The 57,671-nt window shown below is 73.3% G+C and carries 52 protein-coding genes (2 of these 52 only partly in view); 22 read left to right on the top strand and 30 right to left on the bottom strand.

Annotated features, from left to right (window positions below):
* The 3 genes in view from treS to glgB are tightly spaced (at most 1 nt apart) and all read left to right on the top strand, a layout consistent with a single transcriptional unit that may run on beyond the window.
* On the top strand, positions 1–121 hold the 3' portion of the coding sequence (gene treS / locus AMETH_RS13775) for a maltose alpha-D-glucosyltransferase (protein ID WP_026153083.1). 1,691 nt of this gene lie to the left of the window's left edge; only the last 121 of its 1,812 coding nucleotides appear in the window; its start codon lies beyond the left edge, outside the window; the stop codon is at positions 119–121.
* Position 122: 1 nt separating this feature from the next.
* Positions 123–1,514 carry a maltokinase N-terminal cap-like domain-containing protein gene (locus AMETH_RS13770; RefSeq protein ID WP_020486698.1) on the top strand — a complete coding sequence of 464 codons (1,392 nt, stop codon included), beginning with the start codon at positions 123–125 and terminating at the stop codon, positions 1,512–1,514.
* Positions 1,511–3,697, top strand: coding sequence for a 1,4-alpha-glucan branching protein GlgB (gene glgB / locus AMETH_RS13765; RefSeq protein ID WP_017982068.1), 2,187 nt, complete (start codon positions 1,511–1,513; stop codon positions 3,695–3,697). Before AMETH_RS13770 ends, glgB begins: the two co-directional genes overlap by 4 nt.
* A 187-nt stretch (positions 3,698–3,884) precedes the next feature.
* Here the strand turns inward: glgB and AMETH_RS13760 are convergent, their stop codons facing one another.
* Complete coding sequence (locus AMETH_RS13760; RefSeq protein ID WP_020486697.1) at positions 3,885–4,625, bottom strand: TetR family transcriptional regulator; 741 nt, start codon at positions 4,623–4,625, stop codon at positions 3,885–3,887.
* A 122-nt stretch (positions 4,626–4,747) separates the two neighbouring features.
* On the opposite strand from AMETH_RS13760, the gene AMETH_RS13755 reads away from it, so the two are divergent.
* On the top strand, positions 4,748–5,200 hold the full coding sequence (locus AMETH_RS13755; RefSeq protein WP_017982066.1) for a hypothetical protein: 453 nt from the start codon (positions 4,748–4,750) through the stop codon (positions 5,198–5,200).
* Between the two features lie 361 nt (positions 5,201–5,561).
* Here AMETH_RS13755 and AMETH_RS13750 read toward each other — a convergent pair whose 3' ends face one another.
* Entirely contained in the window at positions 5,562–7,118 is a 1,557-nt protein-coding gene (locus tag AMETH_RS13750; protein WP_017982065.1) for a PucR family transcriptional regulator, read from the bottom strand.
* Positions 7,119–7,215: 97 nt separating this feature from the next.
* Between AMETH_RS13750 and pruA the strand changes: the two genes are divergently transcribed.
* Together pruA and AMETH_RS13740 are read left to right on the top strand one after the other, a co-directional pair.
* Entirely contained in the window at positions 7,216–8,841 is a 1,626-nt protein-coding gene (gene pruA / locus AMETH_RS13745) for an L-glutamate gamma-semialdehyde dehydrogenase (protein ID WP_020486696.1), read from the top strand.
* A gap of 11 nt (positions 8,842–8,852) precedes the next feature.
* Complete coding sequence (locus AMETH_RS13740; protein ID WP_017982063.1) at positions 8,853–9,761, top strand: proline dehydrogenase family protein; 909 nt, start codon at positions 8,853–8,855, stop codon at positions 9,759–9,761.
* Here AMETH_RS13740 and AMETH_RS13735 read toward each other — a convergent pair.
* The 5 genes from AMETH_RS13735 to AMETH_RS13715 are packed head-to-tail and all read right to left on the bottom strand — an operon-like array spanning position 9,751 to position 14,457.
* Positions 9,751–10,728 (bottom strand): serine hydrolase domain-containing protein, encoded by a 978-nt coding sequence (locus AMETH_RS13735; protein ID WP_223843144.1) that lies wholly within the window; start codon positions 10,726–10,728, stop codon positions 9,751–9,753. The genes AMETH_RS13740 and AMETH_RS13735 overlap by 11 nt on opposite strands.
* A 52-nt stretch (positions 10,729–10,780) precedes the next feature.
* Positions 10,781–11,938 carry an LLM class flavin-dependent oxidoreductase gene (locus tag AMETH_RS13730; RefSeq protein WP_038532101.1) on the bottom strand — a complete coding sequence of 386 codons (1,158 nt, stop codon included), beginning with the start codon at positions 11,936–11,938 and terminating at the stop codon, positions 10,781–10,783.
* 2 nt (positions 11,939–11,940) lie between these two features.
* The gene (locus tag AMETH_RS13725) at positions 11,941–12,951 is read right to left on the bottom strand and encodes an ABC transporter substrate-binding protein (RefSeq protein ID WP_026153082.1); all 1,011 of its coding nucleotides are present in this window, start codon (positions 12,949–12,951) and stop codon (positions 11,941–11,943) included.
* A complete protein-coding gene (locus AMETH_RS13720; RefSeq protein ID WP_017982059.1) occupies positions 12,938–13,648 on the bottom strand; it encodes an ABC transporter ATP-binding protein in 711 nt (236 codons plus the stop codon). Before AMETH_RS13720 ends, AMETH_RS13725 begins: the two co-directional genes overlap by 14 nt.
* Positions 13,633–14,457, bottom strand: coding sequence for an ABC transporter permease (locus AMETH_RS13715; RefSeq protein ID WP_026153081.1), 825 nt, complete (start codon positions 14,455–14,457; stop codon positions 13,633–13,635). Before AMETH_RS13715 ends, AMETH_RS13720 begins: the two co-directional genes overlap by 16 nt.
* A gap of 167 nt (positions 14,458–14,624) precedes the next feature.
* Here AMETH_RS13715 and AMETH_RS13710 point away from each other — a divergent pair, with 167 nt between their 5' ends.
* Positions 14,625–14,963 (top strand): cupin domain-containing protein, encoded by a 339-nt coding sequence (locus AMETH_RS13710; protein WP_026153080.1) that lies wholly within the window; start codon positions 14,625–14,627, stop codon positions 14,961–14,963.
* Here AMETH_RS13710 and AMETH_RS13705 read toward each other — a convergent pair.
* Positions 14,956–15,372 (bottom strand): winged helix-turn-helix domain-containing protein, encoded by a 417-nt coding sequence (locus tag AMETH_RS13705; protein WP_017982056.1) that lies wholly within the window; start codon positions 15,370–15,372, stop codon positions 14,956–14,958. The two genes, AMETH_RS13710 and AMETH_RS13705, sit on opposite strands and share 8 nt — an antisense overlap.
* Before the next feature lie 89 nt (positions 15,373–15,461).
* On the opposite strand from AMETH_RS13705, the gene AMETH_RS13700 reads away from it, so the two are divergent.
* From AMETH_RS13700 to AMETH_RS13690, 3 genes are all read left to right on the top strand, one after another.
* The gene (locus tag AMETH_RS13700; RefSeq protein WP_026153079.1) at positions 15,462–16,223 is read left to right on the top strand and encodes an IclR family transcriptional regulator; all 762 of its coding nucleotides are present in this window, start codon (positions 15,462–15,464) and stop codon (positions 16,221–16,223) included.
* Between the two features lie 83 nt (positions 16,224–16,306).
* Positions 16,307–17,236: a PDR/VanB family oxidoreductase gene (locus AMETH_RS13695; protein WP_017982054.1), complete on the top strand. Its 930-nt coding sequence runs from the start codon at positions 16,307–16,309 to the stop codon at positions 17,234–17,236.
* A 15-nt stretch (positions 17,237–17,251) separates the two neighbouring features.
* A complete protein-coding gene (locus tag AMETH_RS13690) occupies positions 17,252–18,439 on the top strand; it encodes a cytochrome P450 (protein WP_017982053.1) in 1,188 nt (395 codons plus the stop codon).
* On the opposite strand, the gene AMETH_RS13685 is transcribed toward AMETH_RS13690, so the two are convergent.
* The 3 genes from AMETH_RS13685 to AMETH_RS13675 all read right to left on the bottom strand — a co-directional run bounded on the left by AMETH_RS13685 (position 18,420) and on the right by AMETH_RS13675 (position 22,294).
* Complete coding sequence (locus AMETH_RS13685; RefSeq protein WP_017982052.1) at positions 18,420–20,270, bottom strand: FtsX-like permease family protein; 1,851 nt, start codon at positions 20,268–20,270, stop codon at positions 18,420–18,422. The two genes, AMETH_RS13690 and AMETH_RS13685, sit on opposite strands and share 20 nt — an antisense overlap.
* 2 nt (positions 20,271–20,272) lie before the next feature.
* Positions 20,273–21,043 (bottom strand): ABC transporter ATP-binding protein, encoded by a 771-nt coding sequence (locus tag AMETH_RS13680; protein ID WP_017982051.1) that lies wholly within the window; start codon positions 21,041–21,043, stop codon positions 20,273–20,275.
* 396 nt (positions 21,044–21,439) lie between these two features.
* Positions 21,440–22,294 carry a universal stress protein gene (locus tag AMETH_RS13675; RefSeq protein ID WP_017982050.1) on the bottom strand — a complete coding sequence of 285 codons (855 nt, stop codon included), beginning with the start codon at positions 22,292–22,294 and terminating at the stop codon, positions 21,440–21,442.
* Between the two features lie 57 nt (positions 22,295–22,351).
* On the opposite strand from AMETH_RS13675, the gene AMETH_RS13670 reads away from it, so the two are divergent.
* Entirely contained in the window at positions 22,352–23,290 is a 939-nt protein-coding gene (locus AMETH_RS13670; RefSeq protein WP_017982049.1) for a zinc-binding dehydrogenase, read from the top strand.
* Here AMETH_RS13670 and AMETH_RS13665 read toward each other — a convergent pair.
* Entirely contained in the window at positions 23,196–23,987 is a 792-nt protein-coding gene (locus AMETH_RS13665) for a multidrug DMT transporter permease (protein WP_051079398.1), read from the bottom strand. The genes AMETH_RS13670 and AMETH_RS13665 overlap by 95 nt on opposite strands.
* A gap of 106 nt (positions 23,988–24,093) precedes the next feature.
* On the opposite strand from AMETH_RS13665, the gene AMETH_RS41450 reads away from it, so the two are divergent.
* The gene (locus AMETH_RS41450) at positions 24,094–24,621 is read left to right on the top strand and encodes a CGNR zinc finger domain-containing protein (RefSeq protein WP_017982048.1); all 528 of its coding nucleotides are present in this window, start codon (positions 24,094–24,096) and stop codon (positions 24,619–24,621) included.
* Positions 24,622–24,997: 376 nt separating this feature from the next.
* On the opposite strand, the gene AMETH_RS13655 is transcribed toward AMETH_RS41450, so the two are convergent.
* The 4 genes from AMETH_RS13655 to AMETH_RS13640 are packed head-to-tail and all read right to left on the bottom strand — an operon-like array spanning position 24,998 to position 28,926.
* Entirely contained in the window at positions 24,998–26,032 is a 1,035-nt protein-coding gene (locus tag AMETH_RS13655; protein WP_017982047.1) for a DNA polymerase IV, read from the bottom strand.
* Between the two features lie 10 nt (positions 26,033–26,042).
* Positions 26,043–26,351: an AtuA-related protein gene (locus tag AMETH_RS13650; protein ID WP_223843207.1), complete on the bottom strand. Its 309-nt coding sequence runs from the start codon at positions 26,349–26,351 to the stop codon at positions 26,043–26,045.
* Entirely contained in the window at positions 26,351–27,643 is a 1,293-nt protein-coding gene (locus AMETH_RS13645; protein ID WP_017982045.1) for an acyclic terpene utilization AtuA family protein, read from the bottom strand. Before AMETH_RS13645 ends, AMETH_RS13650 begins: the two co-directional genes overlap by 1 nt.
* A gap of 8 nt (positions 27,644–27,651) precedes the next feature.
* Positions 27,652–28,926, bottom strand: a complete 1,275-nt coding sequence (locus AMETH_RS13640; RefSeq protein WP_017982044.1) for a CitMHS family transporter — start codon at positions 28,924–28,926, stop codon at positions 27,652–27,654.
* 99 nt (positions 28,927–29,025) lie between these two features.
* Here AMETH_RS13640 and AMETH_RS13635 point away from each other — a divergent pair, with 99 nt between their 5' ends.
* The gene (locus tag AMETH_RS13635; protein WP_017982043.1) at positions 29,026–30,030 is read left to right on the top strand and encodes a LysR family transcriptional regulator; all 1,005 of its coding nucleotides are present in this window, start codon (positions 29,026–29,028) and stop codon (positions 30,028–30,030) included.
* On the opposite strand, the gene AMETH_RS13630 is transcribed toward AMETH_RS13635, so the two are convergent.
* Entirely contained in the window at positions 29,951–31,867 is a 1,917-nt protein-coding gene (locus AMETH_RS13630) for a primary-amine oxidase (protein WP_017982042.1), read from the bottom strand. The two genes, AMETH_RS13635 and AMETH_RS13630, sit on opposite strands and share 80 nt — an antisense overlap.
* Positions 31,868–31,878: 11 nt before the next feature.
* Entirely contained in the window at positions 31,879–33,279 is a 1,401-nt protein-coding gene (locus AMETH_RS13625) for an APC family permease (RefSeq protein WP_017982041.1), read from the bottom strand.
* Between the two features lie 242 nt (positions 33,280–33,521).
* Here AMETH_RS13625 and AMETH_RS13620 point away from each other — a divergent pair, with 242 nt between their 5' ends.
* From AMETH_RS13620 to AMETH_RS13600, 4 genes are all read left to right on the top strand, one after another.
* Positions 33,522–34,961, top strand: coding sequence for an APC family permease (locus AMETH_RS13620; protein ID WP_017982040.1), 1,440 nt, complete (start codon positions 33,522–33,524; stop codon positions 34,959–34,961).
* Entirely contained in the window at positions 34,958–35,704 is a 747-nt protein-coding gene (locus AMETH_RS13615) for an IclR family transcriptional regulator (RefSeq protein WP_017982039.1), read from the top strand. Before AMETH_RS13620 ends, AMETH_RS13615 begins: the two co-directional genes overlap by 4 nt.
* Before the next feature lie 67 nt (positions 35,705–35,771).
* Complete coding sequence (locus AMETH_RS13610) at positions 35,772–36,251, top strand: pyridoxamine 5'-phosphate oxidase family protein (RefSeq protein ID WP_017982038.1); 480 nt, start codon at positions 35,772–35,774, stop codon at positions 36,249–36,251.
* Between the two features lie 322 nt (positions 36,252–36,573).
* Positions 36,574–37,494, top strand: coding sequence for an ABC transporter substrate-binding protein (locus tag AMETH_RS13600; protein ID WP_017982036.1), 921 nt, complete (start codon positions 36,574–36,576; stop codon positions 37,492–37,494).
* Here AMETH_RS13600 and AMETH_RS13595 read toward each other — a convergent pair.
* Positions 37,449–37,952: an OsmC family protein gene (locus AMETH_RS13595; RefSeq protein ID WP_017982035.1), complete on the bottom strand. Its 504-nt coding sequence runs from the start codon at positions 37,950–37,952 to the stop codon at positions 37,449–37,451. The genes AMETH_RS13600 and AMETH_RS13595 overlap by 46 nt on opposite strands.
* Positions 37,953–38,102: 150 nt before the next feature.
* On the opposite strand from AMETH_RS13595, the gene lysA reads away from it, so the two are divergent.
* Positions 38,103–39,419, top strand: a complete 1,317-nt coding sequence (gene lysA, locus AMETH_RS13590) for a diaminopimelate decarboxylase (RefSeq protein ID WP_017982034.1) — start codon at positions 38,103–38,105, stop codon at positions 39,417–39,419.
* Positions 39,420–39,436: 17 nt separating this feature from the next.
* Complete coding sequence (locus AMETH_RS13585; protein WP_017982033.1) at positions 39,437–39,820, top strand: VOC family protein; 384 nt, start codon at positions 39,437–39,439, stop codon at positions 39,818–39,820.
* Here AMETH_RS13585 and AMETH_RS13580 read toward each other — a convergent pair.
* The gene (locus AMETH_RS13580; RefSeq protein WP_017982032.1) at positions 39,715–40,707 is read right to left on the bottom strand and encodes a LysR family transcriptional regulator; all 993 of its coding nucleotides are present in this window, start codon (positions 40,705–40,707) and stop codon (positions 39,715–39,717) included. The two genes, AMETH_RS13585 and AMETH_RS13580, sit on opposite strands and share 106 nt — an antisense overlap.
* Positions 40,708–40,790: 83 nt before the next feature.
* Between AMETH_RS13580 and AMETH_RS13575 the strand changes: the two genes are divergently transcribed.
* Complete coding sequence (locus AMETH_RS13575) at positions 40,791–42,578, top strand: gamma-glutamyltransferase family protein (RefSeq protein ID WP_017982031.1); 1,788 nt, start codon at positions 40,791–40,793, stop codon at positions 42,576–42,578.
* 116 nt (positions 42,579–42,694) lie between these two features.
* Here the strand turns inward: AMETH_RS13575 and AMETH_RS13570 are convergent, their stop codons facing one another.
* From AMETH_RS13570 to cmk, 9 genes are all read right to left on the bottom strand, one after another.
* Complete coding sequence (locus tag AMETH_RS13570) at positions 42,695–43,870, bottom strand: ROK family transcriptional regulator (protein ID WP_017982030.1); 1,176 nt, start codon at positions 43,868–43,870, stop codon at positions 42,695–42,697.
* Positions 43,871–43,915: 45 nt separating this feature from the next.
* A complete protein-coding gene (locus AMETH_RS13565; protein WP_017982029.1) occupies positions 43,916–45,343 on the bottom strand; it encodes a sugar ABC transporter permease in 1,428 nt (475 codons plus the stop codon).
* A gap of 14 nt (positions 45,344–45,357) precedes the next feature.
* The gene (locus tag AMETH_RS13560; RefSeq protein ID WP_017982028.1) at positions 45,358–46,131 is read right to left on the bottom strand and encodes an ATP-binding cassette domain-containing protein; all 774 of its coding nucleotides are present in this window, start codon (positions 46,129–46,131) and stop codon (positions 45,358–45,360) included.
* 90 nt (positions 46,132–46,221) lie between these two features.
* On the bottom strand, positions 46,222–47,340 hold the full coding sequence (locus AMETH_RS13555) for a sugar ABC transporter substrate-binding protein (RefSeq protein WP_017982027.1): 1,119 nt from the start codon (positions 47,338–47,340) through the stop codon (positions 46,222–46,224).
* 241 nt (positions 47,341–47,581) lie between these two features.
* On the bottom strand, positions 47,582–48,832 hold the full coding sequence (locus tag AMETH_RS13550) for a M1 family metallopeptidase (protein ID WP_017982026.1): 1,251 nt from the start codon (positions 48,830–48,832) through the stop codon (positions 47,582–47,584).
* Positions 48,820–52,680 carry a Pls/PosA family non-ribosomal peptide synthetase gene (locus AMETH_RS13545; protein ID WP_017982025.1) on the bottom strand — a complete coding sequence of 1,287 codons (3,861 nt, stop codon included), beginning with the start codon at positions 52,678–52,680 and terminating at the stop codon, positions 48,820–48,822. Before AMETH_RS13545 ends, AMETH_RS13550 begins: the two co-directional genes overlap by 13 nt.
* 141 nt (positions 52,681–52,821) lie before the next feature.
* A complete protein-coding gene (gene der, locus AMETH_RS13540) occupies positions 52,822–54,246 on the bottom strand; it encodes a ribosome biogenesis GTPase Der (RefSeq protein WP_017982024.1) in 1,425 nt (474 codons plus the stop codon).
* Complete coding sequence (locus AMETH_RS13535; RefSeq protein ID WP_020486695.1) at positions 54,243–54,920, bottom strand: lysophospholipid acyltransferase family protein; 678 nt, start codon at positions 54,918–54,920, stop codon at positions 54,243–54,245. Before AMETH_RS13535 ends, der begins: the two co-directional genes overlap by 4 nt.
* Positions 54,917–55,618, bottom strand: coding sequence for a (d)CMP kinase (gene cmk / locus AMETH_RS13530; protein ID WP_017982022.1), 702 nt, complete (start codon positions 55,616–55,618; stop codon positions 54,917–54,919). The genes AMETH_RS13535 and cmk overlap by 4 nt, the downstream gene beginning before the upstream one ends.
* A gap of 115 nt (positions 55,619–55,733) precedes the next feature.
* Here cmk and AMETH_RS13525 point away from each other — a divergent pair, with 115 nt between their 5' ends.
* On the top strand, positions 55,734–56,216 hold the full coding sequence (locus tag AMETH_RS13525; protein ID WP_026153076.1) for a cation:proton antiporter regulatory subunit: 483 nt from the start codon (positions 55,734–55,736) through the stop codon (positions 56,214–56,216).
* A 4-nt stretch (positions 56,217–56,220) separates the two neighbouring features.
* Positions 56,221–57,420, top strand: coding sequence for a cation:proton antiporter (locus AMETH_RS13520; protein ID WP_017982020.1), 1,200 nt, complete (start codon positions 56,221–56,223; stop codon positions 57,418–57,420).
* Between the two features lie 40 nt (positions 57,421–57,460).
* Here AMETH_RS13520 and AMETH_RS13515 read toward each other — a convergent pair whose 3' ends face one another.
* A protein-coding gene (locus AMETH_RS13515; protein WP_017982019.1) for an arsenate reductase family protein crosses the window boundary here: on the bottom strand, positions 57,461–57,671 show its 3' portion. 146 nt of this gene lie beyond the right edge of the window; the window shows 211 of its 357 coding nt (coding positions 147–357); the start codon falls outside the window, past its right edge; its stop codon occupies positions 57,461–57,463.

The following is a 57,671-nucleotide window of genomic DNA, read 5'->3' as shown; positions in this document are numbered from 1 at the left end:
CACCGGCGGTGTTCAGTTCCCCGACGTCGGGGAACTGCCTTATCTGCTGACGTTGCCTGGGCACGGCTTCTACTGGTTCCAGCTGCTGGACGCGGACGCGAAGGCGAGGCGAGGTGAGTGACTTGACCGATCCCCGTGAGCTGGTCGGCGCGCTGGTGACCGAACTGCCGGAGTGGCTGCCCACGCAGCGGTGGTTCGCCGGGAAGGACCGCCCGATCACCGGGGTGCGCCCGCTCAGCACGACGGTCCTGATGGCGGGCGACCCGCTCCTGCTCCACCTCGTGGTCGAGGTAAAGCAGGACGACCGGCGCGAGCCGTACCAGCTCCTGATCGGGAGCCAGGCCCACCTGCCGGAGTACCTCGGGTCGAACTGGATCGGCACCGAGAAGGGCCTGCCCTGCTACGAGGCCACCGGCGACGCCGACCTGACGAGCAAGCTGCTCGACCTGATCGCCGGGGACGCGCGGATCGGCTCGCTGCGGTTCGAGCGCGAACCGGGCGCCGAGCTGCGCGGCGGTCTGCGGGCCCGGCCGGTGGGCGCGGAGCAGAGCAACACCTCGCTGGTCTTCGGTCACCACTACATCCTGAAGCTGTTCCGCAAGCTCACCCCGGGCGAGAACCCGGACCTGCGCCTGCACCGGGCGCTGCACGACGTGGGAAGCAAGCACATCGCCGACCTGCTCGGCTCGATCACCGGCGAACTCGACGGGGAGCCGGTCACGATCGGGATGCTGCAGAAGTTCGTGTCCGACGCGGTGGACGGCTGGGCCATGGCCACCACCAGCGTCCGCGACCTCATGGCCGATCCCGAGCTGCCCCCCGACGAGGTGGGCGGCGATTTCGCCGGGGAGGCGCAGCGGCTCGGCCAGGCTGTCGCCTCCGTGCACAGCGACCTGCGGCGGGCCCTCGGCGACGAGATCGCCGACGAAGTCGAGTTCGACCGCACGGTCAAGGCGATGCGGGACCGACTGGACACCGTGAGCCGCGCGGTGCCGCAACTGGCCGAGCACGCCCCGGCGCTGCGCGCCGCCTTCGAGAAGCTGCGCGAGGCGCACGGACCGGTGTCCATGCAGTACATCCACGGTGACCTGCACCTGGGACAGGTGCTGCGCTGCGTCACCGGGTGGCTGCTGATCGACTTCGAGGGCGAGCCGGCCGCGCCGGCGGCCGAACGGGTGGCACTGCGCTCGCCGCTGCGGGACGTCGCCGGGATGCTGCGCTCGTTCGACTACGCGGCGCACCAGATGCTAATCGGCCACGACGAGGACGATCCGCGGCTCACCGAACGGGCGCTGGAGTGGGCGCGGCGCAACCGGTCGGCCTTCTGCGACGGCTACGCCAAGGCGGCGCCGGAGACGGTGGGCGACCCGCGGGCGCACGGCGACCTGCTGCGCGCGTTCGAGCTCGACAAGGCCGTCTACGAGGTGGCCTACGAACACGCCAACCGGCCGGAATGGCTGACCGTGCCGCTGGCATCCATCGCACGGATCACCGCAGGAGGCGAACAACCGTGAACGCGGTCCCAGCCGAACTGCCCAAGGCGGCCCCGCCGCCCGGCGACATCGACCGGCTGCTGGCCGGCTCGCACCACGACCCGCACTCGGTCCTCGGTGTGCACACCGTGGGCGACGCGGTAGTGGTGCGGGCGCTGCGGCCTGGTGCGCGCCGGGTGAACGTGGTCGCCGCCGACCACAAGTTCGACCTGGAACGGGTCGTGGACGGCCTGTTCGCCGGAACGGTGCCCGAGCACCCCGGCGACTACCGGCTGGAGGTCGACTACGACGGGCAGGTGTGCACGCTCGACGACCCGTACCGGTGGCTGCCCACGGTGGGCGAGCTGGACCAGCACCTGATCGGCGAGGGCAGGCACGAGCGGCTGTGGGACGTGCTGGGCGCGCACCCGCGGTCCTACGACACGCCGAGCGGGGTCGTCACCGGCACGTCGTTCGCGGTGTGGGCGCCGACCGCGCGGGGGGTGCGGGTGATCGGCGACTTCAACGCGTGGGACGGCCGGTCGCACCCGATGCGCTCGCTCGGCTCGTCCGGGGTGTGGGAGGTGTTCATCCCGGGCGTGGAGATCGGGACGCACTACAAGTTCCGCGTCCTCGGCGCCGACGGGCAGTGGCACGAGAAGGCCGACCCGATGGCGTTCGCGACGGAGAAGCCGCCCGCGACCGCGTCGGTGGTCACCGCGTCGGCCTACGAGTGGTCCGACGAGGAGTGGCTGGCCAAGCGCAACGCCACCAACTGGGCCAACGCGCCGATGAGCGTCTACGAGGTGCACCTCGGTTCGTGGCGGCCCGGGCTGGGCTACCGCGAGCTGGCCGAGGAACTCGCCGACTACGTGCAGGACATGGGTTTCACGCACGTCGAGCTGCTGCCGATCGCCGAGCACCCGTTCGGCGGGTCGTGGGGCTACCAGGTCACCTCCTACTACGCGCCGACCGCGCGGTTCGGCCACCCGGACGACTTCCGGTACTTCGTGGACCGGCTGCACCAGCGCGGCATCGGCGTGATCGTCGACTGGGTGCCCGCCCACTTCCCGAAGGACAACTGGGCGCTGGCGCGCTTCGACGGCACCCCGCTGTACGAGCACGCCGACCCGCGCCGCGGCGAGCAGCTGGACTGGGGCACGTACGTGTTCGACTTCGGCCGCAACGAGGTGCGCAACTTCCTGGTCGCGAACGCGTTGTTCTGGCTGGAGGAGTACCACCTGGACGGTCTGCGGGTGGACGCGGTGGCCTCGATGCTGTACCTGGACTACTCGCGACCGGAAGGCCAGTGGGTGCCCAACCAGTACGGCGGGCGCGAGAACCTGGATGCGGTGCGGTTCCTGCAGGAGCTGAACGCGACCGTCTACAAGCGACACCCCGGCGTGGTGATGATCGCCGAGGAGTCGACGGCGTGGCCGGGCGTGACGCGGCCGACGCACCTGGGCGGGCTCGGGTTCGGGTTCAAGTGGAACATGGGCTGGATGCACGACACGCTGCACTACCTGGCGCACGATCCGGTGCACCGGTCCTACCACCACAACGAGATGACGTTCTCGCTGGTGTACGCGTGGAGCGAGAACTTCGTGCTGCCGCTGTCGCACGACGAGGTCGTGCACGGCAAGGGCTCGCTGTGGGGGCGCATGCCCGGCGACGACTGGAACAAGGCCGCCGGTGTGCGGTCGCTGCTGGCGTTCATGTGGGCGCACCCCGGCAAGCAGCTGCTGTTCATGGGCGGCGAGTTCGGCCAGGAGCAGGAGTGGTCGGAGGAGCGGTCACTGGACTGGCACCTGCTGGAACAGCCGCTGCACGGCGGGATCCAGAAGCTGATGCGGGACCTGAACTCCGCGTACACGTCGTCGCCGGCGTTGTTCAGCGCGGACACCACGCCGGAGGGCTTCGCCTGGATCGACGCGAACGACTCTGGCGGCAACGTGCTGAGCTTCCTGCGCATCGGCGAGGACGGTTCGCGGCTGGCGTGCGTGGCGAACTTCGCCGGGATGCCGCACCACGACTACCGGGTCGGGTTGCCCGCCGCGGGCCGGTGGCGCGAGGTCGTGAACACCGACGCGGAGATCTACGGCGGGTCCGGCGTGGGCAACTTCGGCGCCGTGGAGGCCGAGCTGGAGCCGTGGCACGGCCAGCCGGCGTCGGCGGTGCTGCAACTGCCGCCGTCCGGGGTGCTCTGGCTCGCCCCGGAGGAGTGACCGGCGCAGAACTCGCGCCCAGGAAGGTGGGACTCGCGACGGCGCGAGTCCCACGCTCACGCGCGCGAGTTCTGCGGTTGGGCGGGTGGGGTCTGCGCTCGGCTGGGGCGCGGGGCGCCACCAGGACTAATGGCACGGGGTGCCACTCCTGCGGGAGTGGCACCCCGTGCCGTTTCACCGTGCTGTTTCAGTCGGCGGAGCGCAGCGCCTGGCTGATCTGCCGGACCACCTCGGACAGCGGGGCGGAGGTCTTGAGCACGGCGACCACCGACTCGTCGTCGCGGTCGCCGCGCGGGGCGGCAGTGTCGGCGAAGGCGTCGATCACCAGCGCGAACGCCTCCTTCGCGTGCGCGTGGGCGTCCTCGGCGCCGCCGCTGCGCAGCCACCGGCGCAGGACGTGGTTGTGAGCCGCCGCGACCGCCGCTGCGGCGACCGAGCCGCGTAGGTCCCACAGCGGGTCGCCGGCCGCCTGGAACCGCGCGCGCAGGAAGGTGGCGAGCACGCGCTGGTAGCGGTCGACGCTCGCGACCTCCTTGTCCCGCAACGAAGGCACGGTGCGGGTGAGGGCGAAGCGCTTGACCGAGACGTCCGGGTCGGCGAGGTAGGAGTCGAGCACCAGGCCGACGCCCGCGCACGCCACCTCGAGGGGGTTCTGCCGCTCGTCCGCGGTGGCGAAGAGCTGCTCGATGCGGCCGAGGACCTCCTCGTGGTTCGGGAAGATCGCGTCCTCCTTCGACCGGAAGTACCGGAAGAAGGTGCGCCGGCCGACACCGGCGGCCGAGGCGATCTCGTCGACCGTGGTGGCGTCGTACCCCTGCTCGGAGAACTTTTCGATCGCCGCCACGGTGAGGGCGTGCCGCAGCCGCCTGCGCCCCGCGGTGGTCCTGCCCACCCGCGGTCGCGGCGCGGACCGGGACTCGTCGGACATGAGGACGAAACTAACAGGCCGGGCTTGCTAAGGGCACGCAGTGCCATTAGCATCACAGTCATCCACCGCCGATCCGGGCACTGCCGCTTTGGTGCCCCGCCTCACCGGGAAGGGGGCTCGTCATGAGCGTCGATCACGACCTGGGCACCAAGCGTCCGACCAGCACGCCCGTGGACTACCGCCGCACGTTCGGCTGGCCGGTCCACTGGCGGAACGGCACCCTCAACTTCGTGATCGGGGCGGGCATCGGCGCGGTCGCCGTGCCGCGGGCCCGTGCCGAGCAGGTGCTGGAGAACCTGGCGCGCCAGGGCTGCCGCGGGCCCGCGCTGAGCGTGCCCACCAAGCACGGTTCGGTGGTCATCTTCCTGGTCGAGGCCGACATCCTGGGCAGCGACGCCGAGTTCCTCCCCCGCGACGTGCGGGTGCTGACGGCGGGCACCTCCATCCCGATGCCGGGCACCCACGGCCCCGCCGACCTCGCGCGGTGGATCGTGCCGCCGGACCCGCAGCAGCGCTGGCTGCCGAGCCTGACGGCGGTGCTGGCGGCCATCCGCTCGGCGGGCCGCTACCGCTGACGCTGCGCCTCGGTTCGGCCCCGGGCCGTGGTGCACCAGCCGCTGACGTGGGGCACTGACTCGTGGGCACCGACTCGCTGACGCGCCCGGCCCGGATCGCACCGCCCGCCGCCGGAAGGCGAATCCGTCGCCTCGAGCAATCCGGCTGCCCGCGGCGGCAAACACGGCGCCCGCGGCGGCAAACACAACCCCCGAAACGCAAACGCGGCACCCGGAACAGCAAACACGGTCCCGGGAGCGCCCGGGGTGGGCAGAGACGGTGGCTGCGGTGGCAGGCGCGGTGCCGGGAGTGGTGGACAACCACCCCGGGAGCGGCGAGTGGCGGCGGGAGCCGCGTTTTTCGCTCCAGGCAGGTGGCGGGTCAGGCGCCGGGTGGGAGCCTCAGCTGCAGCGACGCGAACAGCCGCTCCAGCGGGTCCGCCAGGTCGATCCCGGCGACCTCCGCCGCGCGGCGGACGCGGTAGCGCACCGTGTTCGGGTGCACGTTCAGTGCGCGCGCCGCGGAGCGCACGTCGCCCAGCGTGTCCAGGTACGCCAGCAGCGAGGACGCCAGGTCCGGGTGCTCCGCGCGCAACGCCGTCAGCCTCGGGTCGCGCAGGCGCGGCTGCTCGGCCAGCATCGCGAGCGTCTCGCTGACCAGGACCTGCGACCGGACGTCCGCCAGCGTCGCCACCTCCAGGTCCAGGCCACGCGCCATCGCGTCCAGCACCCGGTCCGCCTCCTGCCGCGACACCCCCACGTCCGCCACCGCCACCACCCGGCCGACCGCCGCCCGCACCGGCATCTCCGCCGACGCCACCATTTCCCGCGTCAGGTCCAGCAACGACACCCCCGCGGGCAGGTCGGGCAGGAACGCGTACGTCCGGTCACCGAGCTGGGTCACCATCGCGCTGCGCCGGTACGCCGCGGCGTGCACCGAGATCACCGCGGCCAGCGCGGACCGCCGCAGCTCCAGTTCCGACCGGTCCACCGGCTCGGCCTCCCGCGGCGCGAAGGCGACCACGGCGGCCGGCTTCGCCGGGTCGGCCCCAATCTGCCGGGCCACCGACACCGGATCACTGCGCCCGTCGAGCATCCCGGCCAGCAGGTTCTCCCGGAACCGGGTGCCCGCCGTGCTGCGCCGCCGGACCAGGTGCAGCGCCGCCACCCGCGCCGCGCCGATCAGGGCCTGCTCCGCCCGGGCGGGCAGGGGCGCGGCGCCCTCCTGCACCCAGATCGACCCGAGCGGCCGCCCGCCCGCGTGCACCCCGATCGCCAGCCGCGTGCGGATGCCCAGGTCCGGCCGCTCCTCGATGCGCACGACCTCCTCCGTCGCCCGCAACCGCTGGTAGACGCCCCACTCGTGCAGCATCTTCAGGTACGGCGCCGGCCCCTGCCTGCCCAGGATCGACAGCCGCCGCAGCTCGTCCACCTCGTCGTCGGACCGCGAGTACGCCAGCACCCGGCTCGCGGTGTCCTCGATGCTGACGATCCCGCCTGTCAGCGCCGCGATCGTCTGGGCCAGCGAGAACAGGTCGCCGAGCGTCTCCCCCGCGTCCTCGTCCGCGGCGCCGCGGGCGGCCTCCAGCACCCCGCGCACCAGCGTCGCGAGCTGCTCCCACCGCACGTCGGCCGCGACCGCCAGCAACGCGACCCCGGCGTCGGTCGCCGCGGACCGCAGCAGCGGCAACGCCGAATCGGACTCCACCTTGACCGCCACCGCCGCCGCGCCCCGGCGGCCGGCGGCCCGGATCAACGGCACCGCCGCCCGCCCGCGCGCCCCGATCACCAGCGCCAGGTCGCCGCGCCGCAACTCCGGGTCGTCATCGGGTTCCAGCACCACGACGTCGCCGACCTCGCCGTCCAGGCCGTCCGGCGCGACCTCCACCTCGACGAGCGGATCGCCGAGCGCGATCAGGACCTGCCGCAGTTGTGCCACCGGACAAACAGTAGTCGCGAAACTGGCCGAACTCACAACCTTCCAAAGACCACGGCGTTCCTACCGTTGAGACATCCGACACCGAGGAGGAGCTGCCGTGGATGCCGTGACAACCGTGCCCACCCCGGCCAACGAGCCGGTCCTGCAGTACGCGCCGGGCAGCCCGGAGCGCGCAGAGGTGCAGGCCGCGCTCGCCGAGCTGACGAAGGAGCCGCTCGAGCTGACCGCGACGATCGGCGGCGAGCAGCGGATGGGCGGCGGCCCGCGGATCGACGTCGTCCAGCCGCACAACCACCGCGCCGTGCTGGGCGTCCTCGGTTCCGCGACCCAGCAGGACACCCGTGACGCGCTGGCCGCCGCCCGCGAGGCCGCCGCGGCGTGGCGGAAGCTGTCCTTCGACGACCGAGCCGCGATCCTGCTCCGCGCGGCCGACCTGCTCACCGGTCCCTGGCGCGCGAAGCTGAACGCCGCCACCATGCTCGGCCAGTCCAAGACCGTGCACCAGGCCGAGATCGACGCCGCCTGCGAGCTGGCCGATTTCTGGCGCTTCAACGTGGCCTTCGCCCACCGCCTGCTGGCCGAGCAGCCCGCCAGCTCCCCCGGCGTCTGGAACCGCACCGACCACCGGCCGCTGGAGGGGTTCGTCTACGCGATCACCCCGTTCAACTTCACCGCGATCGCGGGCAACCTGCCGACCGCGCCCGCGCTGATGGGCAACGTCGTGCTGTGGAAGCCCTCCCCCACGCAGAGCTTCGCCGCGCACCTGACGATGCGGCTGCTCGAAGAAGCCGGCCTGCCGCCGGGTGTGATCAACCTGCTGCCCGGTGACGGCCTGGCCGTCTCCGAGGTCGCACTGGCCGCGCCCGACCTGGCCGGCATCCACTTCACCGGTTCCACCCGGACCTTCCGGCACCTGTGGTCGCAGGTCGGCGCGAACATCGCGAACTACCGCACCTACCCGCGGATCGTGGGCGAGACCGGCGGCAAGGACTTCGTGCTCGCCCACCCGTCCGCCGACGCCGACGTGCTGCGCACCGCGCTCGTCCGCGGCGCGTTCGAGTACCAGGGCCAGAAGTGCTCCGCCGCCTCACGGGCCTACGTCCCGCGCTCGCTGTGGACGCGGATGCGGGACGACTTCCTGTCCGAGGTCGAGTCGCTGCCCATGGGCGACGTGACCGACCTGCGCAACTTCCTCGGCGCGGTGATCGACCGGCGCGCCTTCGACCGGCTGTCCGGGGTGCTGGACCGCGCCCGCGCCGACGACCGGCTGGAGGTCCTCGCCGGCGGCACCGCCGACGACAGCGAGGGCTTTTTCGTGCGCCCGACCGTGCTCGCCTCGGATCACCCGGAGCACGAGGTGTTCACCACCGAGTACTTCGGGCCGGTGCTCGCCGTGCACGTCTACGACGACGCCTCCTACGGCACCGTGCTGCGCCAGCTGGAGAGCGTCGCGCCGTACGGGCTGACCGGGTCGATCATCGCGACCGACCGGGCCGCGATCGCCCACGCCACCGAGGAACTGCGGTTCGCCGCGGGCAACTTCTACGTCAACGACAAGCCGACCGGCGCGGTCGTCGGGCAGCAGCCCTTCGGCGGCGGACGGGCGTCAGGCACCAACGACAAGGCCGGGTCGATCCACAACCTGCTCCGCTGGGTGAGCCCGCGCTCCATCAAGGAGACCTTCGTGCCGCCAACCACCGCCGGCTACCCGCACCAGGGCTGAGGAGGACCGCCGTGCTGCGCACCGCTTTGCTCGCCGCGGCCGGGTCGCCGGGCTGCCGTTCCCTTGTCGAGCAAACCCCGCTGACCCGCCCCGTGGTCCGCCGGTTCGTCGCCGGATCCACTGTGGACGACGCGCTGGCCGTGACCGCGAACCTGATCGGCAGCGGCCGGGCGGTCACGCTCGACCACCTCGGCGAGGACACCACCGACCCGTCGATGGCCGCCGCGACGGTGAAGGCCTACGCCGAGCTGCTGACATTGCTGGCCGAGCACGGTCTCGCGGCGGACGCCGAGGTGTCGGTGAAGCTGTCCGCCGTCGGACTGCGCCTGCCCGACGGGGACCGCGTCGCCCTGGACAACGCGCGCCGCATCTGCGCGGCCGCGGCCGCCGCGGGCACCACGGTCACGCTGGACATGGAGGACCACACCACGACCGACGCCACCCTCGGCGTGCTGCGGGAACTGCGCGCGGACTTCCCGTGGGTCGGCGCGGTCCTGCAGGCCTACCTACGGCGCACCGAGCAGGACTGCCGGGACCTGGCGTACGCGGGCTCGCGGGTCCGGTTGTGCAAGGGCGCGTACGCCGAGCCAGCCTCTGTGGCTTACCAGGACAAGTCCGACGTGGACCGGTCCTACGTACGCTGCCTGCGGGTGCTCATGGACGGCGCCGGGCACCCGATGGTCGCCACCCATGACCCGCGGATGATCGCGATCGCCGCGGAACTCGGGAAGGACCGGCCGGACTGGGAGTTCCAGATGCTGTACGGCGTCCGGGACGCCGAGCAGCGGCGGCTCGCGCGCGACCACGCGGTGCGGGTCTACCTGCCCTACGGCGACGAGTGGTACGGCTACTTCGTGCGCCGCCTGGCAGAGCGCCCAGCGAACCTGGCGTTCTTCCTCCGGGCGCTGGTCACGCGGTGAGCTCGGCGATCCGGCGGGCGAGCGGCCACGCGCCGTCGGAGGTGTTGGACAGCACCGTCCAGGTTGTCGTGCCACTGTGGACGGTCCGGAACGACACGCCGGCGTCGTAGCCCTCCAGGCGGACCGCGTCGCCGTCGAGCCAGAACCCGAGCCCGTACCGCATGCCCTCCGCCGGGACGTCGCTGCGGGGCGCGGTCATCTGGCGCATCCGCGACAGCGGCACGATCCGCCCCGTGAACAACGCCGTCCAGAACGCGTGGACGTCGGCGGCGGTGGAGTAGATCCCGCCGTCGCCGCTGCCGAGCACGGGCAGGTGGAACACGTTGGTCCGCCGCTCGCCGACGTAGCCGAGGGCGACCCCGGCCGCGGGCTCGTCGGAGCGGAGGAACGCCGTGTCCGTCATGCCGGCGGGCACGCACACCAGGTCGTGCACCAGGCGGGCGAACGGGCGGCCCGCGGTCCGCTCCGCGAGGAGGGCGAGCACCACGTAACCGCTGTTGCAGTAGGAGAACCGCTCCCCCGGCGGGAACTTCGGCGGATGCCCGTCCAGGACGCGCAGGTAGTCCTCGGTGGCGGCCAGCTCGTGCACCGGCACGGGCAGGATGTGGTCGGTGATGGGCCGGTCGACGTCCTCGTCGCAGTAGTCGCCGATGCCCGAGCGGTGGGCGAGGAGGTGTTCGACGGTGACCTCGTCGCCGATCAACGGCAGGTCGTCGCCGAGCAGCGACCTGGCGGTGGTGTCCAGGCCGAGCACGCCGCGCTCAGCCAGCGCGGCGACGGTCAGCGCCGTCAGCCCCTTGGTGCCGCTGGCCAGGGCGAACCGGGTGCCGACGGTGTTGGGCACCTCAAGCCCGCGGTGCGCGAAGCCGTAGGCGCGGGCGAACGTGCGGCCACCGGAGTCCACCCGGACCACGCCGGAGAACCCGGTCTCGGCCGCGAGCGCGTCGATCCCCTCCACCCGGACCATCCTGCCGGGTGGAGGGACTCGGCTCACCTGGTTTTATTGCGCAGGCCTGCATTCACTGAGCGGCGACGTGCCGCTCCTCGCGCAGTGCGGTTCGCTGGTCGCGCGTGCCGCGCAGCAGACCGCGGTGCGCCAGCTCGGGCAGCACACCCTCGGCGAACCAGTACGCCTCCTCCAGGTGCGGGTACCCGGACAGCACGAACTCCTCGATGCCGAGCGAGTGGTACTCCTCGATGAGGTCGGCGACCTCGCCGTGGCTGCCCACCAGCGCCGTGCCCGCGCCGCCGCGGACCAGGCCGATGCCGGCCCACAGGTTGGGGTGGATCTCCAGCCCACGCACGCCGCGGTCCAGGCCGCCGCCGTGCAGGGCGACCATCCGCCGCTGCCCCTCGGACTCGCTGGCGGCCAGCTGCGCCTGCGCCTTCGCCACCTGCTCCGGGCTCAGCGCGTCGAGCAGCTTCTGCGCCTCCGCCCACGCCTCGGCCGAGGTGTCCCGGGACAGGGTGTGCAGCCGGATGCCGAACCGGATCGTCCGCCCCCGCGCCTCGGCCAGTTCCCGCACGCGCCGGATCTTGTCCGCGACCTGGGCGGGCGGCTCGCCCCAGGTCAGGTAGACGTCGGCGTGCCTGGCCGCGACCGGCAGCGCGGCCGGGGACGAGCCGCCGAAGTACAGCGGCGGCACCGGGTCCGGCGGGGCGAGCACCGTCGCGCCCTCGACCGAGAGGTGCTCACCGGTGAAGTCGAACGGCTCGCCGCTCCACACGCCGCGCGCGATGGTGAGGAACTCGTCGGTGCGGGCGTAGCGCTGGTCGTGGTCGTGGAAGTCGCCGAACCGCTTCTGCTCGATCGAATCGCCGCCGGTGACGATGTTGAGCAGCAGCCGCCCGCCGGAGATCCGCTGGTAGGTGGCGGCCATCTGGGCGGCCAGGGTCGGCGAGATGACGCCGGGGCGGAACGCGACGAGGTACTTGAGCCGCTTGGTCTCGCGGATCAGCGCCGCCGTGGTCAGCCAGGCGTCCTCGCACCAGGTGCCGGTCGGGGTGAGCACGCCCTCGAAGCCGAGCTGCTCGGCGGCGCGGGCGATCTGCGCCAGGTAGTCGATGGTGGGTTCGCGCTGCGCGACCGGCCCGAGGGACCGGTTGGCGTGGAACCGTTCCACGATGGTCCGGCCATCGCCGGTGGTGGGCAGGAACCAGTGCGGTGTGATCGTCATCGTCATCCCCTCGCGGCGGCCAGGTCGGCGGCGAACCGGGTATCGGTGAAGTCCGCGAAATCGATCTTGCCGGGCAGCACCTTGTCGTCGGCGAACGCGTCGGCGAGCTCCTGCTCGGAGGCGATCACCTTGTCGTCGAGCGGCACGGGCAGATCCGGGCCGCTCTGCACGGCCGCGAGCGTGACCTCCGGCTTCAGCCCGGTCTCCGCGGACCAGGCCTGGGCCCACTGCTCGCGGTGGGTGTCGGCCCACTGCTGGGCCTTGGCGATCCGCACGACGTAGTCGCGGATCGCGGCGTTCTTGCCCGCGTCGGACAGCGCGTTGTGCCCGGCGACCTGGAAGGTGTAGCCGTTGGCGACGCCGGTGCCGTCGGCCAGCACGCGGGCGTTGGCCTCCAGCTTGGCCTGCGAAGTGTAGGGGTCCCAGACCGCCCACGCGTCGATCTGGTGCTGGGTGAACGCGCCGTAGGCGTCGGCGGGCTGCAGGAAGGACAGCTTGACGTCCTTCGTGGACAGTCCGTTCTTGGCCAGGGTCAGCAGGATCTGGCCGTGCGCCGAGCTGCCCTTGGCCACGCCGATGGTCTTGCCCTTGAGGTCGGCGACGGTCCGCAGGGGCGAGTCGGGGGTCACCAGCAGTGCGTCGCTGGCGACGTTGCCCTGCGCGGAGCTGACGATCGAGATCTTCGCCTTCGCGGCGGCGGCGAAGATCGGCGGCGTGTTGCCGACCCCGCCGATGTCGATCGCGCCGGCGGAGGCGGCCTCCAGCAGCGGCGGCCCGGAGGTGAAGGTGGACCACTCGATCTTGTACGGCAGGTCGTTCAGCAGGCCGGCGGACTTGAGCAGGGCCTGCGAGCCGCCCTTCTGGTCGCCCACCTTCAACGTCACCTTCGCCAGGTCGGCCGCGCTCACCGGCGGCGGCACGGACGGGCCCGACGACGGCTCGCTCGCCCCGCCGCACGCGGTCAGCGTCAGCGCGAGCGCGGTGACGGCGGCGAGGATCCTAGGCAATCGCATGGTCGGTCACTCCCAGATCGGCCAGCACCCTGGCGCGAACGTCGATGTGGTCGGAAACGGCACGGGGCCGCGGGTGGTCCAGGAGGTGCTCGGCGATGATCCGCCCCTCCCCCAGCACGAGGACGCGGTCGGCGAGCAGCAGCGCCTCGTCCACGTCGTGGGTCACGAGCAGCACGCCCGGCCGGTGCTCGCGCCACAGGTCCTCGACGAGCCGGTGCATCGCCAGCCTGGTCAGCGCGTCCAGCGCGCCGAACGGCTCGTCGAGCAACAGCAGGTCCGGTTCCCGCACCAGTGCCCTGGCGAGCGAGACCCGTTGCGCCTCACCGCCGGAGAGGGTGCGCGGCCAGGCGTCGGCGTGGCCGGCGAGGCGCACCTCGGCCAGCGCGCGCTCGGCCAGCGCCCGGTCGCGGCCGCGGTCGCGCAGGCCGAGGACGACGTTGCGCCACACCCGCCGCCACGGCAGCAGCCGCGGTTGCTGGAACGCCACGGACACCGCGCCCTCGACCCTGGCCTCGCCCTCGATTTCGGTGTCCAGACCGGCGAGGATCCGCAGCAGCGTCGACTTGCCGGACCCGCTGCGGCCAAGCAGGGCGACGAACTCGCCGCGCCCGATTTCGAGGTCCACATCGGACAGCACGGCGCGCTCGCCGAAGCGCTTGGTCAGGCCGTGCACCCTGGCGATCAGTTCCCGCGCCACCGCAGCGCCCTCCGTTCGATCAGGCGGACCAGCGCGTCGGTGATCAGACCGAGCGCCGCGTAGACGATCAGGCCGACCACGATCACGTCGGTGCGCAGGAACTCGCGCGCGTTGTTGATGAGGTAGCCCAGGCCCGCGTCGGCGTTCACGGTCTCACCGACGATCAGCGCGAGCCACGCGACGCCGAGCGCCTGCCGCAGCCCCACCAGCGTCTGCGGCACCGCGGACGGCAGCACCACGTGGACCAGCCGTTCCCAGCGGGTGTAGCCGAGCGCGGTGGTGGCCTCGACGAGGTGGTCGTCGACGTTGCGGATGCCGGAGTAGATGTTGAGGTAGAGCGGAAAAGCGACACCCAGCGCGACCAGGACGATCTTCGGCTCCTCGCCGATGCCGAACCACAGGATGAACAGCGGGATCAGGCCGAGGAACGGCAGGGTGCGCAGCATCTGCACCGGCGGGTCGATGAGCACCCCGCCCCAGCGGGACAGGCCCGCGACCACGCCCAGCACCAGTGCGACGCCCGCGCCGAACGCGAAGCCGAGGCCGACGCGCACGATCGACACGGCGAACGCCTCGCCCAGCTCGCCGGATCGCGCGGTCTCGACACCGGCCTGCAGGACCGTCCACGGTGAACTCAGTTTGTCCGGGGACAGCACGCCCGTCGAGGACGCGAGCTGCCACAGGGCAAGCAGCGCGAGTGGACTGATCCAGCGGCGCAGGTCGGGCAGGCGGCGTCTCCGGGCCGGACGGGGCCGCGTCCCGGTTGCCTCCTCCGGGCACGCGAGAACGTCCGTTGCGGAAAGCGACACGGATCTTCTCCCATTTTTCGGGGGTTTCACCGAAATGCTTCCTCCCACGATCGGGTGGGTCAACGTGCTCCCGGATCGCGGAACCGGTTCCGCTGAGCAGGCCGGAGTTTCTTTCACGACTTCGGGAAACGTTGACAGGACGGGTGATCGCCGGTCAGGCTGCCCCGGTGACCGACTTCCAGCCACTGACCTCCGTCGAGGGTCTCCCGCTCCTCGGCGGTTCCGGCCGCTTCCGCGTCCTGCAGAACACCGAGCGCGGGCTGCTGCTCGAACTGGAGTACCCCGCCGGGGTGGCTTCGCCCGAGCACTCCCACGACCACGACAGCTTCATCTACGTGCTGTCCGGTGAGGTGACCGGCTCGGTGGACGGACAGCCTGCGCGGCTCGGCGCCGGGGACACGCTCGTGCACCCGCGCGGGGCGCGGCACACGGTCGCGGCGGTGACGGACAGCCGGTGGCTGGAGTTCAAGGCGCCGCCGCCGGAGGTGGGGCGCGTCCTCAGGTGATGTCGGCGCGGCCGTCGAACCGGTAGCCGACACCGCGCACGGTGGTGATCGAAAACCGGTCGATCTTGCTGCGCAGCTTGCGGACGTGCACGTCGATCGTGCGGCCGCGGCTCGGTCCGGGCAGTCGCCACACGTGCTCGGTGAGGGCCGCGCGGTCGAAGACCCGGCCGGGGTGGCGCGCCAGGAACAGCAGCAGCTCGTATTCGAGCCGGGTCAGCTCGACCTCGGCGCCGTGCGAGCGGACGCGGCGCGACGTGGTGTCGATGCGCAGTGCCGGTTCCGGCTCGGGTTCCAGCGCGCCGAGCGCTTCGCCGATCGCCGCGCCGACGCGGTCCGGATCGCCGTGGACCACGATGTGCAGCTCGACCGCGCCGTCCGGCCGGTCGACCCGGGTGAGGGACTGCGTCATGATCCCAGCAAGCCACGCCGGCGCGGGCCGGTCAATCGCGTCCCGGCAGGTGGGCCGGGTTGTCCGCGGATCCGTGGCACACTCGGGCCGTGGCCAGGCAGCCGACCGGTGAATCCGTCCTATCCCGCGCGGTGCGGATCTTCGAGGCCTTCACGCCGGAGGAGCCGGTGCTGCAGGTCTCCGAGATCGCCCGCCGGACCGGGCTGCACCTGGCGACCGCGTCCCGCCTGGTCGCCGAGCTCACCGGCCACGGCCTGCTCACCCGCGACGACGACCGCCGGGTGCGGATCGGCGTGCGGATGTGGGAGCTGGCCCTGCGTGCCTCGCCCACGGCCACGCTCCGCGACGCCGCGATGCCGTTCATGGAGGACGTCCACGCGGTCGTCGGGCACCACGTGCAGCTCGGGGTCCGCGACGGCGACGAGGTGATCTTCCTGGAGCGCCTGTCCGCGCCGAAGGCGGTCATCAACTACACCCGCATCGCCGGGCGGCTGCCGATGCACGCGTCCTCCTCCGGGCTCGTCCTGCTCGCCCACGGGCCCGCCGACCTGCGCGATCGCGTGCTCGCCGGGCCGCTACGGGCCTACACCGCGAACACGATCACCACCCCGGACCGCCTGCGGAGCACGCTCGCCGACATCCGCAAGCAGGGTTTCGCCTGGTGCCCGGGCCACATCCACGAGGAAGCGCTCGGCGTCGCGGTGCCGGTCAAGGACGCCCGCGGCGGCATCGTCGCGGCACTGTCGGTCATCGTGCCGAACACGGCCGAGAGCAGGGGCGTCACCGGCATCCTGATGGCTGCCGCGCGGGGCATCACCCGCTCACTGCCGCCCTCGCCTCTCACTCATTGAGAACCCGGTCGCCGCCCGTCACCGCGGAACCGCATCCTGCGTGCCAGCAACCCAGCGCAAGGAGGCGTCCGGTGAGCCAAGTCGTGACCCTGGAGGTCACCGCCCGCGAAGAACGCGCCGAGGGGGTGCTGGCGCTGACCCTGTCCCGTCCGGACGGCGGCCGGCTGCCGGACTGGACCCCCGGCGCGCACATCGACCTCGTGCTGCCGAACGGGCTGACCCGGCAGTACTCGCTGTGCGGCGACCGGTGGGACGCGCACAGCTACCGCATCGGCGTGCTGCGCGAGCCCGCGGGTCGCGGCGGCTCGGCCTACGTGCACGACCGGCTGCGGCCCGGCGACCGCGTCGGCGTCGGCGGGCCGAGCAACAACTTCCCGCTCGTGCCGTCCGGGCGCTACCTGTTCGTCGCGGGCGGCATCGGCATCACCCCGCTGCTGCCGATGATCCACCAGGCCGACCTGCTCGGCGCCGACTGGACCCTGCTCTACGGCGGCCGCCGCCGCGCGTCGATGGCCTTCACCGACGAGCTCGCCGGGTACGGCGACCGCGTCCACCTGGTGCCCGAGGACGAACACGGCCTGCTCGACCTGGCGTCCTGGCTCGGCACCCCGCGCCCGGGCACGAAGGTCTACTGCTGCGGGCCCGCTCCCCTGCTGGCCGCCGTCGAATCCGCCTGCCGCGCGTGGCCGCCGTTTTCGCTGCACGTCGAGCGCTTCACGGCACGTGAGCAGGCGCCGGTGCGGGACGAGCCGTTCGAGGTCGAGCTGCGGCGGACCGGGGCGACCGTCACCGTCACGCCGGGGATCTCGGTGCTGGAAGCGGTGCGCGGCGCAGGCGTGGACGTGCTGTCGTCGTGCCGGCAGGGCACCTGCGGCACCTGCGAAACCGGTGTCCTGGCCGGCGTTCCGGACCACCGCGACTCGATCCTCGCCGACCACGAGCGCGCCGCGGGCGAGGTCATGTTCGTGTGCGTGTCCCGCGCGTGCACCGACCGCCTCGTCCTCGACCTGTGACCTGAGGAGACTCCCGTGATCACCGACGACACCGACCCGTTCGCGCCCGAGGTCCTGGCCGAACCGGAACCCCTGCATGCCAAGCTGCGCGACGCCGGCCCGGTCGTGCACCTGATCCGCTACGACGTCTACGCCCTCGCCCGCTACGAGCACGTGCACGCCGCGCTGGTGAACTGGCAGGACTTCTCCTCCGCCGCCGGGGTCGGGCTGGCCAACTTCCACGTCGAGGAGCCGTGGCGGCCGCCGAGCCTGCTGCTCGAGGCGGACCCGCCCCGCCACGACGCCCCGCGCCGGGTCCTGTCCGGCATCCTCGGGCCGCGCGCGCTGCGGAAACTGCGGGAGGACTGGTTCGCCGCGGCCGAGGACCTCGTCGAGCGTGTGCTGGACACCGAACTCGACGTCGTCCCCGCGCTCGCCGAGGCGTTCCCGCTGCGCGTGTTCCCGGACGCGGTCGGGATCGGCCGCGAGGGACGCGAGAACCTGTTGCCCTACGGCAACTTCGCCTTCAACGCGTTCGGCCCGCTCAACGAGCTGGTCACCTCGCTGGCCGCGGACATGCCGCGGTGGTCGGGGTGGGTGAACGAGCAGTGCGCCCGCGACCGCCTCACCGGCGACGGGTTCGGCGCGGCGATCTGGGCGGCCGCCGACCGCGGCGAGATCACGCACGAGCAGGCGCCGCTGGTGGTCCGGTCGCTGCTCACGGCCGGCGTGGACACCACGGTGCACGGGCTGGCCGCCGTGCTCTACGCCTTCGCCACCCACCCGGGGCAGTGGGACCGGCTGCGCGAGCAGCCCCGGCTCGCCCGGGCGGCCTTCGACGAGGCGGTGCGCTGGCAGTCGCCGGTGCAGACGTTCTTCCGCACGGCCACCCGGGACACCCGCGTCGCGGACGTGACCATCCCGGCCGGGCACAAAATCCTGATGTTCCTCGGCGCGGCGAACCGGGATCCGCGCCGCTGGGCCGATCCGGACGTCTTCGACCTGAGCCGCGACCCGTCCGGCCACGTCGGGTTCGGGATGGGCCTGCACCAGTGCGTGGGCCAGCACGTCGCCCGGCTGGAGGCCGAGGCGCTGCTGACCGCGCTGGCGAAGCGGGTGCGCCGGTTCGAACTGCTCGGCCCGGGCACCCGCCACCTGAACAACACGTTGCGCGCGTGGCAGTCGCTGCCGATGCGGCTGCACCTCACTCGGCCGCGCCGGTGAGCGACACCGGGCTGGGCCGGGTCGCGGACAACGCCGTCCACGCGCTGGTCGCGCCGACCACCGCGAACGCGCCCAGCACCACGACCGTGATCAGCGCCCACGGCACCACCAGGACGCTCTGCCCGGCGATGCGGCCCGCCGCGGCGGAGATCCCGATCAGGGTCGTGGTCGCGGCGAGGCCGCCCAGCACCAGTCCGATGCCGGTGACCGCGCCGGACTCAAGCACCGCGGCCCGCACCACCTGCGCGCGGGTCAGCCCGGTCACCCTGGCCACGGCGAACTCGCGGCGCCGGTCGGCGGCGGCGATGACCACGGCGTTGACCACCGCGATCAGCGCGTACAGCCCGGACAGGCCCATGATCACGGTCATGATGCCGGTGCTGGTGTCCTGCCGGTCCGCGCTGGTGGCGGCGATCCAGTCGTCCACTGTGGTCACTTCACCGCGGCCGGCGAGCGCGCTCGCGCCCGCGCCGGGCGCCACGCGCACGATGGATTCGGTGGGCGTGGCGGCCAGCACCGGGGCGGGCACGATCTCGCGTGGCAGCAGGAAGTCCGCGCCGCCACCGAGCGTCGCCGGCAGCACGGCCACGACCCGCAGGTCCAGCTCGCTGTCGCCGATCCGGGCGGTGACGGTGCTGCCGACCGGCTGGAACCCGTCGGCGACAGCGATGGTCGGCCCGGTCAGGTCGGCGAGCGATCCCTGCTCCGGGACGCGCACGTGGGTCGCGGCGTAGGCGGCGGGGTCGATCGCGGCGGCGTAGCCCTGTTCGGTGTCGGTGTCGGTGTCGTCGTCGCCGTAGGTGACGACCGAGACCGGCACCCGGGTCTGCGGGGACACCGCGACCACGCCGGGAACGTCCAGATCGGACGGTCCCGTGGTGGTGACCACGAGGTCCCCACGAATGTCGGCACGCTGTTCGATTTCGGCGCCCTTGCCGATGGTGGCGAGCGTGCCCGCCTGGGCGACCAGCAGCGCGACGAGCACGATCAGCGGCGCGGCGGTGGAGGCGCTGCGGCGGACGCCGTCGCGCAGGTTCGCCTCGGCCAGCCGTCCCAGTGGCCCGCGCAGGACCAGCCCGGCCAGGCGCCCGGCCGCGGGCACGACCAGCGGGCTCAGCGCGGTCAGGGCGACCGCGGCGGCGAGCGCGGTGTTGATCGACAGCGCGATGGCGCCCTCGGGCGGGGCGAACGCGGACACGCTCGTCATGGCGAGCGCCCCGGCCAGGAACAGCACGCCGAAGAACCAGCGGGCGCCGCTCATGACGCGGGCCGCCGCGCCGGTCTCGCGCAGGGCCTCCAGCGGGCGCACTTTCGCGGCGCGCCGGGACGCGGCGAGCACCCCGGCGATCGCGACACCGAGCCCGATGCCCGCGGACACGCTGAGGATCCAGTCCTGCCAGCGCGGGGTGAACGCGGACGGCACGAAGCCGAGTTCGCGCAGCAGCCAGGTCTGGACCCGCATCACCAGCAGGCCGAGCGGGACGCCGAAGGCGGTGCCGAGCACGCCCAGCAGCAATGCCTCCGACAGCAGCAGGCGGCGCACCTGGCCGCGGCCACCGCCGACGAGCCGCAGCAGCGCCAGGTCCCGTTGGCGCTGGGCGACGGTGAAGGCGAAGGTGGAGCTGACGATGAACACCGCGAGGAACACCGAGATGCCCAGGGTCAGGCCGAGCAGGGTGACCGCCTCGACGACCTCGCCGCCCGCGGTCGCGGCGGAGACCAGGATCAGCAGTGACGACTGGACGAGCGCGACGCCGAGGCAGACGGTCAGGATGGCGCCGAGGAACAGCGGCCAGCGGTCGGTGAAGGTGTTCCAGGACAGTCGCAACACGGTCAGGCCTTCAGCCGGGCGAGGCGGTCCGCGACCTCAGGGGTGGTCGGGGTGACGGCGTGGTCGACGACGCGGCCGTCGCGGAGGAACACCACGGAGTCGGCGCTGGCGGCGGCGGACGGGTCGTGGGTGACCATGACGATGCTCTGGCCCGCGGTGACGAGGTCCCGCAGCAGGCCGAGGACCTTGCGGGCCGCGGTGGAGTCGAGGGCGCCGGTGGGTTCGTCGGCGAAGAGGACGCGCGGGCGGGTGACCATGGCCCTGGCGATCGCGACGCGCTGCTGCTGGCCGCCGGACAGTTCGCGGGGCCGGTGCCGGCGGCGGTCGTCGAGCCCGACGGCGGCGAGCACCGCGCGAACGTCCTTCGTGGACGGCCGGGTGCCGGCGAGCCGGAGTGGGAGCGCGACGTTCTGCTCCGCGGTGAGCGAGCCGATAAGGTTGAAGCTCTGGAAGACGAAGCCGATCTCGCTGCGGCGCAGCGCGGTGAGGTGGGCGTCGTCCGCGGTGGTGATGTCCTCGCCGCCGAGGAGGACCTGCCCGGTGGTGACGCGTTCCAGGCCGGCGGCGCAGTGCAGGAGGGTCGACTTGCCGGAGCCGGAGGGCCCCATGACGGCGGTCCAGGACCCGGCGGGGAAGGCGACGGTGACCCCGTCGAGCGCACGGACCTCGTGCTGGCCGGCGGCGTAGGTGCGGGAAACGGCCCGAAAGTCGACGGCGGGCTGCCCGCGCGGCCGATGCCTGCCGGCGACGGCGGTTTCCAGAGGCGTTGTCATAGGTCAGATCCCATCGCGGATCGGGGCGCCGGTCAGCGGTGCCGGCCACCGAATCCCCGGTGGGGCTGGCCCTACCCCTCGGCGGCCGCGTCCCCCGGGGCGCACTCCCGCGGAGCGGGAAGGTGCGCGCGACCATTCCCGCGCGCAGCCCCGCGCAGCGGGGGCGCACCGGCCGCCCAGCCGCACCACCTCCCGCCGCGCCCACGGCGGGGCGCCACCCGCCATCCAGCCGCACCACCTCGCGGCTGCCGCCCCGGCCCGCGCCCCAGGCTCAGCCCCGCGGAGCGGGCCGCCACCCGCACGCGGGCCCTGCAGCGAGGCACCCCCGCCACCCGCCACCGGGCGCACCCCCGTGCAGCAGGCACCCCATTACCCCAGCCCGCACGAACTCCGCGATCAAGCAGCCTGTGGCCGCACCACCAGCACCGGGCAGTCGGCGTGGTGGATGAGCGCCTGGCTCGTCGACCCGAGCACCAGCCCCCGGAACCCGCCGCGGCCGCGGCTGCCCACCACGACCAGCTGCGCGTCGCGGCTGCGGGCCAGCAGCTCGTCCCGCGGGCGGTCCCGCACCACGACCCGCTCCACGCGCACGTCCGGGTAGCGCTCCTGCCTGCCCGCCAGCCGTTCGGCCAGCAGGCGCTGCTGTTCGCGCTCCACCTCGGCCCAGTCGAGGTCCGCGGTGGGCAAGGGCACGCCGTAGTCGGCGTCGCTCCAGGCGTGGACCGCCACCAGCGGCACCTCCCGCCACGCGGCCTCGTCGATCGCCACCTTCAGCGCTTCCTCGCTGGTCGGGCTGCCGTCGACGCCCACGACCACCGGGCCGGCGGCGTCCGGGCGACCACGCACCACCGCGACCGGGCACGACGCGTGCGCGCTGACCGACACGGCCGTCGACCCGGCCAGCATCCCGGTGAACCCACCCCGCCCGGACGAGCCGAGCACCACCATCCGCGCCGTCCGGGAGCACTCCAGCAGTAGCGGCACCGGCGGCTCCAGCGGCATCTCCGTCGACACGGTCACCTCGCCCGCCACGGCCGCCGCGTCCGCGAGCAGCTGCTGCCCGGCCCGCTGCAGCTCGTCGAAGGAGCTCTGCGGCACCGGCAGCCCGCCGTCGAACCGGCCACCCGTGACGTCGGCCGCGTAGACCAGCCGCAGCGCCAGCTTCCGCGGCGCCGCCTCACCCGCCGCCCACCGGACGGCCTCCAGCGCCGCCGCCGAACCGTCCACCCCGACCACGATCTCGTCCGCCATGCCGCCCACGCTACTCACGCTTGACCTCCAGCGCGGTGGAGGTTGCAGCCTGCCTGCATGCGCGTGATCGAGGCGGTGCGGTTCGGCGGCCCTGGAGTGCTGCGGGTGAAGGCGGCGCCGGACCCGCACCCGGGGCCCGGGCAGGTCGTGGTCGAGGTGAAGGTGGCCGGCGTGCTGTGGATCGACACGGCGATCCGCCGCGGCGAGGCCGGGCACCTGTTCGGTGTGACGCCGCCGTACGTGCCCGGCGCGGGGGCCGCCGGGCAGGTCACGGAGCTCGGCGCGGGGGCGGACCCGTCGTGGTGCGGCGCGTGGGTGCTGGCCGACGTCAACGGCGCGTACGCCGAACAGGTGCTGGCCACGCCCGAACAGCTGATCCGCGTCCCGCCCGGCGTGGGGTTGCGGGAGGCGGTGGCGTTGCTGCACGACGGATCCACCGCGCTGGCGGTGTTCGAGCGGGCCGCGGTGCGGCGAGGTGAGCGGGTGCTGGTGCAGCCGGCCGCTGGCGGGCTGGGCAGCCTGCTGGTGCAGCTCGCGCACGCGGCGGGGGCGCACGTGACCGGCGCGGCGCGGGGCGCGGAGAAGCTGGAGATGGTGCGCGCGCTGGGCGCGGACGCGGTGGCCGACTACAGCGAGCCCGGCTGGACCGACCGGGTGGGGCCGGTGGACGTGGCGTTCGACGGAGTGGGCGGCGACCTGGGCCGGGCCGCGGCCAAGCTGGTCGGCACGGGCGGGCGGTACTCGAACTACGGGTGGGCCGGCGGCCCACCGGTCGCGGTGGACGAGGTGCGGCCGGAGGTGACGGCCTACGGCCTGGAGCAGCTGCGGGAGTACGAGCCCGGCCGCCGCGCCCGCATCGAACGGATGCTGCGCCTGGCCACCCGCGGCGCGGTGCACCCGGTCATCGGGCAGACCTTCCCGCTGGGTCGCGCCGCGAACGCGCACCGCGCGCTGGAGTCCCGCTGCGGCAAGGGGAAGACGCTGCTGGTGATCTAGTCGCCAGCACCGCGCCGGCCAGCACCAGGGCGCAGCCGAGCAGCTGCTGTGGCGACAGCCGTTTCCCCAGCACCACCGCGCCCACCGGCGTGAGCAGGAGCCAGCCGACGCCCTGCCCGGAGACCGCGCCGACCACCAGCCAGCCGATCGCGGCCCACCCCGGCGTCAGGTCCAGCCCGTAGCCGAGTAACCCGGCAGCCAGCGACACGACCGCGGCGGAGGCGGTGACGACCAGGTAGGACCGACGGGTCCGCCCGTCCTGCCCGCCGCGGCGCAGCAGGTGCAGGAAACCTGAGTAGCACAGGGCAGCCAGCGACGCGTGGATCGTCCCGGCCACCGACGCCGGCCCGCCGGTCACGCCCGCGGCGAGCACCACCCCCGGCAACACCAGCGCGACCGCCGCGAAGTAGCGGCGGGACACCGGCTCCCGGTCGGACACCCAGGCGATCACCGGCACGAGCACCACCTGCAGGTTGACCAGCACCGTGGACAGCCCGGCCCCGATCTCACCGATCGCCTGTGTCCACAGCAGACTGTCGCCGGCGAACAACGCGCCCGCCGGGACCGCGCGCACCCGTTCGGTTAGACCGAGCGCGCCGCCGTGTTCGGCGCGGGCGAGCACCGCCAGCGGGGCCGGGCGAACAGGCACCGGTAGAACGAGGCGGTGCCCGGCGCGGTCGGACAGCTCGATCAGCACGGCCGACGCGGTGACGGCGAGCGCCCCTGTCGCGACACCCCAGGCAGGTCGCGTACCCGTCGGCGACCCGTGGACCTAACAGTCAAACATGGTTATGCATCATTAGATGTTCGTCGGCGGTCATGTGGCGCTCAACCTGGTCAACACGGTCGCGTGGCGTCTGGACCCGGCGCGGCGCGAGGAGCGGCTGCCGGACGACGACGCGCTGCGGCGGTGGGCCGAGGCGGCCGGGTTCACCGTGGTCGCGGACGGTGGCGTGACCGAGGTGCGCGAGCTCCGGGAGGTGGCCCACCGGGTGCTGGAGCCGCTGGCGACCGGTGCGGAGCCCGGGGACGTCGAACCGTTGCGCCGGCTGATCGTGGGTGCGCTGGCGCGGGCGGAGGTCGCGTCGGTGGTGCCGCTGGAGTGGCGGATCCCGGTCCACGGCACCCGGGACCTGCGCGACGCGCTGGCGCTGGAGACGTGGCGGCTGCTGCAGTTCGAGGATCTGACCCGGCTGTGCCGCTGCGCCGACGACGGCTGCGGCCGGCTTTTCCTGGACCGCAGCCGCAACGGCTCCCGCCGCTGGTGCAGCTCCGCCGACTGCGGCAACCGCGAGCGGGCCCGCCGCCACTACCAGCGCGCCCGGCGCTGACAAGCCACGCGCGATTCCCGCACTCGCGCACGACCCGGCAGCGCCGGGCGATCCGCCCGCCACATCCGGCGCCGCAGGTGCGACCCCACCCGACCCCACGCGCACTCCCCAAGCCCGGCAGAATCAGACCGGCCACCCCACCGCGGGCCCACGCACTCGTGCGCGGGCCCGCAAGGTCGGACCCGCGCCCCCGCACCCGGCACCACGGCACCCGGCCCCGCGCACTTGCCCCACCCGACAAGGCCAGACCACCCACCCACCACAGCGGCACCTCAGGCACCACGCGCGCCGCACACCCAGCCCGCGCCCTTGCCCGCCGCGCCAGCAGAGTCAGCCGCTCCGCCCACCCCGAAACCACCGACCCCGGGGCGATGCGTCACTCGTCGCGGTTGAACTCGGCTCGTACGCCCAGCAGGCGCACCGGGCGGGTCCACTCGAAACGGTCCAACAGGGACAGTGCGGCGCGCTCGATCTCCGCGCGGTCGCTCGTCGGCGCGGGCAGGGTCAGGCTGCGGGTGTAGGTGAGGAACGGCTTGAACCGCACCTTCACCCCGATCCGCACCGCGGGGCGCCCCTCGGCCAGCACGTCCTCCGCGACCCGCGCCGCCAGCGCCGACACCTGTGCGTCCACCGCAGCGCGGTCGTCCAGATCCGTCTGGAACGTCGTCTCCCGGCTCCGCGACCGGGCCAGGTACGGCGTCGCGGTCACCTCGGTGTCCCCGGCGCCCTGGGCGAGCAGCCGGTACCACGGCCCCATCGTCGGCCCGAACCGCGCGGCCAGCTCGTCCGCGTCGGCCGTGCCGAGGTCCCGCACGGTGGTCAGCCCGGCCTCCGCCAGCTTCTTCGCCGTCTTGCGCCCGATCCCCCACAGCGCGTCGGTCGGGCGGCCGGCCATCACCGCGACCCAGTTCGCCCGCGTCAGCCGGTAGATCCCGCCCGGTTTCGCGAACCCGGTCGCGATCTTGGCCCGCACCTTGTTGTCCCCGATCCCGACCGCGCACGACATCCCGGTCTCCGCGGCCACCCGCGCCCGGATGTCCGCGGCCAGCGCCTCCGGGTCCGTCACCCGGGCGCCGACGAACGCCTCGTCCCACCCGATCACCTCGACGACCACCGGGAAGCTCCGTAGCGTCGCCATCACCCGCTCCGAGACCTCTTCGTAGGCCTCCTTGTCGACCGGCAGGAAGACCGCGTCCGGGCAGCGCTTCGCCGCGGTCCGCAACGGCATGCCCGACTGGATCCCGAACTCGCGCGCCTCGTACGACGCCGTGGCCACGACGGCCCGCTCGGCAGGGTCCCCGTTCCCGCCGACCACCACCGGTTTCCCGCGCAGCTCGGGGTGCCGGGCGACCTCGACCGCCGCGATGAACTGGTCCAGGTCCACGTGCAGGACCCAGTCGTCGGCAGACACGCCACCCAGGCTAGCCGGACAGCTCGATCTCCATCGCCAGCAGACGCGAACTCATCCCCTTGCCGTGGGTGTCCAGCGCGAGCGACGTGGTGACCCCGCCGTCGAGCGCCTGACGACACCGGAACTGCAACGCGCACAGCTTCGGCAGCACGTAGCGCACCACCTCGCCGCGCACCTGACCAGCGAGGTGTTCCCGCACCCGCTCCGTCGTCACCTCGCGCTCCAGGTCCGCGAAATGCCGGTCGTCGAAGGGGAACAGCGACAGGATCGACGTGTCGCCCTTGTCGCCGGCCCGGCAGTGCGCGACCTCGTGCAACATCACCCGCACGCATGCCCCCCGATCACGGTCACCGCCGGCTCGACCCGGTCCCGGTCGATCAGCGTGGACACGATCCCGATCACCTCCGTCACGGCCGTCCGGACGCCACCGCCCCCGGCAGGCCCATTCGTGTAGAGCGCCTCCACCTCGTGGCACACCACCTCGGCCGCCGCCCGGTCCGCCGCCGACGCGGCGATCCGCAACCGGCACTCCGGCGACCCCTCCGCGCCCAGCACATCGGCACGCACCCGCGTGCCCGCCAGTCGCCGCAGGACCACGTCCCCGGCCAGCTCCGCGCGGGCCCGGGCGCCCGGGCCCGCGTAGGAAATCCCGGCTTCGGCCCGCCACCCGGCGCGGTAGCCGACGCTGACCTTGAACTTCTCCGGCCGCGCCCGCCCGACCGCGCCGCGCACCGCCACCCGGTCCGGCCCGGTCTCGGCGACGGTCACCTCACGCAGGTCGAGCGTGACGTCCGGGGTCGGGTAGGCCGCCGGGTCGGTCACCTCGTACAGCAGTTGCTCCCGCACCGTCGCGCGGGAGACCAGACCTCCGGTGCCGGGCAGCTTCGACACCTCAACGTCGCCGTCAGCGGTCACGTCGGCGTACGGGAAACCGAGCTCGGCGAGTCCGGGCACGTCCTTGCGACCGGGGTCGGCGAAGTACCCGCCGGTGAGCTGCCCGGCGCACTCGAGCAGGTGCCCGGCCACGGTCCCGGCGGCCATCGCCGAGGCATCGCGCAGGTCCCACCCGAGCCGCTGGGCCAGTGGCGCGGTGAACAACGAGGGATCGGCGACGCGGCCGGTGAGCACCACGTGCGCACCGGTCTCCAGCGCCGGCATGATCTGCTCCGCCCCGAGGTAGGCGTTGGCGGACACCAGTTCCCCGTGCGCGGCCAGCGGCCGCCCGGTCTCCAGCGCCGGGGCGGACGGGTCGATCCGGTCGAGCACATCGTCCCCGGTCACCACCGCGACGGTCAGCCCGAGGCCGAGGCGCCCGGCCAGGTCCGCCGTCACGCGGCCGGCCGCAAGCGGGTTCGCCGCGCCCATGTTGGTGATCACCCGAATCCCCCGCGCGGCGCAGAGCGGCAGCAGCCGTTCGAACCGGGCGACCAGCCGCGGGTCGTACCCCGCCGACGGGTCGGCCAGCCTGCGCTGCTGACCGAGCGCGATCGTGCGCTCCGCCAGGCACTCCAGCACCAGGTCGTCGAGCTCCCCGTCGCGGGCGAGCGCTTCCGCGGGCTCGAACCGGTCCCCCGCGAAGCCGGCTCCCCCGCCGATCCGTACGCAGTCCATGCTCTCCCCTAGATCGCGCCCACGGCCAGGGCGACGGCGGTCATCACGACGGTGGTCCCGAACGCCCACTTGAAGGCGAACCGCTGGTGCTCGCCCAGGTCCACGCCCGCCATGCCGACGAGGATGAACGTGGACGCGGTCAGCGGGCTGAGCGGGAACCCGGTGGTCATCTGCCCGAGCAGCGCGGCGCGGGCGATCTCGGCCGGGTCGCCGCCGAGCGCGGCGCTGGTCTCGGCGAGCACCGGCATCGCCCCGAAGTAGTAGGCGTCCGGGGTGAACACGAGGCTCAGCGGCATCCCGGTCAACGCGGTCAGCGCGGGCAGCGCGCCGCCTGCCCAGTCCGGCACGACGCTCACCAGGGCCCGCGCCATCGCCTCGATCATCCCGGTGCCGGACAGGATCCCGGTGAACACCCCGGCGGCGAAGATCATGGTGGTCACCAGCACGACGTTGTGCCCGTGCTTCTCGAACAGCTCCTGCTGCTGGCTCCACTTCGGACGGTTGATCAGCAGGGCGAGCACGAACGCGCCAACGAACAGCACCTCCAGCTTCGCCACCTGGGCCAGCAGGGCGGCCACCAGCGCGAGGGTGAGCACGACGTTGGCCCAGTACCGGACGCGCTCGGCACGGGTGCGTTCCACCGCCGCGGCCGGGCCGTCCAGGTCGAGCACCCCGATCCGCTTGCGCTCGGCGCGGCCGATCAGCCACGCGGCGACGAGCACCCACGCGATCCCGGCCAGCATCGCGGGCAGCAGCGGCAGGAAGATGCGGCCGCTGTCGGCGTCCAGCGCGGCCATCGCCCGCGCGGTCGGGCCGCCCCACGGCACCAGGTTCATCACCCCGGCGCCGAGCGCGACGACCCCCGCCAGCACCAGCCGGCGCATCCCCATCCGCTGGTAGAGCGGGAGCAGCGCGGACACCGTGATCAGGAACGTCGAGGCGCCGTCGCCGTCGAGGGCGACCAGCACGGTGAGCGCCGCGGTCCCGACGGTGATCTTCAGCGGATCGCCGCCCGCCCACCGCAGGATCCGCCGCACAGCCGGGTCGAACAGCCCGGCGTCGATCATCAGGCAGAAGTAGAGGACCGCGAAGGTGATCATGATCGCGACCGGGGCGACGGTGGTGAGCCCCTTGCCGATCAGCTCGCCCAGCCGCGGGGCCGCGCCCACGGCGAGCGCGGCGACGACCGGCACGACGGTCAGCGCCAGCAGGACCGAGACGCGGCGCGAGAGCACCCCGGCGAGGAACACGCCGATCGTCAGAAAGCCCGCCAGGGCAAGCATCTCGTGGACCTCCAGTGCGCTGTCGACGGTGACGTCCGCCGACTCTGCGGCATCACAGCTATCGAGGTCAAACAAGAGTTCGGCATAGACTCATGCACCATGCGCATGGATCTGACGGTGCAGCAGCTCCGGGCCGTGGTCGAGGTGGCCGACGCCGGGGGCTTCACCACGGCCGCCCAGCGGTTGCACCTGGCCCAGTCGTCGCTGAGCCGCACGGTCGCCGAGGTGGAGCGCAAGGTGGGCGTCGCCTTGTTCGAGCGGACCACCCGGCGGCTCGTGCCGACCGCGGAGGGTGTGGAGTTCACCCGGATCGCGCGTGAGGTGCTGGCCTCGTTCGACGCCGGCCTGCGGCACTTCACGGGGTTCCTCGCCGGCACCCGCGGGCACGTCCGCGTAGCCACGCTGCCGTCGCTGGCGGCGATCCTGCTGCCCCCGGTCATCGCGCGCTACCGGCGGGAATTACCGGACGTCGAACTGTCCATCGAGGACTGCCTGTCGGAGGAGGTGCTCGCCCGGGTGCGGGCGGGCGCGGTGGACCTCGCGGTCACCGTCGTCGGCGAGCCCCCGGACGACCTGGAGGTGCAGCCGCTGGCCGCCGACGAGTGCTGCTGCGTCTTCCCGCCCGGTCACCCCTTCGCGGATGCGGAAACCCTGTCCTGGCAACAGATCCAGGGGGAGCCGTTCATCGCGTTCTCCCCCGGCAGCAGCATCCGCCCGCTCGTCGACCACGCGCTCGCCGAAGCCGGGGTGGCGCCCGGCCACACGATCGAAGCACGCAACATCGCCGCGGTCGCCGGGCTCGCCGCCGCCGGGCTGGGCGTCTCCGCGATCCCCGGCCTGGTGCTGCCGCTGGTGGCCTTCGCCGGGCTGCGCAGCCTGCCGCTGGACGGACCGCGCGCCGAACGCGCGATCGCGCTGGTCCGCGACCCATCCCGGCCGCGCCCACGGGCCGTCGCCGCGTTCGCCGAGGCCCTCCTCCAGGCCCGGGACCGCGGCGACGGCCTGCCGGCTCACACGCGCTGGCTCACCCGCCGTGACAGTGGCCCTTCGCCGACGGCGGCACGTCCAGCGTCGGGTTCCGGTCGAAGAACCCCACCGGCTTGAGCTTGAACCCGGTGTAGTCCACCGGCATCACCGGCCAGTCCTCCGGGCGCGGGAAATGCGTCAGCCCGAAGGTGTGCCACAGCACGATGTCCTCCCCGTCGATGTCCCGGTCCGCCGCGGTCCACGCGGGCAGCCCGGCGCCGCCGGGGTTCTGGTTCACCAGGTCGCCGGCCGGGTAGCGCTCGGCGTCGGAGTAGCGGGTCACCCACAGGTGCTTCGTCGCGAAGGTCGCCCGCGCGTGCACCGACGAGGACTCGTCCGCCAGCAGCGCCGGCTGGCCCTCCGGGTGGAGCACGTAGGCCGGGTTGCGGCCGAAGCGGTTCCGCCGGCCCGGGTTGACGATGTGCCACACCCGGCCGCGCGAGTTGTCCGCCGCGCGCGCCGCCTCCGACTCGCGGGTCAACCGCGTCCGCGCCTCGCGGAAGGCGTTGCCGTACGGGTTGGCCTCGCTCACCGGCACCCGCACCGCGTCGACCTCGTCCACGGCGTTGCGGTCGCCGTCGACGCTGACGTCCAGCCGCGCGCAGAACAGGTGCTGGTGGTAGGGCGCGCCCAGGCCGGGCGCCATCTCGGTGGCGTACTCGTGCCCCTCCGCGGGGTAGGCCGAGGTGAACGTGATGCCGGTGGCCTTGGCCTCCAGCTCGATCGTGCCGTCGAGGTAGAAGTACCAGTAGAAGCCGTAGTCGTAGTTGCCGATCGTGGTGAAGAACGACACCACCAGCCGCCGCTGCCGCCGCGTCTCGTGCGAGCCGGCGAACATGTCGCTGTGCTTCCACAGCACGCCGAAGTCCTCTTCGTGCATGCAGATCGCGTTGCGGATGGTGCGCGGCTCGCCGAGGTCGTCGGCCACCACCGCGTCGAAGTAGCGGATCTCGCCCAGGCAGTCGCAGCCCAGCTCCAGCGAGTTGGTGTAGCGGGCGAACATGTACTCGCCGCAGTCGAAGTAGTTCTGCCAGAACCGCACCGGCGACGGGTCGGCGTAGGGCACCACCATCTCGGCCACCGACGCCCGGTACAGCACCGGCCGCTCGTGAAACGAGATCTCGTGCAGGGTCAGGCCTTCCCGCTCATTGAAGCCGATGCGCAGGTCCCAGTTCTCCCACCGCACCCGGCTGCCCTCGACCGCGTAGCTCGGGCCCTCCGGCTGGGTGATCTCGATCGGCTTGAGCGTGGTGCGGTGCGGCCCGGTCTGCGCTGGGTCGTCGAAGTTGCCCGGCTCCTGCGGCACCGGCAGCTCCCGGTGGTCGATCACGTTCGTCACCGCGCGGGCGGTGAGGTCGACGTAGGCGACCAGCCCGTCCACCGGGTGCGCCCACGGGTGGTCCTTCTCGTGGAGCTGCTGGAAGCCCAGCGCCCGCACGACGCGGCGGCCGGTCTCCCCGGGGTGGTCGTAGGAACCGGCGGACAGCGGCACCGCGCGCACGGTGGCGGGGTCCAGGCCGCGCTTGCGCAGGGCGCCGGTCCACCGCGGCTCGGCGTTGAGGATGTCCTCGATCAGCTCGAACTCGGTGTCGATGATCGGCGGCTGGCCGTCGGCGACCGGGTCGATCTCCCGCACCTCGTCCACAGTGGACCGGGTGGCCGACACGACGACGTCCTTCGACGAGCCGTCGGCCAGGTCGAGCAGGATCGCCCGGAACCGGCGGTCCACCTCGTCACCCGGCTGGTGCGCGCGCACCACGGCCTTGCCCGGCTCCTCCAGCGCCAGGAAGGCGAACCGGACGGACTCCCCCAGCAGCCCGGCGGCGCTGAGCACCTCCCGGACCGCACGGACCTCGTCCTCGGTCATCGGGTCGAGCGGGTGGGTCGTGGTGGTGCGTTCTTCGGCGAGTGTCATCGACGATCCTTTCAGGCGATGGCGGGTTCGGTGGCGGGCGAGCGCAGAACGGCCGAGAGCACGGCCCCGAGGGCGAACGCTCCGGCGAGCACGGCGAAGATGACGGCGGCCAGGCCGAACGAGCCGCCGATGAGCGTCGGGAAGTTCAGCACGGTCAGCACCAGGCAGCCGGCCAGCCCGGCCAGGCCGAGCACCGGCGCGGCGAACGTGTGCCAGGCGCGCCGGTCCACCCGCGTGCGGCGGAAGAACACCACGACAGCCAAGCAGGTCAGCGTCATGAGCACGAGCACGCCGAGGGTCGCGGTGCCGGCCATCCACGAGAACACCTGGGTGACCGGGTCCATCCCGGCCAGGGCGAACACCGCGATCAACACGACCGCGCTGACCGACTGCGCGAGCGACGACACGTGGGGCGAACCGTGCCGGTGGTGGCTGCGGCCGCACGCGGCGGGCAGCGCGCCGGAGTTGCCGAGCGAGAACGCGTACCGGGCGATGACGTTGTGGAACGACAGCAGCGCGGCGAACAGGCTGGTGATCAGCAGGACCTGCACGACGTCGGCGCCCGCGGTGCCCAGGTAGCGGCCGACCGTGGTGATCAGCATGTTCCCCGGGTCCGCGCCGGCCTGCTCGACGGCCGCGGTGTCGCCCCACGCCGACACGACGGCCCAGCTGGACAGCGTGTAGAACCCGGCGATGAGCAGCAGCGACAGGTAGGTGGCGCGCGGGATCGTGCGGGCCGGGTCGCGGGCCTCGTCGCGGAACACCGCGGTGGCCTCGAACCCGATGAAGCTGGCGATGGCGAACATGATCGCGATGCCCACCGAGCCGGAGCCGATCTGCGGCGGCTGCAGGAACGCCGTCGACAGGCCACCATCCCCGCCGCGCACGGTCACCACCGCGTCGAAAACCAGCACGATCCCGGCCTCGCACAGCAGCAGCACGCCGAGCACCTTGCTGCTCAGCTCGATGTGCCGGTAGCCGAGCAGGCCGACCACGGCGAGCGCGGCCAGCGACCACACCCACCACGGCAGCGCGGGACCGCCGTAGTGCTGCACCAGTCCGTCGAGGGCGGCGCCGAGGTAGCCGTACACGGCCAGCTGCACCGCGGTGTAGGTGACCAGTGCGAGGAACGCGGCGCCGAGGCCGGGTGCGCGGCCGAGGCCCTCACGGACGTAGGCGTAGAAGGCGCCCGCGTTGGGCACGTGCCGGCTCATCGCGCAGAACCCGACCGCGAACAGCAGCAGGACCACGCAGCACAGCACGAAGGTGGCGGGGAAGGCGGCGCCGTTGCCGAGCGCGACGCCCAGCGGCACGCTGCCGGCGACCACCGTGAGCGGGGCGGCGGCCGCGACGACCATGAAGACGATGGAGCCGGCGCGCAGTGAACCGGTCAGCGACCGTGGCGTATCCATGAGACCTCCGGGGACTCAGCGGGGATTTCCGGTGACGGCTGCACAGCGTTGAGCAGCAACGTTGCGCCGCCGTCAGCCGCCGGTCAAACCCCGGTCTCCGGCACCGGGAAGTCCCGCGGGGGCGTTCTCCCAACGCGGGAACGGCTCCGGCGTTTTTCTCATTTGACGCTCGCGGGCATGTCCTGGGACGTAACCCCGGAGTTACAGTGCCGGGTTACCGTCCACAGAGGAGGAAATGCCGGATGTCCGTGCCACCCCGGGTGCTGCCGCCGCTGCGGCGCGAGTCCCCGATGTCCGGGCTCGACCGCCGCAACCTCGGTCCGCTGCAGGTGTTCGCGCAGTCGATCTCGGCCGCGGCGCCGTCGGCGGCCATGGCGGCCGCGCCCGCGGTCGCCGCGGCCGGGGCCGGGACCGGGGTGCTGTGGTCGTTCGTCGTCGCGACCGTGCTCGCGCTGCTCATCGGGCTGGGGATCGCGCAGTTCACGCGCCGCATGGCGGCGGCCGGGTCGCTGTACAGCCTGACCGCGAAGGGGCTCGGCCCGGCCGCGGCGTTCGCGTGCGGCTGCGCGTTGCTGATTGGCTACGGCCTGCTGACGATGGCGGCGCTCACCGGGTCCGGCGTCTACCTGCAGGACCTGTTGCGGCGCGCGGGGCTGGACCTGGGCTGGGGCCTGGTCGCGGTGCTCGTGCTGGTGCTGGGCGGGCTGGCGACGGCGTGTGTGCTGCGCGGCGTGCGGTTGTCGGCGACCGTGGTGCTCGTCACCGAGGCCGTGTCGATCTCGCTGATGCTGGTGGTGTTCGGGTTGCTGCTGGCCAGGGTCGGCCCCGGGCTGGCGCCGACCGCGCCGGACCGGGGCGTCGGCGGGATCGCGGCCGGGGTGCTGCCCGCGCTCGGCGCGTTCATCGGTTTCGAGGCGGCGGCGTCCTACGGGGTCGAGGCCCGGCGGCCGTTCCGGACGGTGCCCAGGGCGGTGCAGGGGACGGCCGCGCTGTGCGGCGTGCTGTACCTGGTGGCGGCGTACACGCAGGTCATCGGCCTTGGCGCGCTGCCGGGCGGGCTCGCCGGGCAGGCCGAGCCGGTCAGCACGCTGGCCGCGCTGCAGCAGCTGCCGTGGCTGTCCTACCTGCTCGACCTGGGGATCGCCGCGTCGTTCCTGGCGTGCACGCTGGCGGCCGGCAACGCGCTGGTGCGGGTGCTGCTGTCCATGGGCCGCGAGGGCGTGGCGCCGGACGCGCTGGGCCGGACGCATCCGCGGTACCGGACCCCGCACGTCGCGATCCTGGCCGTGCTGCCGCCGGTCGCGGTCGTGCCGGTCGTCCTGATGGCCGCCGGGATGAGCACCACGTCGGTGTTCGTCACGCTGCTCAACGTCGCGGTGTTCGGCTACCTGGTGGCCTACCTGCTGGTGTGCGTGGCGGCGCCGGTGTTCCTGTACCGCATCGGCGAGCTGACCCGCGGGGCGCTGGTGGTCGGCGCGATCACCGCGCCCGCGCTGCTGGCGGCGCTGGTCGTGTTCACGGTCGACAACCTGGGCGGCCCGTACCCGGCGGTGTTCGGGCTGTGCGCGCTCGCCGGTCTGGCCTGGTTCGCCTGGCTGCGCCGTCGGCGGCCGCGGGACCTGGCGCGGATCGGCATCTACGACGAGACGTCCGAGGCCGACCTGCTTGGCGGCGAGCGGTGAGCCCGGAGACGCCGCTGTCCGGCCGCCAGCCGAAGGCGGTCCGCAGCGCGCTGGCGGTGCTGGAGGAGGTCGTGGCCGCCGGGCCGGGTGTCACGGCGAAGGAGATCTCGGCCGCGCTGAAGCTGCCCCCGGCGACGACCTACCGGCTGCTGAACCTGCTCGTCGGCGAGGAGTACCTGGTGCGGTTGCCAGACCTGCGGGGGTTCGCGCTGGGGCGGCGCGCCGGGCGGCTGGCGACCCCGGTGGCGGTGCGGCCGCCCGCGGCGGCCAGGGCGATCGTGGAGCACCTGCGGCACCGGGTGCGGTGGGGTGTGCACCTGGCGTCCTTCCGGACCGGGCGGCTGACGCTCGTCGACCCGGACCCGGACCACCCGCCGTCGGACGGGGCGCTGCTCGCCCGCTACCCGCACGTGTCCGCGCTGGGCAAGCTGCTGCTCGCCGAGCAGGCCGACTGGCGCGCGGTGGTGCGGGAGCTGCGGTCGTTCACCGAGCGGACGATCGTCGACGCCGATCGCCTGGACGCCGAACTGGCCGCGGTCGCGCGCGACGGGCTGGCCCGGCAGTGCGGTGAGCTGCTGGAACGCAAGGGCTGCCTGGCGGTGGCGATCCGGGACGTGGTGACCGGCGAGCTGGTCGCCGGGCTCGCGGTGAGCGGGCCCGCGGAACGGGTCGCCGAGCCGAACGCCGAGCTGGTGGCGCTAGTGCGCGACCACGCCGGGCAACTGGCGCCACTTCTCGCGTGAGCGATGTCGAGAACGCGGGATCGGCTGCGTCCCCGGCGTGACACACCCCGAACCGGAGGAGACGGACATGGATGCCACCGCTGAACTGGCCAAGCCGATCGCGCAGCAGCTGCTGGGGTCGAACATCCCCGCGCGGCTGGCGTACGACGGACTGGACGGCGAGCCGCGCGTGATCCCGATCGGGTTCTGGTGGGACGGCGAGCACCTGGTCATGGCCACCGTGCCGAAATCGGCGAAGGTAGCGGCCCTGCGCCGGAACCCCCGGGTGGCGATCACCATCGACTACGTCGACCCGTGGCCGCCGCGGGTGCTGCTGATCCGCGGCACGGCGCACCTGGAACTGGTCGACGGCGCCCCGGATGGCTACATCGAGGCCGGCCGGAAGACGACGCCTCCCGCACTGGCCGACTCGTGGGAGCAGGGCGTGCGGGCCCTGTACGAGCAGATGGTGGTCATCACGGTCACGCCGGACTGGGCGAAGCTTCTCGACTTCGAAACGACACTGCCCAAGGCGGTGGAGGACCTGCTCGCGGAGCGCCAGGGCTGACGGGTTCAGACGGCACCGGGCGATGCGCCCCGGCCGGCGGCCGTCACGCCCCAGGGGGCACACCGCATCCACGCCTCGCGGCCCCGCAGCTCGCGCAGATCGATGTCGGAATCGATCGATCCCGGCCACACCTGCAGCGCCGGAACGGTGCTGGGAACGCCCGGCAGCGGGACCGGCCCGAGGTCCCCCTCGTTGGAGTGCGACCAGCCTGGGACCCACCGGCTCGAGCACCGCTTGCCAGTCTGCGACGGGTCGTCGAGGCACCTGCCCGTCCGGCAGCGCCTCATGGCGTCGGAGCGGCGGACCGATCTAGGCTCGGGGCGTGCGGATCGTGTCATTGCTGCCCGCCGCCACTGATCTGGTGGCCGAGCTGGGGCTGGCCGGGCAGCTGGTCGGGCGGACGCACGAATGCGACTGGCCGCCGGGCATCGAGGACGTGCCCGTGGTCACCGGCAGTGGGCTGCACACCTCGATGGGCAGCCGCGAGATCTCGCAGGCCGTCGGGGGCGCGCACGCCGGCTCCGCGCTCTACGCCCTGGACGCCGCGAAACTCGCGGCGCTGCGGCCCGACGTCGTGCTCACCCAGGACCTCTGCGAGGTCTGCGCGGTGTCCTACCGCCGGGTCACCGACGCGGTCCGGATGATGGACGCCGGGCCGCGGGTGCTGAGCCTCGAACCCCGCACGCTCGCCGAGGTGCTGGACTGCCTGCTGCTGCTCGGCGACGTCCTCGGCGTTCCGGAGGTCGCCCGCGCGAAACACGCGGAACTGCTCGCCCGGCTCGCGGACCTCCGGGAGCGGACCCGGGACCTGCCCCGGCCCCGGGTCGCCGCGATCGAATGGCTCGACCCGGTCTGGCCTGCCGGCCACTGGGTGCCCGAACAGATCGCCGCCGCCGGTGGGGAGCCCCTGCTCGCCCGGCCGGGCGAGCACACCAAGGCCATCGACTGGGCCGAGGTGACCGCCGCGGCACCCGACGTCCTCCTCCTGCTCCCCTGCGGCCTGCCGCCGGAACGCACCGAGGCCGAACTCGGCCTGCTCACGAGCCGACCGGGCTGGGCGGACCTGCCCGCGGTGCGCGGCGGGCAGGTGTGGATCCTCGACGGCCCGTCCTACTTCAACCGCCCCGGCCCGCGCGTCGTGCGGGGCGCGGAGATCCTCGCCCACGTGCTGCACGGCATCAGCACCGTCGAGCCGGGTCAGGCGAGGCGCACCTCGATCTCCGGCGGCGTGCGCAACGTCTGATACACCACGCAGTACCGCTCGGTCAGCTTGCGCAGCGTGGCGAGCTGCTCCTCGGACGCGTCGGTGTCGAGGTCGAACGACAACCGGATCGCCTGGAACCCCACCGGCGCGGACTTGTCGACCCCGAGCGTGCCGCGGAAGTCCAGATCTCCCTCCGCCCGCACGGTCCCGCCGCGGATCTCCAGCCCCAGCGACGTCGCCACCGCCCGCAGCGTCACCCCGGAACACGCGACCAGCGCCTCCAGCAGCATGTCGCCGGAGCACGCGAGGCTGCCGTCGCCGCCGGTGGCCGGGTGCAGACCCGCCTCGACCACCGCCCGCCCGGTCTCCACCTTGCACGAGATGCCCAGCCCGTCGAGCTCCGCGTTGGCGCGCAAGGTGATCAGCGCCTGTGCCGGATCCTCCCGGTAGCGCTCCTTGAGCGGCGCCTGCACTTCCCTCAGTTCGCCTGCGTCCATGCCCGCCAGTATGACCGCGTGAACGGGCTCACGCCGGTGTCAAGGCCGGATCAAGACCGCGCCCGGGCGTGTCATCGCCGCATCAGCCCGGGGTCCGCGCGGGCCGCCGCGGCGATTTCCTTCGGTGCAGGGATACCGAAGGAGGACGACATGACACTCGCCGAGGTGCTGCCCAGCGTGGGACTCGCCGGAGAACCGCCGCTGGAACCCGGCCTGTGGCCGCGCACGACCCGCCTCGCCGAGGGCGGCGACCTGACCTGCGGCGGCGTGCGCCTGACCCGGCTCGCCGCGCGGTTCGGCACGCCGGTGCAGGTCTTCGACGAGACCGAGATCCGCGGCCGCGCCGAATCGCTGCGCGCCGCGTTCCCGGACGCCGAGATCGCGTTCGCCACCAAGGCCCTGCCGGTGCGCGGGGTGCTCCGGTTGCTGGGTTTCAGCGCGGACGTGTGCTCGGCGGGCGAGATCGCGATGGCACGCTGGGCAGGCGTGCCGGGCGAGCGGATCCTGGTGCACGGCAACGTGAAGACCCCGGCGGACCTCAAGGCCGCGTTCACCGCGCACGCCGGCCGGATCGTCGCCGACTCCGCCGACGAGATCGACCAGCTCGCCGCGCTCGCCCCCGCCGGGCAGCGGGTCCTGGTGCGGGTCACCCCCGGCGTCGACGCGCACACGCACCGCGCGCTGGCCACGGCCGTCGAGGGCCAGAAGTTCGGGTTCTCCCTCGCCTCCGGCGCCGCGCTGGACGCCGTCGGGCAGGTCCTCGCCCAGCCGGGCCTGCGCGCCGCCGGGTTGCACTGCCACCTCGGTTCCCAGGTGCACGACACCGGCTCCTACGCCGAAGCCGTGCGCCGCATGGTGCGCCTGCTCGCCGGGGTCCGCGAGCGGCACGGGGTGACGCTGGACCAGCTCGACCTGGGCGGCGGTTTCGCCGTCCCCTACCGCGCAGGCGAACCGGCCTTCGACCTGACCGGCGCCGCCCGCCGGATCCTGGGCACGCTGCGCCGGGAGTGCGACCGCCACCGGCTCCCGGTGCCGCGGCTGGTGCTGGAACCCGGCCGCTGGCTCGTCGCGACGGCCGGGATCACGCTGTACCGGGTGGCCGCCGTGAAGAGCGGGTTCGTCGCGGTCGACGGCGGCATGAGCGACACCCCGCGCCCGGCGCTGTACGGCGCGCGCTACACCGCCCGGCTCGTCGGTCGGCACACCAAGGCGCCGCGCCGCCCGTGGACCATCGCGGGCAGGCACTGCGAGGCCGGGGACGTGCTGGCCGAGGACGTGCCGCTGCCCGCCGACGTCCGCCCCGGCGACCTGCTGGCGGTGCCGGTGAGCGGCGCCTACCACCACGCGCTGGCGTCGAACTACAACCTGGTGGGCCGCCCGCCGCTGGTCGCGGTCGCCGACGGCGCATCCCGCGTGCTGGTGCGCCGCGAAACCGAGGAGGACCTGCTGCGCCGCGACGTCGGCTGATCGGGGAAGCTCGGCACATGGTCTCGGTATTGCAGAACGTCGCGATCGACTGCGCGGACGCCTACGAGCTGGCCCGCTTCTGGAGCGGGGTGACCGGCCGTCCGCTCCACCCGGACGACCGGCCGGGCGACCCGGAGACCCAGGTGCTACTCGCGGAGGGCCCGGTGCTGCACTTCAACCAGGTGCGCGAGCCCAAGACGATCAAGAACCGGATCCACCTGTGCCTGCGCCCGGAGACCTCGCGCGAGGAGGAGGTGGCGCGGCTGCTGGGCCTCGGCGCCACGTTCGTCGCCGATCACCGGAACCCGGACGGGTCCGGCTGGGCCGTCCTCGCCGACCCCGAGGGCAACGAGTTCTGCGTGCTCCGTAGCGACTCCGACCGGGCCGCGACGGAGTCCTGACCCGCCGGGGCGGTCCCGAGCGTGGTGTCGATGAACGCGCGCGTCGCCGCGGTGAGCGGGCCGCCCCGGTGCACCAGCCACTGCGGCAGCCGCTCCGGCGGGTCGAACCGGTAGACGTCCGCGCCCGCCCGCAGCGCCAGGTCGGACCAGCCGTCCGGCATCAGCCCGGCGCCGATGCCCTTGAGCACCATCGGCAGCACCACGCCCCGGTCCCCGGCCTCGGCCGCGATCGTCATGTCCCCGACGGTCGCGGCCAGCCGGTCGAACAGGGCCCGCACCGCCGTGGCCGGCTTGGTGACCACGAACCGCATGCCGCGCAGCACCTCCGGGCCCACCGACGGCCCCGGCACGTCCAGCACGCCGGGCGGCACGACCAGCAGGAACTCCTCGTCCCGCAGGTGGTGCGTCACCAGCCCCTGCCCGGACGGGCGCTCCGCGCTGCCGCACACCCCGACCTCGCACCTGCCCTGGAGCACCATGGCGACCACCTCGGCCGCCGACATCGCCGACGACGTGCTGACCGTGACCCCCGGGTGCCGCCGGGCCAGCTCGGCGATCACGCTGGTCACCGGTTCCAGCCCGGACGACGAGGTCGCGGCGACGTCCACCCGCCCGGCCGCGCCGTCTCCGATCGCCCCCGCCGCGGCCCGCAACGCGTCGAGGTCGCGCAGCACCAGCCGGGCCCGGTCGGCCAGCGCCTCCCCGGCTGTGCTCAGCACCGCGTGCCGCCCGACCCGGTGGAACAGCGTGACGCCCAGCTCGTGTTCGAGCTTGCCGATCGAGCGGGACAGCGAGGGCTGCGCGACGTGCAACGCCTTGGCCGCCGCGGTGAACCCGCCGTGCTCGACGATCGCGACGAAGTACTCCAGCTGGCGGCGTTCCACCACGCTCCCATCGATAGCGAACAGCTATGGCGATGGTGTCACAGATGTCTTGGACGTTCACCCGGTCGAGGGTGTCTACTCGGACCGTGTTCACCACCCGTCCCACGCTGCAAGGCACCCACGGCATGGTGTCGTCGACCCACTGGCTCGCCTCCGCCACCGCGATGGCGGTGCTGGAGGACGACGGCAACGCCTTCGACGCGGCCGTGGCCGCCGGGTTCGTGCTGCACGTCGTCGAACCGCACCTGAACGGCCCCGCCGGCGAGGTGCCGATCATCCTCGCGCCCGCCGGGCAGGCGCCGCGCGTGCTGTGCGGGCAGGGTCCGGCCCCGGCCGGGGCGACCGTCGCGCACTACACCTCGCTCGGCCTGGACCTGGTGCCCGGCACCGGTCCGCTGGCCGCCGCCGTGCCCGGCGCGTTCGACGCGTGGATGCTGCTGCTGCGCGACCACGGCACGAAGACGCTGGCCGATGTGCTGAAGTACGCGATCGGCTACGCCGAGAACGGGCACCCGGCGGTGGAGCGGATCGGCTCGACCGTCGCCAGCGTGCGGGAGCTGTTCGAGACCGAGTGGACCAGCTCGGCGGAGGTCTACCTGCGTGACGGGCGCCCGCCGGGGCCCGGCGAGATGCTGCGCAACCCGGCGCTGGCCGCGACCTGGCGGCGGGTGATCGCCGAAGCCGAGGCCGCCGGCCCGGGCCGGGAGGCGCAGATCGACGGCGCCCGCCGGATCTGGCGCGAGGGCTTCATCGCCGAGGCGATCGCCGAGGCCGCCGCCCGGCCCACCATGGACACCTCCGGCGAGCGGCACGCCGGCACCCTCACCGCTGACGACCTCGCCGCGTTCGAAGCCGGCTACGAGGACCCGGTCACCTACGACTGGCAGGGCTGGACGGTCGCCAAGTGCGGCCTGTGGAGCCAGGGCCCGTCGTTCCTGCAGCAGCTCGCCCTGCTGCCGGACGGCCTCGAGTACGGCACCCCGGACTACCTGCACACGCTGATCGAGGGCACCAAGCTCGCCATGGCCGACCGCGAGGCGTGGTACGGCGACAGCGCGGACGTCTCCCTGGACGCCCTGCTTTCCGCCTCCTACAACGAATCCCGCCGCGCCCTGATCGGCGAACGGGCGTCGACGGAGCTGCGGCCGGGTTCGCCGGACGGGCGCCGGCCGCGGCTGAGCAAGCAGGCCGAACTGTCGGTCGGCGGCGCGGTCCCGCCGCCACCCGCCGCGGGCGCTGGTGAGCCGACCGTCGCCAAGGACGGCGCCACCCGCGGCGACACCTGCCACCTCGACGTGGCCGACCGGTGGGGCAACATGATCGCCGCCACCCCGAGCGGCGGCTGGCTGCAGTCAAACCCGGTCATCCCGGCGCTCGGTTTCCCGCTCGGCACCCGGCTGCAGATGTCCTGGCTGGACGAGGGACTGCCCAACTCGCTGGTGCCGGGCCGCCGCCCGCGCACGACGCTGTCCCCGTCGGTGGCGCTGCGCGACGGCGTGCCGGTGCTCGCGTTCGGCACGCCCGGCGGGGACCAGCAAGACCAGTGGAGCGTGCACTTCTTCCTCGCCGTCGCGCTGCGCAGGAAGGTGCGCGGCAGCCTCGACCTGCAGGGCGCGATCGATGCGCCGAACTGGCACACGGACAGTTTCCCGAGCTCGTTCTACCCGCGCTCGATGAAACCGGGCAGCGTCACCGTGGAGTCCCGCATCGGCGAACCCGCGATCGCGGAACTGCGGCGGCGCGGGCACGACGTGACGGTCGCCGACCCGTGGTCGGAAGGCCGCCTGTGCGCGGTCGCGCGCGACCCGGAAACCGGTGTGCTGTCCGCGGGTTCCAACCCGCGTGGCATGCAGGGCTACGCCGCCGGACGGTAGTTTCCTCCGGCCTCCGAAGGAAAAGCAGCGGTTCGCACCCATCCCCGCGAACCGCTGTTTTTCCTGGCCGGGTCAGGCGGCAGCACCGAAGGCGACCCGCTTCGCGCCCGCCTGCCTCAGCCGTCCGCGAGCACCGTCTCGAAGGCCAGCTCCGCGGCGCCCAGCAGCTTCGCGTCCGTGCCCAGCGCCGACGTCGCGACCCGCGTCCCGGCCAGCGCCCGGCTGACCAGGCTCCGCTCCCGCACCGTCCGCTCCACGTGCTCGACCAGCGCCGGGGGCAGCGCGGTGAACAGGTCGCCCAGCACCACCAGCTGCGGGCACAGCAGGTTGACCACGTTGCCGAGCCCGAGCGCGAGCCAGTCGGTGAACTCCGCGAGCTCACCCGGCGCCTCGCCGTTGGCGGAGAGCAGCCGCAGCTCGTGCACGATCGCGCCGACCGGGCTGTCCTCGTCCAGCCCCAGCGCTCGCGCCAGCGCCCGCTCCCCCACCTCGGTCTCCCAGCAGCCGTGCGATCCGCAGTAGCACTGCCGCCCCTGCGGCCGCACCACCATGTGCCCGACCTCGCCCACGTGGTGCCCGCCGGCGCCACGCATGGACACGCCGTTGGAGATCACGCCGCCGCCGACGCCGACCTCCGCGCTGATGTAGACGAGGTCGTCGTAGCCGCGCGCCACCCCGCGCAGGTGTTCGGCGAGCGCGCCCAGCTCGGCGTCGTTGCCCATGTGCACCGGCAGCTGCAGGGCCCGCGACAGCCACGCGCCGAGCGGGATGTCGGTCCAGTGCAGGTTCGGCGCCTCGTGCACGAACCCGTCCTGGTGCCGCACCACGCCCGGCACCGACACGCCCGCCGCGACCGGGTGGACGCCCAGCTCGTCGATCAGCGGGCCCGCCGTGTCGACGATCTTGGTGAACACCTCGCGCGGGTCGTTGGTGGTAGAGCGGATGTTCCACCCGCCCCGCCCGAGGATCTCGCCGCCGATCCCGACCAGCGCCATCCCGGCCCGCTCCACCCGGATGTCGATCGCCAGCACCACCGCGGCCTGCGGCTGCGGCAGCACCAGCAGGGACGGGCGGCCCGCCCCGCTGCGCTGGGCCGGCACCCGTTCCTCGACGAGCCCGTCCTCGGCCAGCCCGTCCACCAGTGCCTTGATCGTGCTGCGGTTCAGCCCGAGGTCGGTGGCGAGGCTGGCCCGTGTGGACGGACCGTGGACGTGCAGCCGGCGCAACAGGGCGGCCCGGTTGTGCCGGCGCACGTCGTCGGGGCGGGTGCCCGCGGTGGGTGTGGTCGTCACCTGCGCTTCCCTGCTGGCCGGTGGTCGGCGGTCTTCACCCGTGCCTCAGCGGGCGACCGCGGCACGCTTGCGGGAGAGCGCGTCGACGGCAGCCGCCACCAGAAGGACCAGGCAGGTGATGATGTTAACCGTAGCCGCCTGGAACCCGAGCAGGCCGAGGCCGTTCTGGACGGTCGCCAGCACGAGACCACCGATCACCGCGTCACGCAGCCGTCCGCGGCCGCCGAACAGCGACGTGCCACCGATGACCGCCGCGCCGACGGCGAACAGCAGCGTGTTGCCGCCACCGGAGTTGCCGTCCACCGCGCCGACCTTGGAGCTGTAGACGATGCCGCCGATCGCCGCGACCGCCGAGCAGATCACGAACACGCTCATCCGGATCTTGTCGACCTTGATGCCGGCGCGCCGCGCGGCCTCCTTGTTGCCGCCGACCGCGTAGATGTGCCGCCCGTAGCGGGTGCGGTCCAGCACGAACGTGCCGGCCACCAGCAGCACCAGCACGATCGGGACGACGTAGGGCACGCCGGCGATCGTGGTCAGGTTAGGGTTGGGCGAGCGGTTGGTGTTGAGCAGGTAGGTCGCGACCGCGCCGAGCACCAGCACCGCGCCCGCCTTGACGACCACGATCGTCGTCGGCTGGGCCACCAGTCCGCGCCGCAACCGTCCGAAGTGGCGGGTCAGGACCACCGCGGCGTACCCGCCCGCGGCGAGCGCGAACATGATCCAGCCGGCCAGGATGGACAGGTTGCCGTTGGCCACCTGGTACAGCACGTCGCTCTGCCGGATGGAGATCGTGCCACCCTCGCCGACCAGCTGCAGCAGCAGCCCGTACCAGCCGATGAACAGCGCCAGGGTCACCACGAACGACGGGATGCCGATCTTGGCCACGATGGTGCCGGTCAGCGCGCCGATGACGACGCCGACGCAGATCGCCAGCACGATCTCGATCCACGGGTTCGCGGGGAACCCGGCGAGCAGGAACACCGGCACGACGAGCGAGAGCACCGCGCCGATCCAGACGCGCATCCACACGCACAGCGCCGCCGCCACGATCGAGCCGACGATGAAGCCGTAGAACACCGTGCTGCCGAAGTTGCCGAGCAGGTTGCCGTCCTGCGTGAAGTGCAGTGCCATCACCGACGCGGCCAGGCCGGACGCGGTGCCCGCGGACAGGTCGATCTCGCCGAGCAGCAGCACCGGCACGATGCCCATCGCGATGATGGTCTGCCCGGCGCCCTGCGCGAACAGGTTCGCGATGTTGTTCAGGGACAGGAAGGTGTCCGAGAGCCCGGTGAACACCAGCACCAGCACCAACAGGCCGAGCAGCGCGGGCAGCGCGCCCAGCTCGCCGCCGCGCAGGCGCCCGAAGTAGTCGCCGATCGCCTCGCGGGTGGACCGCGAAGTGGTGTCGATGCCGAAGTCCGAGATCGCCGCCGGGGGCTGGCCGCCGGGCTTCGTGGGGGTTTCAGTCATGGCCACTTCTTTCCTCACACGGCCGCGGTCTCGGGGCGGGCCAGCCCGAGGTCGCCGGACCGGCCCGCGGTGATCAGTTCGACGACCTGGCTGTTCGTGACGTCCTTGGTGGCGACGTCGGCGGCCAGCCGGCCGAGGTAGAGCGTGGCGATCCGGTCGGCCACCTCGAACACGTCGTTCATGTTGTGGCTGATCAGCACCACGCCGAGGCCCTGCTCGGCGAGGCGCCGCACCAGGTCGAGCACCTGCCGGGTCTGCGCGACGCCGAGCGCGGCGGTCGGCTCGTCGAGCAGCACCACCTTGCTGTTCCACAGCACGGCCTTGGCGATCGCGACGGTCTGCCGCTGCCCGCCGGACAGCGACGACACCGGCGTGCGGACCGACTTGACGGTGCGCACCGACAGCGACGCCAGGGTCTTGCGCGCGGCCAGCTCCATCGCCGCCTCGTCGAGCAGCCCGCGCTGGTTGCGCTCGCGGCCGAGGAACATGTTCTGGACGATGTCGAGGTTGTCGCACAGCGCGAGGTCCTGGTAGACGACCTCGATGCCGAGGGCGGCCGCCTCGCGCGGGTTGTGGATGTGGACCGGCTTGCCCTCGAAGAGGACTTCACCGCTGTCGATCGGGTGGATGCCCGCGATGCACTTGACGAGCGTGGACTTCCCGGCGCCGTTGTCGCCGACCAGCGCGGTGACCTCCCCCGCGCGCACCTGGAAGTCCACGTCGTGCAGGACGTGCACCGGCCCGAAGCTCTTGTTGACGCCTCGCAGCGCGAGGACGGGCTCGTTCATGGAAGAACCTCCGCTATCCGTGGGAGACACGCGGGAGGGGACGCGCGGTCCGGGGTTTCCGGACCACGCGCCCCCATGCGCCGCGTGTCGTCAGGAGATGCCCAGCTGCTGGCAGACCGGGGCGGTGTCGCCGCCGCAGATCTCGCTCGCCTTGACGTAACCCTGGTCGACCACCATCTTCACGTTCTCCTTGGTGATGGAGAACGGCTGCAGCAGCACCGACTTGACCGTGCGGTTGCCGGTCGGGTCGGTGGAGGTCTGCTTGGCGATGGCGTCGGCGCCCGCCGTGTCACCCTTGACCAGCGCGGCGGCCAGCTGCGCGGTGGCGTCGGCCTCCTGCTGGATCGGCTTGAACACCGTCGAGTACTGCTGGCCCTGCAGGATGGACTTCAGGCCGGCGGCGCTGGCGTCCTGGCCGGTGACCGGGACTGAGCCGGCGAGGCCGTTCTTCTGCAGCACCGTGATCACGGCGCCGGCCATGCCGTCGTTGGCGGCCAGCACACCGTCGACCTTGCCGCCGTTGGCGGACAGGAACTGCTCGAAGGTCGCGCCGCCGACCGCGTTGTCCCACTTGTCGATGCGCTGGCTGGCGACCTTCTTCAGCGCGCCCGAGCTGTAGAGCGGGCCGAGGATCTCCTGCTGCCCGTTGTAGAACAGGGTCGCGTTGTTGTCCGTCGGCGAGCCCTCGATCTCGATGACCTGGGCGCCGGCCTTGTTCTTCAGCGCGTCCGCGAGCGCCTGGCCCTGCAGGCGGCCGACCTGGACGTTGTCGAAGCTGACGTAGTAGTCGGCGCTGCCACCGAGGTTGAGGCGGTCGTAGTTGATGACCGGCACGCCCTGCTGCTTGGCCTTCTGCTCGACCGTGGCGCCGACGTCACCGCTGGGCGCGGCGATGATCAGGACCTTCACGCCCTGGCTGAGCATGCTGTCGGCCTGCTGCGCGAACCGCTGGTTGTCGCCCTGTGCGTTCTCGATGATCGGGCTGAGCCCGGCCTTCGTGAGGGCCGACTGGAGCATCGGCTGGTCGAACCCGGCCCAGCGGGCCGAGGTCGCGGTCTCGGGCAGGATCACGCCGACCTTCGGGCCGCCGTTGTCCGACCCGCCGCTCCCACCGCTGTTGTTGTTGGCGCTGTTCGCTCCACACGCGGTCAGCGCCAGGACGAGCCCGGTGCCCGCGGCGGCCAGCGCGAGGGTCTTTCTCCGCTTCATTGCGTCCCCTTGGCAGGAATGTTGTGACTCACAACATTTGAATGTTGTGGCCGACAACATACGTCGTGATCGCGTGTGAGGGGAAGCCCGATCCGACACGTTCCGGTAACAAAAGGGCCGCGATCCTCAAGCCGCGACGGGAGCGGGACGAACGGCGACGACACGTTGCCCGAAAGGGACATCCTCGCTGCTCAGGCGGCCCAGGATCGGGCGCAGCCATGCCCCGGCGAGGCGGGGTGGCTCAGCCGAGCCAGGAGGCGAACTCGTCACGCAGCGGCACACCGGCGGCGCGCTCCGCGTGCGCGATGAAGTCCTCGCTGGTGACAGTGCCGTGCGCGTGCCCGGCCACCCAGGTCCGCAGCAGGCCGAAGAACACCTCGTCGCCAACCCGGCCGCGCAGCTCGTGCAGGACCAGTCCGCCGCGCTTGTAGACCTGCTCGTCGAACAGGCGCGCCACGCCCGGGTCGCCGATCGCGAGGTCGGTGCCGGCGCGGGACCGCCAGTCGCGCGCCAGCGCCTCCGCGGACGGGCCGCCGGAGGCCTCCGACCACAGCCACTCCGCGTAGGTCGCGAAGCCCTCGTTGAGCCAGATGTGCCGCCAGCCGGCCACGGTGAGGCTGTTGCCGAACCACTGGTGCGCCAGCTCGTGCACCACCAGCCGCTCGAACGTGCGGCGCCCGTCGACGTGGTTGGCGCCGAAGATCGCCATGCCCTGCGCCTCGATCGGGTCGTCCAGGTCGTCGTCGGTGACCACCACGACGTACTCGCCGAACGGGTACGGCCCGAACCACTCCGCGAGCCTGCGCATCATCTCCGGCTGGCGGCCGAAGTCGTGAGCGGCCGCGGCACGCAACCGCCGGGGCACCGCGATCCGTTGCGCCCCATCGAGGACCAGCTCGTCGTACCGTCCGATCTGGACACTCATCAGGTACGGCGCGGTGGGCTCGCGCCGCTCGAACACCCACGTGGTCGCGCTGCCCCCGGCGCGGCGGGTGACGAGGTCGCCGGTCACCAGCACCGTGTAGGCCGACGCGGTGGTCAGCGACACCCGGTAGGACGCCTTGTCCCCGGGCCGGTCGTTGCACGGGAACCAGGACGGCGCCCCGGTGGGCTGGCTCGCCACAAGCGCGCCGTCGGTCAGCTCGTCCCAGCCGATCTCGCCCCACCGGCTCGCGACCGGCCGCGGGTTGCCGGAGTAGCGCACCTCGACGGTGAACTCCCCGCGCACCGGCCGCACCGGGCGCACCACCAGCTTGCCCCCGCGGTGGGTGAACTTCGCGGTCCGCCCGTCCACGCGCACGCCCCTGACCGCGAACCCGGCCAGGTCCAGCGGAATCCGGCTCAGCTCGCCCGCGGCGACCGCAGACAGGGCCGCCCGCGCGCTCAGCCGGTTCGGCCCGATCTTGTAGTCCAGTTCCAGGTCGTAGTGCGTGACCCGGTAGTCGTCGCTGCCGTGGCCGAGCGTGTAGTCGGCGCGGGTCACGCCCGCCACGCCGCGATCGGGTTGCCCAGCCAGCGGCTGTCGGCCGGGACGGCGTCGCCACGGGTCACCAGCGAACCCGGGCCCACGGTGGTGCGCGCGCCGACGCTGGCTCCGGGCAGCACGATCCCGTGCGGGCCGACGGTCGCGCCCTCCGCCACGGTCACCTCGCTCATACGCATGATCCGATCATGGAACAGGTGGGTCTGCACGACACACCCCCGGTTCACGGTCGCGCCGTCGCCCAGCCGCACCAGGTCGGTCTCGGGCAGCCAGTACGTCTCCAGCCACACCCCGCGGCCGATCTTCGCGCCCATCGTGCGCAGCCAGCACGGCAGCAGCGGCGTGCCCGCGCTCCAGCTCACCAGCCACGGCACCGCGAGCGTCTCGACGAACGTGTCGGCCAGCTCGGTGCGCCACACGAACGAGCTCCACAGCGGGTGGTCCGCCGTCCGGAACCGCCCGGTCAGCGCCCACTTCACCGCGGTGGTCACGGCCCCGGCCACCAGACCGGCGACGACCAGCACGACCGGCGCGGCGACCGCGGCCACGAGCAGGCCCGCCGTCGCCCACACCGCCGCCAGCGCGGCCAGCACGAGCACCGCGAGCGCGACCGCGCACATCACCGGCACGATCCGGCACAGCTCGACCGCGGCCCGCGCGGCCTTCAGGCGCAGCGGCGGGGCGAACGTGCGGCTGGAGTCGGCCGCCTCCACCGCGCGGCGCAGCGGCATCGGCGGCATGCCCAGGTACGACGAGCCCTTCTTCGCCTTGCGCGGCGCCGAGGACAGCACCCCGACCAGACCGCGCTTGGGCACCGCGCGCCCGGCCGCGGCCATGCCGGAGTTGCCGAGGAACGCCTGCTTGCCGATGCGCGTCGGTGCGACGTGCAGCCAGCCGTGGCCCAGCTCGTAGGTGGCGACCATGGTGTCGTCGGCGAGGAACGCGCCGTCGTCGACCTGCGTCATCCGCGGGACGGCCAGCACCGTCGAGACCTCCGCGCCACGGCCGACCTTCGCGCCGAGCAGCCGCAGCCACACCGGCGTGAACAGGCTGGCGTAGAGCGGGAACAGCACCTGGCGGGCCAGGTCCGTCAGCCGCTCGGTGGCCCACACCTGCCAGGCGATCCGGCCGTGCACCGGGTGGTAACCCTGGTGCAGGCCCAGCCCGAGCAGCCGCACCGACACCAGCACCAGCAGCGCGTAGGTGCCGAACGCGGCCACCGTCGCAACCGGCACGGTGAGCAGCGCGGCGCCCAGGGCCGCGCCGATCGTCGTGGTGCCCGCGACCGCGGCGCCCAGCACCAGCAGGCCGGGCACGGCGGCCAGCACCGGGAACAGGCCCAGCACGAACGAGGCCGTCCCGTAGGCGAAGGCCCAGAACCGCGCCCGCGGCGGGCGGCTGGACGGCCACCGCAGCGCGCCCTTGCCGTCGCGCCGCGCGGGCGAACCCGCCCAGCGCTGGCCCGCGGGCACCGCGCCCAGCACCGTCGACCCGGCCGCGATCTCCGCGCCCTTGCCGATCCGCGCGCCGGGCAGTAGCACGCTGCGCGCGCCGACCCGGGCGCCGGCGCCGACGCGGATCTTGCCGATGTGCACGACGTCGCCGTCCACCCAGTGGCCGGACAGGTCGACCTCGGGTTCCACGGCCGCCCCGCGGCCCAGCTTGAGCAGGCCGGTGACCGGCGGCGGGGTGTGCAGGTCGACGTCCTTGCCGACCTTCGCGCCCAGCGCGCGGGCGTACAGCGTCATCCAGCTCGCACCGGAGATCCCGGCGGCGCCGGTGGCGTCGGCGAGCCGTTCCGCCGCCCACAGTCGCAAGTGGACCCGGCCGCCGCGGGGGTGGGCGCCGGGGCGGACGCCACGCAGCAGCAGCCGCGCGCCGCCGGCCGCGATGGCGATGCGGCCGGGCGGGCTGAACAGCACCATCCAGGCCAGGGCCAGCGACCACCAGGACACGGCGGGCGTCCACGCGACGCCGGTCAGCGCGAGCACAGTGGACAGTGTTGCCAGCGCGGTCACCCAGCGCAGCCCGGTCAGGGCGAGCACCGGCAGGCCCAGCACGGCCTGCGCGGCTCCGGCCCGCCGCGGGACCGGGCGGACGTCGCGCCGCCGCGCGGTTTCCCCATCGAGGCCGTCGAGCAGCGCGGCGAGCTGGCCGAGCTTCGGGTGGCGGTAGAGGTCGGCGACCGACACCTGCGGGTGCCGGGTGCGGATGCGCGCCACCAGCTGCGCCGCGGTGAGGCTACCGCCACCGGAGGTGAAGAAGTCGGCGCCCGGATCGGTCACCGGCACCCCCAGGATCTCCGCCCAGCCCTCGGCGAGCCACGATTCGGTCGGCGTCAACGCGGCGGCAGTGTCCACAGTGGCCAGCGGCCAGGGCAGCGCGGCACGGTCGACCTTGCCCGAGGTGCGCGTCGGCAGGTCGTCGACCACCGCGAGCAGCGGCACCAGGGCAGCCGGCAGGCGGTCGCGGAGCAGCGCGGAAGCCGAATTGGTGTCGAACCCACCCTGCGGCACGACGTACCCGACGAGAACCTGGTTGCCTGCCTTCGTGGTGCGGATCGCCGCGGCGGCTCCGGCGACCCCGGGCAGGGCCTGCAGCGCGGCGTCGACCTCGCCCAGCTCGATGCGGCGGCCGCCGAGCTTGATCTGCTCGTCGGCGCGGCCGAGGAAGACCAGGCCCGCGGGCTCGGCGCGCACCAGGTCACCGCTGCGGTAGGCGCGCTCCCAGCCGAGCGCGGGCAGCGGCGCGAACTTCTCCGCGTCCTTCACCGGATCGAGGTAGCGGGCCAGGCCGGCGCCGCCGATCACCAGCTCGCCGGACTCCCCCATCGCCACCGGCTCACCCGCGGCGTCCACGACCACGAGGTCCCAGCCGGCCAGCGGCAGCCCGATCCGCACCGGGCCCTCCCCGGTCAGCGGCGCGGCGCAGGCGACCACGGTCGCCTCGGTCGGGCCGTAGGTGTTCCACACCTCGCGGCCCTCGACGGCGACCCGCTCGGCCAGCTCCGGCGGGCACGCCTCGCCGCCGAAGATGAGCAGCCGCACGTCCTCCAGCGCCTCGGCCGGCCACAACGCGGCCAGGGTCGGCACGGTGGACACGATCGTGATGCGCTGGGCGACCAGCCACGGCCCGAGGTCGACGCCGGTGCGCACGAGCGCACGCGGGGCGGGCACCAGGCACGCGCCGTGCCGCCAGGCCAGCCACATCTCCTCGCACGAGGCGTCGAAGGCGACCGACAGCCCGGCCAGCACGCGGTCACCGGGACCGATGGGCTCCTCGGTGAGGAACAGCCGGGCCTCGGCGTCGACGAAGGCGGCCGCGGAACCGTGGCTGACCGCCACGCCCTTGGGCTTGCCCGTCGAACCGGAGGTGAAGATGATCCACGCGTCGTCCCCCGGCGCGGGCGCGCCGGTGCGGCCGCCGGGCTCGGCGAGCATCGTCAGCCCGTCGTCCATCAGCACCGCGCATACGCCGGCCTCGCCGAACACCAGCTCGGCCCGCTCGTCCGGGTCGTCGGCGTCCACCGGCACGTAGGCCGCGCCCGCGGCGAGCACGCCGAGGATCGCGACGTAGAGGTCGGCGGTGCCGGAGGAGATCCGGACGCCGACGCGGTCGCCGCGGCCGACGCCCTCGGCGGCGAGCCTGCTGCCCAGCGCCTGCGCCTCCTCGGACAGCCTGCGATAGCTCAGGACCCGCTCACCGTCGTCGAGCGCGGCCGCGTTCGGGTGACGCGCGGCGGTGGCGGCCAGCACGTCCAGCAGCGTGCGCCGCGCCGCGGCCGGACCGCCGGGGAACAGGGCCCGCTCCGGGACCAGGACCCCGGGCAGCGTCGGATCGAGAACGGGCGCGCCCATCGAGTTCACCTTCCGCCAGCGTTCGGGCCGGAACTCGCGAAAAGTGTGAGGCGCCCGCGCGGGACGATGACTCTACCCGAGGTGAACAGCAGGTGGCCGGGCGGTCTCACCGGTGTGTCGCCGCCGTCACACCTCGTTGCGTCACTTGCCCTTCTTGCCGGGCCGCGGCTTCTTTTCCCGCACCCGCACGTTGATGCGCACCGGGCTGCCCGCGAAACCGAAGCGCTCGCGGAACTTCCGCTCGATGAAGCGGCGGTACCCGGCCTCGAGGAACCCGGTGGTGAACAGCACCAGCGTCGGCGGGCGGATGCCGGCCTGGGTCGCGAACAGCACCTTGGGCTGCTTGCCGCCACGCACCGGCGGCGGGGTGGCCGCGATCAGCTCGGACAGCCACGAGTTCAGCTGCCCGGTCGGGACCCGCTGGTCCCACGAGGCGAGCGCGGTCCGCAGCGCAGGCGCGAGCTTGCGCACCGAACGCCCGGTGAGCGCGGAGATGTTGACCCGCTCGGCCCAGGTGACGCGCACCAGGCCGCGGTCGAGCTCCTTCTCCAGCTGGTGGCGGCGGTCCTCGTCGACGAGGTCCCACTTGTTCAGCGCCAGCACGCACGCGCGGCCGGACTCCACCACGGACGTCAGCACGCGCAGGTCCTGTTCGGACAGCGGCTCGCTGGCGTCCAGCAGGACGATGACGACCTCGGAGGAGTCGATGGCCGCCTTGGTGCGCAGCGACGCGTAGTACTCGGTGCCGCTCGCGGTGTGCACGCGCTTGCGCAGGCCCGCGGTGTCGACGAACCGCCACACCTGGCCGTCCAGCTCCACCAGCGAGTCGACCGGGTCGACCGTGGTGCCCGCGACCGAGTCCACGACGGACCGCTGCTCGCCGGTGAGCTTGTTGAGCAGGCTGGACTTGCCCACGTTCGGCTTGCCGACCAGCGCGACGCGGCGCGGCCCGGTGACGGCCTCACGCTCGCGCGGGGCCTCGGGCAGCACCTTGATGATCGCGTCGAGCAGGTCGCCCGAGCTGCGGCCGTGCAGGGCGCTCACCGCGTGCGGCTCGCCGAGGCCGAGCGACCACAGCGAGGCCACGTCGGACAGCAGCCGCTCATCGTCGACCTTGTTGGCCGCCAGCAGCACCGGCCGCTTGGACCGGCGCAGCACCTTCGCCACCGCCTCGTCGGTCGCGGTCGCGCCGACCGAGGCGTCCACCACGACCAGCACCGCGTCCGCGGTGTTCATCGCCAGCTCGGCCTGCGCCGCGACGGCGGCCTGCAGCCCGGTCGCGCTCGGCTCCCAGCCGCCCGTGTCGACCACGGTGAACCGGCGGCCGGACCACTGCGCGTCGTAGGCCACCCTGTCCCGGGTCACGCCGGGCGTGTCCTGCACGACCGCCTCGCGGCGGCCGAGGATCCGGTTCACCAGGGTGGACTTGCCCACGTTCGGGCGCCCGACGACGGCCAGCACGGGCTGGCTCAGCTCGGCTTCCTCCTCGGACGCCGTGTCGTCGGCCTGGCTGTCGAGCGCGGTGAACTCCGCCTCGTCCGACCAGGTCCCGTCAAGCTCCGTCATAACTCCGCTTTCTTCCCGCGCACGGGCTCGCCCTGCGCTGCACGCCATTCGTCGAGGGTGCGGACCAGGCCCGCGAGTTCGTCCCGCAGCCGCCCGGTCGCCTCGTCCAGCCCGGCCCGGCCGCGGCCGACCTCGAGCGGGAACGGCTCGCCCACCAGGATGTCGACCCGGGGCCGGAACCGCCGCCCGCTGCCCGCGGGACGCCGCGTCCCACGCACCGCGATCGGCAGGACCACCGCGCCGGAGGCCCGGACCAGCCAGGCCGCGCCGCGCTCGGCACTGGTCACGTCCCCCTCGCCGCGGGTCCCCTCCGGGAACACCGCGACCAGCCCGCCGCTCTTGAGCACGTTCGCCGTGGTCAGCAGGGGCGCCCGGTCGGGTTCGCCCCGGCGCACCGGCACCTGTCCGATGCGCCGGAGGAACCACCCGACCGCCCCGGTGAACATCTCCTCCTTGACGAGGAACACCGAACGGCGCGGCAACATTCCGAAGATGATCTGCGGCTCGACCATCGAGCTGTGGTTGGCCACCACCAGCACCGGCCCGGTCTTCGGCACGCGCTCCAGCCCGCGGATCCGCAGCCGGTAGGCCGGCTTGAACAGATGCGTCCCCACGAACCGGGCGGTGTCGTGCAGCCGGGCCGACGCGCCGTCCGGAAGACCGGCAGGGCTCACCGCGTGACCTGCGCGCACGTGCCCAGCAGGCCGCGCTGGCTCGCCAGCTCGGACAGGGCGACGAGCACCTGGTCGATGGACAGCTCGGTGGTGTCCAGGTGCACCGCGTCGTCGGCGGCCTTCAGCGGCGCCACGGCCCGCGTCGAATCGAGCCGGTCCCGCCGGTCGACCGACGCCAGCGCCTCGGCCTGGCTGCTCTGCCGCCCGGCGGCGGTGTCCTGAGCGCTGCGGCGCGCGGCCCGCACCGCCGGGTCCGCGGTCAGGTAGACCTTGAGCGGGGCGTCCGGCGTGACGACCGTGCCGATGTCGCGGCCCTCGACGACGATGCCGCCGATCTCGTCCAGCACCTCGCCGATGATCCGCCGCTGCCGCGCGACCAGCAGCTCACGCACCTCGGGCACCGCCGACACCGGCGACACCGCGTGGTTGACCTCGGCGCCGCGGATCTCGGCCGCCACGTCCTCACCGGCCAGGTGGACGCTCGGCGCCGACGGGTCGGTGCCCAGGGCGAAGTCGGTGGTCCGGGCCAGTTCCGCGACCGCGGGACCGTCGGCCGGGTCGACCCCCGCACGCAGCACGGCCAGCGTCACCACCCGGTACATCGCGCCGGTGTCGAGGTAGCCGGCCGACAGGCGCCCGGCGAGCTTGCGCGCCACCGTGGTCTTCCCGGTTCCCGAGGGTCCGTCCAGAGCGACCACGCCTCGTAGGGCTCCCGCCACCGATGCTCTCCTCGCCGTCTCGATCGGTCTGTACCTGCGGTTCTCCATTGTGCCTGGCCCGCGGCGCGGCGACCGCACCGGTACCGTGGCGGTCGTGAACGTGGAAGTAACGCCCCTACCGGGCATCGGTGTGCGGAAGGACTTCGCGACCCGGAACGGCCGCCGCATCGGCGTGGTCACGCACCGGGACGGGCAGATCGAGCTGATCGTGTCCAAGTCCGACGACCCCGACGCGTGCCTGGCGTCCCTGCCCCTGACCGCCGACGAGGCCGGCGCGCTGGCCAACCTGCTCGGCGCGCCGCAACTGGTCGCGCAGCTCACCGAGGAGCACCGCGAGGTCCCCGGAATCAACACCAAGCAGCTGCCCATCAAGGCCAACTCCCCGTTCGACGGCCGCACCCTCGGCGACACGGCGATGCGGACCCGGACCGGCGTGTCCGTGGTCGCCGTCATGCGCGCCGGCCAGGTGCACCCTTCCCCCACCCCGGACTTCACGTTCACCGCCGGTGACGTGCTGGTCGCGGTCGGCACGTCGGAAGGCCTGGAGGGCGCCCTCAAGATCCTGAAGAACGGCTGAGCCCTTGGAGCACACCGCACTGGCCCTGATCGAACTCGGGGCCGTCTTCTTCGTGCTCGGCGTCCTGGGGCGCCTCGCCGGGAAGATCGGCCTCTCCCCCATTCCGCTCTACCTCCTCGGCGGCCTCGCCTTCGGGCAGGGCGGCCTCATCCCGCTCGGCGACATCGGCGACTTCACGCACCTGGCCAGCGAGATCGGCGTCGTGCTGCTGCTGTTGCTGCTGGGCCTGGAGTACTCCGCGGCCGAGCTGTTCACCGGGCTGAAACGCTCGTGGATGGCGGGCCTGCTGGACATCGTGCTCAACGCCGCGCCCGGCGCGGCCGTCGCGCTGCTGCTCGGCTGGGGCCCCATCGGCGCCATCGTGATGGCCGGCGTCACCTACATCTCGTCGTCCGGGATCATCGCGAAGGTCCTCGGCGACCTCGGCCGCCTCGGTAACCGGGAAACCCCGGTGGTGCTGTCGATCCTGGTGTTCGAGGACCTGGCGATGGCGCTGTACCTGCCGATCCTGACCGCGCTGCTGGGCGGCGTCAGCTTCCTCGGCGGCCTGGAGGCCGTCGGGATCTCGCTGCTGGTGATCACCGTCGTGCTGGTGATCGCGCTGAAGTACGGCCGGTACGTGTCGGCGATCGTGGACTCCGACGACCGCGAGGTGTTCCTGCTCAAGGTGCTCGGCGCGGCGCTGCTGGTGGCCGGGCTCGCGTCGGCGATGCAGGTGTCCGCCGCGGTCGGCGCGTTCCTGCTCGGCATCGCGATCTCCGGCTCGACCGCCCACAACGCCACGCGGCTGCTGGAGCCGCTGCGGGACCTGTTCGCCGCGGTGTTCTTCGTGGTGTTCGGGCTGAACACCAACCCCGCGTCCATCCCGCCGGTGCTCGGCTGGGCCGTGCTGCTCGCGGTGGTGACCACGCTGACGAAGGTGGCGACCGGCTGGTGGGCCGCGCGGCGTCAGGGCGTCGGCAAGCTGGGCCGCGCCCGCGCCGGAGCCGCGCTGGTGGCGCGGGGCGAGTTCTCGATCGTCATCGCCGGGCTGGCCGTCTCCGCCGGCGCGGTGGTCGACGAGCTGGCCGCGCTGGCGACCGCGTACGTGCTGCTGATGGCGATCCTCGGCCCCATCGCGGCCCGCGTGGTCGAGCCGCTCGCGAAGGGCCTGCAGCGGCGGCGCGGACACGGCCACGAGCCGGCGACGTCCAGCGCGGGCTGACTTCCCCCGGGGGCGGCGACAATGTGGTCGCCGGCTCCCCTCAAGGCAGAACCGAGCGCACGGCCTCTTCCGTGCGTCCGACCACCGTTGTTCCGTCGTCGGCGGTGATGATCGGGCGCTGGATCAACTTCGGGTGCTCCGCCAGCGCCGTCAGCCATCGGTCCCGGGTCGCCTCGTCGCGCGGCCAGCTCTTGATGCCCAGCTCGACGGCCTCCGGCTCCTGCATCCGCGCGATGTCCCACGGGTCCAGG

This window comes from Amycolatopsis methanolica 239, assembly GCF_000739085.1.
In the GTDB taxonomy this organism is placed as follows: Bacteria; Actinomycetota; Actinomycetes; order Mycobacteriales; family Pseudonocardiaceae; genus Amycolatopsis_E; species Amycolatopsis_E methanolica.
Note: the sequence above shows the minus strand (reverse complement) of the source record. Positions and strands in the feature narration are given on the sequence as shown.

Bases quoted from the DNA above. Each gene is read 5' to 3' on its own strand.
- AMETH_RS13760 (WP_020486697.1), bottom strand. From the start codon at position 4,625: ATGTCCGACGAGTCCCGGTCCGCGCCGCGACCGCGGGTGGGCAGGACC.
- AMETH_RS13755 (WP_017982066.1), top strand. From the start codon at position 4,748: ATGAGCGTCGATCACGACCTGGGCACCAAGCGTCCGACCAGCACGCCC.
- AMETH_RS13735 (WP_223843144.1), bottom strand. From the start codon at position 10,728: ATGGTCCGGGTGGAGGGGATCGACGCGCTCGCGGCCGAGACCGGGTTC.
- AMETH_RS13730 (WP_038532101.1), bottom strand. From the start codon at position 11,938: ATGACGATCACACCGCACTGGTTCCTGCCCACCACCGGCGATGGCCGG.
- AMETH_RS13725 (WP_026153082.1), bottom strand. From the start codon at position 12,951: ATGCGATTGCCTAGGATCCTCGCCGCCGTCACCGCGCTCGCGCTGACG.
- AMETH_RS13705 (WP_017982056.1), bottom strand. From the start codon at position 15,372: ATGACGCAGTCCCTCACCCGGGTCGACCGGCCGGACGGCGCGGTCGAG.
- AMETH_RS13680 (WP_017982051.1), bottom strand. From the start codon at position 21,043: ATGACAACGCCTCTGGAAACCGCCGTCGCCGGCAGGCATCGGCCGCGC.
- AMETH_RS13675 (WP_017982050.1), bottom strand. From the start codon at position 22,294: ATGGCGGACGAGATCGTGGTCGGGGTGGACGGTTCGGCGGCGGCGCTG.
- AMETH_RS13670 (WP_017982049.1), top strand. From the start codon at position 22,352: ATGCGCGTGATCGAGGCGGTGCGGTTCGGCGGCCCTGGAGTGCTGCGG.
- AMETH_RS41450 (WP_017982048.1), top strand. From the start codon at position 24,094: ATGTTCGTCGGCGGTCATGTGGCGCTCAACCTGGTCAACACGGTCGCG.
- AMETH_RS13650 (WP_223843207.1), bottom strand. From the start codon at position 26,351: ATGTTGCACGAGGTCGCGCACTGCCGGGCCGGCGACAAGGGCGACACG.
- AMETH_RS13645 (WP_017982045.1), bottom strand. From the start codon at position 27,643: ATGGACTGCGTACGGATCGGCGGGGGAGCCGGCTTCGCGGGGGACCGG.
- AMETH_RS13640 (WP_017982044.1), bottom strand. From the start codon at position 28,926: ATGCTTGCCCTGGCGGGCTTTCTGACGATCGGCGTGTTCCTCGCCGGG.
- AMETH_RS13635 (WP_017982043.1), top strand. From the start codon at position 29,026: ATGCGCATGGATCTGACGGTGCAGCAGCTCCGGGCCGTGGTCGAGGTG.
- AMETH_RS13630 (WP_017982042.1), bottom strand. From the start codon at position 31,867: ATGACACTCGCCGAAGAACGCACCACCACGACCCACCCGCTCGACCCG.
- AMETH_RS13625 (WP_017982041.1), bottom strand. From the start codon at position 33,279: ATGGATACGCCACGGTCGCTGACCGGTTCACTGCGCGCCGGCTCCATC.
- AMETH_RS13620 (WP_017982040.1), top strand. From the start codon at position 33,522: ATGTCCGTGCCACCCCGGGTGCTGCCGCCGCTGCGGCGCGAGTCCCCG.
- AMETH_RS13610 (WP_017982038.1), top strand. From the start codon at position 35,772: ATGGATGCCACCGCTGAACTGGCCAAGCCGATCGCGCAGCAGCTGCTG.
- AMETH_RS13595 (WP_017982035.1), bottom strand. From the start codon at position 37,952: ATGGACGCAGGCGAACTGAGGGAAGTGCAGGCGCCGCTCAAGGAGCGC.
- lysA (WP_017982034.1), top strand. From the start codon at position 38,103: ATGACACTCGCCGAGGTGCTGCCCAGCGTGGGACTCGCCGGAGAACCG.
- AMETH_RS13585 (WP_017982033.1), top strand. From the start codon at position 39,437: ATGGTCTCGGTATTGCAGAACGTCGCGATCGACTGCGCGGACGCCTAC.
- AMETH_RS13565 (WP_017982029.1), bottom strand. From the start codon at position 45,343: ATGACTGAAACCCCCACGAAGCCCGGCGGCCAGCCCCCGGCGGCGATC.
- AMETH_RS13560 (WP_017982028.1), bottom strand. From the start codon at position 46,131: ATGAACGAGCCCGTCCTCGCGCTGCGAGGCGTCAACAAGAGCTTCGGG.
- AMETH_RS13555 (WP_017982027.1), bottom strand. From the start codon at position 47,340: ATGAAGCGGAGAAAGACCCTCGCGCTGGCCGCCGCGGGCACCGGGCTC.
- AMETH_RS13545 (WP_017982025.1), bottom strand. From the start codon at position 52,680: ATGGGCGCGCCCGTTCTCGATCCGACGCTGCCCGGGGTCCTGGTCCCG.
- der (WP_017982024.1), bottom strand. From the start codon at position 54,246: ATGACGGAGCTTGACGGGACCTGGTCGGACGAGGCGGAGTTCACCGCG.